52 protein-coding genes, 1 tRNA gene and 1 riboswitch (2 of these 54 cut by a window edge) are annotated in these 56,964 nt (G+C 57.7%); of the genes, 23 read left to right on the top strand and 30 right to left on the bottom strand.

The features are described 5' to 3' along the window. Window positions 1–484 carry the 5' portion of a hypothetical protein gene (locus CJU81_RS13085; protein WP_095036963.1) on the bottom strand. 89 nt of this gene lie to the left of the window's left edge, so the window shows 484 of its 573 coding nt (coding positions 1–484); its start codon is at window positions 482–484; its stop codon lies beyond the left edge, outside the window. Window positions 485–627: 143 nt separating this feature from the next. Beyond that, window positions 628–978: a DUF6124 family protein gene (locus tag CJU81_RS13080; RefSeq protein WP_095036962.1), complete on the bottom strand. Its 351-nt coding sequence runs from the start codon at window positions 976–978 to the stop codon at window positions 628–630. Between the two features lie 171 nt (window positions 979–1,149). Here CJU81_RS13080 and CJU81_RS13075 point away from each other — a divergent pair, with 171 nt between their 5' ends. Both CJU81_RS13075 and CJU81_RS13070 read left to right on the top strand, forming a co-directional pair. Next, window positions 1,150–3,891, top strand: a complete 2,742-nt coding sequence (locus tag CJU81_RS13075; RefSeq protein ID WP_176464839.1) for a toprim domain-containing protein — start codon at window positions 1,150–1,152, stop codon at window positions 3,889–3,891. Between the two features lie 39 nt (window positions 3,892–3,930). Next, a complete protein-coding gene (locus tag CJU81_RS13070; RefSeq protein WP_095036961.1) occupies window positions 3,931–4,206 on the top strand; it encodes a pyocin activator PrtN family protein in 276 nt (91 codons plus the stop codon). Window position 4,207: 1 nt separating this feature from the next. Here CJU81_RS13070 and CJU81_RS13065 read toward each other — a convergent pair whose 3' ends face one another. Continuing rightward, window positions 4,208–5,332 carry a site-specific integrase gene (locus CJU81_RS13065; RefSeq protein ID WP_095036960.1) on the bottom strand — a complete coding sequence of 375 codons (1,125 nt, stop codon included), beginning with the start codon at window positions 5,330–5,332 and terminating at the stop codon, window positions 4,208–4,210. 101 nt (window positions 5,333–5,433) lie between these two features. Here CJU81_RS13065 and dusA point away from each other — a divergent pair, with 101 nt between their 5' ends. Then, a complete protein-coding gene (gene dusA, locus CJU81_RS13060; protein ID WP_095036959.1) occupies window positions 5,434–6,444 on the top strand; it encodes a tRNA dihydrouridine(20/20a) synthase DusA in 1,011 nt (336 codons plus the stop codon). 81 nt (window positions 6,445–6,525) lie between these two features. On the opposite strand, the gene CJU81_RS13055 is transcribed toward dusA, so the two are convergent. The 3 genes from CJU81_RS13055 to CJU81_RS13045 all read right to left on the bottom strand — a co-directional run bounded on the left by CJU81_RS13055 (window position 6,526) and on the right by CJU81_RS13045 (window position 9,954). Next, complete coding sequence (locus CJU81_RS13055) at window positions 6,526–8,121, bottom strand: tannase/feruloyl esterase family alpha/beta hydrolase (protein WP_095036958.1); 1,596 nt, start codon at window positions 8,119–8,121, stop codon at window positions 6,526–6,528. A 68-nt stretch (window positions 8,122–8,189) separates the two neighbouring features. Further along, entirely contained in the window at window positions 8,190–8,684 is a 495-nt protein-coding gene (locus CJU81_RS13050) for an OmpA family protein (protein WP_095036957.1), read from the bottom strand. A 58-nt stretch (window positions 8,685–8,742) separates the two neighbouring features. Beyond that, entirely contained in the window at window positions 8,743–9,954 is a 1,212-nt protein-coding gene (locus tag CJU81_RS13045) for a serine hydrolase (RefSeq protein WP_095036956.1), read from the bottom strand. A 127-nt stretch (window positions 9,955–10,081) separates the two neighbouring features. Between CJU81_RS13045 and CJU81_RS13040 the strand changes: the two genes are divergently transcribed. After that, entirely contained in the window at window positions 10,082–10,993 is a 912-nt protein-coding gene (locus tag CJU81_RS13040; protein ID WP_095036955.1) for a LysR family transcriptional regulator, read from the top strand. A 26-nt stretch (window positions 10,994–11,019) separates the two neighbouring features. On the opposite strand, the gene CJU81_RS13035 is transcribed toward CJU81_RS13040, so the two are convergent. Both CJU81_RS13035 and CJU81_RS13030 read right to left on the bottom strand, forming a co-directional pair. Then, entirely contained in the window at window positions 11,020–11,943 is a 924-nt protein-coding gene (locus tag CJU81_RS13035) for a carbon-nitrogen hydrolase family protein (protein WP_095036954.1), read from the bottom strand. A 195-nt stretch (window positions 11,944–12,138) separates the two neighbouring features. Continuing rightward, entirely contained in the window at window positions 12,139–13,047 is a 909-nt protein-coding gene (locus tag CJU81_RS13030) for a LysR family transcriptional regulator (protein WP_095036953.1), read from the bottom strand. 100 nt (window positions 13,048–13,147) lie between these two features. Between CJU81_RS13030 and CJU81_RS13025 the strand changes: the two genes are divergently transcribed. Then, on the top strand, window positions 13,148–14,131 hold the full coding sequence (locus CJU81_RS13025) for an aldo/keto reductase (RefSeq protein ID WP_095036952.1): 984 nt from the start codon (window positions 13,148–13,150) through the stop codon (window positions 14,129–14,131). Window positions 14,132–14,164: 33 nt separating this feature from the next. Here CJU81_RS13025 and CJU81_RS13020 read toward each other — a convergent pair whose 3' ends face one another. Further along, window positions 14,165–14,827: a TetR/AcrR family transcriptional regulator gene (locus CJU81_RS13020; protein ID WP_095036951.1), complete on the bottom strand. Its 663-nt coding sequence runs from the start codon at window positions 14,825–14,827 to the stop codon at window positions 14,165–14,167. Between the two features lie 212 nt (window positions 14,828–15,039). On the opposite strand from CJU81_RS13020, the gene CJU81_RS13015 reads away from it, so the two are divergent. The 3 genes from CJU81_RS13015 to CJU81_RS13005 all read left to right on the top strand — a co-directional run bounded on the left by CJU81_RS13015 (window position 15,040) and on the right by CJU81_RS13005 (window position 17,935). Continuing rightward, on the top strand, window positions 15,040–15,879 hold the full coding sequence (locus tag CJU81_RS13015) for a TauD/TfdA dioxygenase family protein (RefSeq protein WP_095036950.1): 840 nt from the start codon (window positions 15,040–15,042) through the stop codon (window positions 15,877–15,879). A 51-nt stretch (window positions 15,880–15,930) separates the two neighbouring features. Further along, entirely contained in the window at window positions 15,931–16,701 is a 771-nt protein-coding gene (locus CJU81_RS13010) for a class II aldolase/adducin family protein (RefSeq protein ID WP_095036949.1), read from the top strand. Between the two features lie 130 nt (window positions 16,702–16,831). Beyond that, window positions 16,832–17,935: an alkene reductase gene (locus CJU81_RS13005; RefSeq protein WP_095036948.1), complete on the top strand. Its 1,104-nt coding sequence runs from the start codon at window positions 16,832–16,834 to the stop codon at window positions 17,933–17,935. Window positions 17,936–17,982: 47 nt separating this feature from the next. Here the strand turns inward: CJU81_RS13005 and CJU81_RS13000 are convergent, their stop codons facing one another. The 3 genes from CJU81_RS13000 to CJU81_RS12990 form a co-directional block, all read right to left on the bottom strand. Next, on the bottom strand, window positions 17,983–18,930 hold the full coding sequence (locus CJU81_RS13000; protein WP_095036947.1) for a LysR family transcriptional regulator: 948 nt from the start codon (window positions 18,928–18,930) through the stop codon (window positions 17,983–17,985). A 164-nt stretch (window positions 18,931–19,094) separates the two neighbouring features. Continuing rightward, window positions 19,095–19,538, bottom strand: a complete 444-nt coding sequence (locus tag CJU81_RS12995; protein ID WP_095036946.1) for a nuclear transport factor 2 family protein — start codon at window positions 19,536–19,538, stop codon at window positions 19,095–19,097. 168 nt (window positions 19,539–19,706) lie between these two features. Next, the gene (locus CJU81_RS12990) at window positions 19,707–20,600 is read right to left on the bottom strand and encodes a LysR family transcriptional regulator (protein WP_095036945.1); all 894 of its coding nucleotides are present in this window, start codon (window positions 20,598–20,600) and stop codon (window positions 19,707–19,709) included. A gap of 109 nt (window positions 20,601–20,709) precedes the next feature. On the opposite strand from CJU81_RS12990, the gene CJU81_RS12985 reads away from it, so the two are divergent. The 3 genes from CJU81_RS12985 to CJU81_RS12975 are packed head-to-tail and all read left to right on the top strand — an operon-like array spanning window position 20,710 to window position 23,048. Beyond that, the gene (locus CJU81_RS12985; RefSeq protein WP_095036944.1) at window positions 20,710–21,369 is read left to right on the top strand and encodes an ankyrin repeat domain-containing protein; all 660 of its coding nucleotides are present in this window, start codon (window positions 20,710–20,712) and stop codon (window positions 21,367–21,369) included. Between the two features lie 19 nt (window positions 21,370–21,388). Then, window positions 21,389–21,850 carry a nucleoside deaminase gene (locus CJU81_RS12980; protein WP_095036943.1) on the top strand — a complete coding sequence of 154 codons (462 nt, stop codon included), beginning with the start codon at window positions 21,389–21,391 and terminating at the stop codon, window positions 21,848–21,850. Further along, a complete protein-coding gene (locus CJU81_RS12975; protein WP_095036942.1) occupies window positions 21,837–23,048 on the top strand; it encodes a CynX/NimT family MFS transporter in 1,212 nt (403 codons plus the stop codon). Before CJU81_RS12980 ends, CJU81_RS12975 begins: the two co-directional genes overlap by 14 nt. Before the next feature lie 46 nt (window positions 23,049–23,094). On the opposite strand, the gene CJU81_RS12970 is transcribed toward CJU81_RS12975, so the two are convergent. Then, on the bottom strand, window positions 23,095–24,366 hold the full coding sequence (locus tag CJU81_RS12970) for an OmpP1/FadL family transporter (RefSeq protein ID WP_095036941.1): 1,272 nt from the start codon (window positions 24,364–24,366) through the stop codon (window positions 23,095–23,097). A 516-nt stretch (window positions 24,367–24,882) separates the two neighbouring features. Beyond that, window positions 24,883–25,001: riboswitch (yybP-ykoY riboswitch) on the top strand. Between the two features lie 88 nt (window positions 25,002–25,089). Here CJU81_RS12970 and CJU81_RS12965 point away from each other — a divergent pair. After that, window positions 25,090–26,088 carry a sodium:calcium antiporter gene (locus CJU81_RS12965; RefSeq protein ID WP_095036940.1) on the top strand — a complete coding sequence of 333 codons (999 nt, stop codon included), beginning with the start codon at window positions 25,090–25,092 and terminating at the stop codon, window positions 26,086–26,088. Window positions 26,089–26,175: 87 nt separating this feature from the next. Here the strand turns inward: CJU81_RS12965 and CJU81_RS12960 are convergent, their stop codons facing one another. The 7 genes from CJU81_RS12960 to CJU81_RS12930 all read right to left on the bottom strand — a co-directional run bounded on the left by CJU81_RS12960 (window position 26,176) and on the right by CJU81_RS12930 (window position 32,560). Next, window positions 26,176–26,820 (bottom strand): hypothetical protein, encoded by a 645-nt coding sequence (locus CJU81_RS12960; RefSeq protein WP_095036939.1) that lies wholly within the window; start codon window positions 26,818–26,820, stop codon window positions 26,176–26,178. A gap of 66 nt (window positions 26,821–26,886) precedes the next feature. Then, window positions 26,887–27,435 (bottom strand): hypothetical protein, encoded by a 549-nt coding sequence (locus CJU81_RS12955; RefSeq protein WP_095036938.1) that lies wholly within the window; start codon window positions 27,433–27,435, stop codon window positions 26,887–26,889. A gap of 3 nt (window positions 27,436–27,438) precedes the next feature. After that, window positions 27,439–27,939 (bottom strand): hypothetical protein, encoded by a 501-nt coding sequence (locus CJU81_RS12950; protein WP_217902758.1) that lies wholly within the window; start codon window positions 27,937–27,939, stop codon window positions 27,439–27,441. After that, window positions 27,940–29,034, bottom strand: a complete 1,095-nt coding sequence (locus CJU81_RS23810; RefSeq protein ID WP_141232604.1) for a hypothetical protein — start codon at window positions 29,032–29,034, stop codon at window positions 27,940–27,942. It lies immediately after the preceding gene. After that, on the bottom strand, window positions 29,025–29,699 hold the full coding sequence (locus tag CJU81_RS12940; RefSeq protein ID WP_095036936.1) for a pilus assembly protein: 675 nt from the start codon (window positions 29,697–29,699) through the stop codon (window positions 29,025–29,027). The genes CJU81_RS23810 and CJU81_RS12940 overlap by 10 nt, the downstream gene beginning before the upstream one ends. Window positions 29,700–29,724: 25 nt before the next feature. Further along, window positions 29,725–31,851, bottom strand: coding sequence for a TcfC E-set like domain-containing protein (locus CJU81_RS12935; protein ID WP_217902757.1), 2,127 nt, complete (start codon window positions 31,849–31,851; stop codon window positions 29,725–29,727). Window positions 31,852–32,053: 202 nt separating this feature from the next. Continuing rightward, the gene (locus CJU81_RS12930) at window positions 32,054–32,560 is read right to left on the bottom strand and encodes a CS1 type fimbrial major subunit (RefSeq protein ID WP_095036934.1); all 507 of its coding nucleotides are present in this window, start codon (window positions 32,558–32,560) and stop codon (window positions 32,054–32,056) included. Window positions 32,561–32,847: 287 nt separating this feature from the next. Between CJU81_RS12930 and CJU81_RS12925 the strand changes: the two genes are divergently transcribed. From CJU81_RS12925 to CJU81_RS12910, 4 genes are all read left to right on the top strand, one after another. Continuing rightward, window positions 32,848–35,670: an ATP-binding protein gene (locus tag CJU81_RS12925; RefSeq protein ID WP_095036933.1), complete on the top strand. Its 2,823-nt coding sequence runs from the start codon at window positions 32,848–32,850 to the stop codon at window positions 35,668–35,670. Then, window positions 35,657–36,844 (top strand): EAL domain-containing response regulator, encoded by a 1,188-nt coding sequence (locus CJU81_RS12920; protein ID WP_095036932.1) that lies wholly within the window; start codon window positions 35,657–35,659, stop codon window positions 36,842–36,844. Before CJU81_RS12925 ends, CJU81_RS12920 begins: the two co-directional genes overlap by 14 nt. A 62-nt stretch (window positions 36,845–36,906) precedes the next feature. Further along, window positions 36,907–40,137: a hybrid sensor histidine kinase/response regulator gene (locus CJU81_RS12915; RefSeq protein ID WP_095036931.1), complete on the top strand. Its 3,231-nt coding sequence runs from the start codon at window positions 36,907–36,909 to the stop codon at window positions 40,135–40,137. Window positions 40,138–40,178: 41 nt separating this feature from the next. Beyond that, on the top strand, window positions 40,179–40,826 hold the full coding sequence (locus tag CJU81_RS12910; RefSeq protein WP_095036930.1) for a response regulator: 648 nt from the start codon (window positions 40,179–40,181) through the stop codon (window positions 40,824–40,826). Between the two features lie 167 nt (window positions 40,827–40,993). Here CJU81_RS12910 and CJU81_RS12905 read toward each other — a convergent pair. The 5 genes from CJU81_RS12905 to CJU81_RS12885 form a co-directional block, all read right to left on the bottom strand. Further along, window positions 40,994–41,069 (bottom strand) — tRNA-Gly (locus CJU81_RS12905). Between the two features lie 63 nt (window positions 41,070–41,132). Then, entirely contained in the window at window positions 41,133–41,690 is a 558-nt protein-coding gene (gene pgsA, locus CJU81_RS12900; protein WP_016781234.1) for a CDP-diacylglycerol--glycerol-3-phosphate 3-phosphatidyltransferase, read from the bottom strand. A 32-nt stretch (window positions 41,691–41,722) separates the two neighbouring features. Further along, a complete protein-coding gene (gene uvrC / locus CJU81_RS12895; RefSeq protein WP_095000028.1) occupies window positions 41,723–43,546 on the bottom strand; it encodes an excinuclease ABC subunit UvrC in 1,824 nt (607 codons plus the stop codon). A 2-nt stretch (window positions 43,547–43,548) separates the two neighbouring features. Next, window positions 43,549–44,187 carry a response regulator transcription factor GacA gene (gacA, locus tag CJU81_RS12890; RefSeq protein WP_095000027.1) on the bottom strand — a complete coding sequence of 213 codons (639 nt, stop codon included), beginning with the start codon at window positions 44,185–44,187 and terminating at the stop codon, window positions 43,549–43,551. A gap of 116 nt (window positions 44,188–44,303) precedes the next feature. Beyond that, window positions 44,304–44,684 (bottom strand): helix-turn-helix domain-containing protein, encoded by a 381-nt coding sequence (locus tag CJU81_RS12885; protein WP_095036978.1) that lies wholly within the window; start codon window positions 44,682–44,684, stop codon window positions 44,304–44,306. A gap of 81 nt (window positions 44,685–44,765) precedes the next feature. Between CJU81_RS12885 and CJU81_RS12880 the strand changes: the two genes are divergently transcribed. The 7 genes from CJU81_RS12880 (at window position 44,766) to CJU81_RS12850 (ending at window position 51,461) form a co-directional block, all read left to right on the top strand. After that, entirely contained in the window at window positions 44,766–45,008 is a 243-nt protein-coding gene (locus tag CJU81_RS12880; RefSeq protein WP_095036929.1) for a DNA-binding protein, read from the top strand. Window positions 45,009–45,692: 684 nt separating this feature from the next. Then, on the top strand, window positions 45,693–46,781 hold the full coding sequence (locus CJU81_RS12875) for a 3-deoxy-7-phosphoheptulonate synthase (RefSeq protein ID WP_095036928.1): 1,089 nt from the start codon (window positions 45,693–45,695) through the stop codon (window positions 46,779–46,781). Between the two features lie 109 nt (window positions 46,782–46,890). After that, window positions 46,891–47,772 carry an esterase/lipase family protein gene (locus CJU81_RS12870; protein WP_095036927.1) on the top strand — a complete coding sequence of 294 codons (882 nt, stop codon included), beginning with the start codon at window positions 46,891–46,893 and terminating at the stop codon, window positions 47,770–47,772. A gap of 105 nt (window positions 47,773–47,877) precedes the next feature. Continuing rightward, on the top strand, window positions 47,878–48,159 hold the full coding sequence (locus CJU81_RS12865) for a peptidylprolyl isomerase (RefSeq protein WP_016781241.1): 282 nt from the start codon (window positions 47,878–47,880) through the stop codon (window positions 48,157–48,159). A gap of 121 nt (window positions 48,160–48,280) precedes the next feature. Continuing rightward, window positions 48,281–49,051, top strand: a complete 771-nt coding sequence (locus tag CJU81_RS12860; protein ID WP_095036926.1) for a 3-hydroxybutyrate dehydrogenase — start codon at window positions 48,281–48,283, stop codon at window positions 49,049–49,051. Between the two features lie 148 nt (window positions 49,052–49,199). After that, window positions 49,200–50,306 (top strand): enoyl-CoA hydratase/isomerase family protein, encoded by a 1,107-nt coding sequence (locus tag CJU81_RS12855; RefSeq protein ID WP_095036925.1) that lies wholly within the window; start codon window positions 49,200–49,202, stop codon window positions 50,304–50,306. 3 nt (window positions 50,307–50,309) lie between these two features. Beyond that, the gene (locus CJU81_RS12850) at window positions 50,310–51,461 is read left to right on the top strand and encodes an acyl-CoA dehydrogenase family protein (RefSeq protein ID WP_095036924.1); all 1,152 of its coding nucleotides are present in this window, start codon (window positions 50,310–50,312) and stop codon (window positions 51,459–51,461) included. A 117-nt stretch (window positions 51,462–51,578) separates the two neighbouring features. On the opposite strand, the gene CJU81_RS12845 is transcribed toward CJU81_RS12850, so the two are convergent. The 5 genes in view from CJU81_RS12845 to CJU81_RS12825 are tightly spaced (at most 16 nt apart) and all read right to left on the bottom strand, a layout consistent with a single transcriptional unit that may run on beyond the window. After that, complete coding sequence (locus CJU81_RS12845; protein WP_095036923.1) at window positions 51,579–52,352, bottom strand: enoyl-CoA hydratase; 774 nt, start codon at window positions 52,350–52,352, stop codon at window positions 51,579–51,581. 16 nt (window positions 52,353–52,368) lie between these two features. After that, window positions 52,369–53,496 (bottom strand): acyl-CoA dehydrogenase, encoded by a 1,128-nt coding sequence (locus CJU81_RS12840; protein WP_095036922.1) that lies wholly within the window; start codon window positions 53,494–53,496, stop codon window positions 52,369–52,371. A 9-nt stretch (window positions 53,497–53,505) separates the two neighbouring features. Beyond that, on the bottom strand, window positions 53,506–54,699 hold the full coding sequence (locus CJU81_RS12835) for an acetyl-CoA C-acyltransferase (RefSeq protein WP_095036921.1): 1,194 nt from the start codon (window positions 54,697–54,699) through the stop codon (window positions 53,506–53,508). 10 nt (window positions 54,700–54,709) lie between these two features. Beyond that, on the bottom strand, window positions 54,710–55,477 hold the full coding sequence (locus CJU81_RS12830; RefSeq protein WP_095036920.1) for an SDR family NAD(P)-dependent oxidoreductase: 768 nt from the start codon (window positions 55,475–55,477) through the stop codon (window positions 54,710–54,712). A 15-nt stretch (window positions 55,478–55,492) separates the two neighbouring features. After that, a protein-coding gene (locus CJU81_RS12825) for an AMP-binding protein (protein ID WP_095036919.1) crosses the window boundary here: on the bottom strand, window positions 55,493–56,964 show its 3' portion. It continues 187 nt past the right edge of the window; only the last 1,472 of its 1,659 coding nucleotides appear in the window; its start codon lies off the right edge, out of view — the gene reads right to left on this strand; its stop codon occupies window positions 55,493–55,495.

Raw genomic sequence — 56,964 nt, 5'->3', positions numbered from 1 at the left:
TGGCCTCGTAAGTACACGGCATGATCGGATAAAGCGCTGACATGTCAGCTCTGTTTACAAGCAGCTTAAGATCAGTGACGTCGTATTTTTGCCCAATATCTTTCATCAGCCGGGCACAAGCCTCTGACCCATTATCAAATTTCAGCACTACCTTGGCTTTCTTCTCCTCTTCCAATTTCTGTGCCTGCCTTTCAGCATTTTCGAGCGCCAACACCTGCTTTCTGAGCGGTTCAAGTCGCGGGTCTTCCTCATAAGGAGCGTCTTCACACCCGATGGCTTTAATTGAGGCACTGGCTTGAAATATGTCCAGGGTCATTTCTTCAATACGTGCACATGACACGCTTGAGTAATCTCTACTTGCGATGCAGTCAGGCGCGGCGGCGATATAGTGCTGGTCGATTTTTTTGAATTCGGTCATATCGCATACTTCTGCAATGGCGGCGGCAGGTGCTAACAAAGCGGTGAATAGAACAAGATTCTTCATTGTTGATCACTTAGTCTGTTTGGATGCTGCGGCTGTCAAACAATACACTCTGCGTAATGCTCGAGACGCTCGAACCCGCAAATTTGGAATCCCTGTATCTGAAAATGAATAACGCGCCTGCCGCCAACCAGGCGCGTGCTTCATCAGTGCATCGCCACACCGTCCAGCGATTCATCGACATACGCCCTGGCCAGCTCCACCAGGTGCATGACCGACAACACCCGGTCGCGCGCGGGCCCACACAAACCATCCCCCGCCTCACTCGCCGAAGCAACCGCACAGCGCAACAAGTCTGACGCTTGGGCCAAAGCCGCTTCTGAATTGACGCTGTCCGGGATGGCAAATATGGCCGTGCTTATGGGGCGAGCAGGCTTATGGTCGTGCAGGTAGTAATTGAGCGCACGCCGGGCGGCGGCACGGTCCAGCGACAGTGAATCACACTGTTCAGCATCTTGCGGGGTAAATAAGGGGGGATCGGGTGTGATTTTTTTCATAACAACTGTGGGCGGTTCCGGTCAATCTGATTTATGAACGCATCATCAATGCAACGGATAACCGCCGACTGCAGCTCGTAACGCCCTAACCCTTAAACCCCCTTCTCCCAACCTGTTTGCAATGGGTTTGGGTGAACTGCACCCGAAATTTGAGGTGGATGGTCCAACTCGATGAATATGGCACTTGATTTGCGCACCGAGGTGCTGCGGCGTTTGGAGCAGCACTACGGCCTAAAACGCCGCCCGAGCACCGGTTACTTGCGCGGTGGCAAGTGCCCGGCGTGTGGCAAAAATGAGCTGTATGCGCACTACGCCAACCCTTGGCTGATCATTTGCGGGCGTGAGGGTAAATGTTCGCAAAGCTGGCATGTCAAAGAACTCTATAAAGACTTGTTTGACGACTGGAGCAAGCGTGCGCCGGCCACTGATCAGTACCCTGATGCAACGGCACGCGCCTATTTGGAATTTGCCCGCGGCTTTCGCTTTGAGCGGATTCAGGGCTGGTTTACCCAGGACTCGTTTTACTCGGCACAGTACAACGCCGGCAGCGCGACGGTGCGCTTTGCTTTGGAAAAAGGCGGCTACTGGGAACGTCTGATCGACCGCCCTCACCGTTTCGGCAAGATGAAAGCCCGATTTAAACAAGGCGAAAGCTATAAAGGTACCTGGTGGTGCCCGCCTTGTGTCGACCTGCTTGAGGTCAAAGAATTGTGGATAGTCGAGGGCATTTTCGATGCCATCGCATTAGCGCATCACGATATCGCGGTGGTTTCGGCCATGTCGTCGAATGTCTTCCCTGAAGCCTCCCTTAAGGAGCTGTCACGCCATCGCGGCGGCAAGTTGCCGAAGCTGATTTGGGCACTGGATAACGAGCCCGGGGCGCACCGCTATACCAAGCGCTGGGTGCGGATGGCCCGCGAACTTGGGTATGTCTGCGAAGCGGCGCAAATCCCGCAGCAGGACAACCGCAAACTCGACTGGAATGATCTGCATCAACGCTGGGTAGTGATCGACGACCTGAGTAAACGAGCGGCGCGCGTCAGTAGAGACATCAACTTGGCCCGTTATCACGGTTCACTGTTGATTGCGCAAAGCGCGGCCGAGAAAGGTGCGCTGATGTACGAATGGCGTGAGCTTCACGAATTCCATTTTGAATTCGACAATCGGTTGTACTGGTTCACGATGGATTTGGAAAAGTTCAACCGGGCCATGTTGGCACTGGAGTCTTCGGCACTTGAATCAGACCAGCAACTCAATGAACGTCAGCGCCGGGACAAAGCGTTGCACCAATGCGGTGGCGTTGTTGAAATCGCTGATTGCTATCCGCAAGCGTTGTACTTCCAGCGCAACGAGGTGACAGATGAGTCCTGGTATTACTTTCGTATCGACTTCCCGCATGACGGCCCCAGTGTTAAAAGCACGTTTACCGGAGGCCAGGTTTCCACGGCCCCGGAGTTTAAAAAGCGTCTGTTGAGCATGGCCGCCGGGCCGTTTTATACCGGCAATAGCAAGCAGTTGAACAAGATTATGAAGGAGCAGTTGTTTGGCCTGAAGACGGTCGAAACCATCGATTTTATCGGCTACAGCAAGCAGCACGGCAGTTACGTGTTCGGCGATATCGCGGTGCGTCACGGTGTGGTCTGCGAAGTGAATAAAGAAGACTACTTTGAGTTCGGCAAGCTGCGTTTGAAGACGCTGCAAAAATCCAACCCGATGCACATTCAGCGTGATGCCAAGGAGTATCGCGAGGACTGGTTACCCATGCTGTGGACTTGCTTCGGGGCCAATGGTCTGGTGGCGCTGACGTTCTGGTTTGGCTCGCTGTTCGCGGAGCAGATCCGAGCGCAGTACAAGTCGTTTCCGTTTCTGGAGGCTACGGGCGAAGCCGGCGCCGGTAAAACTACCCTGCTCACCTTCCTGTGGAAACTGTTGGGGCAGGAGAAGGAAGGTTTCGACCCTTCCAAATCCACCCGCGCTGGCCGTCAGCGAGCGATGGGCCAAGTATCGAATATGCCGGTGGTGTTGATCGAGGGTGACCGCAACGAGCCCGATAAGCTGCATGCCAAGGGCTTTGACTGGGACGAACTGAAGGAGCTTTTCGGCGGCGGCACCCTGGGCACCAGGGGCATGAAGACCAGCGGCAACGAGACTTACGAGCCGCCGTTTCGCGCAACGATTGCGATCAGCCAGAACGCCGCTGTCAGCGCGTCTGAAGCGATCCTGACCCGCATCGTCAAACTGCATTTTGCCCGCCCTGTGGTCACCACAGAGAGCCGTATTGCCGCCGACAACCTGAACCAGATCCCGGTGGAGCAGTTAAGCCACTTTCTGCTCAAGGCCATACGTGCCGAGCCTCAGGTAATGGCCAGGTTTGCCGAGCGGGTGGTGATGCATGAGGAGCGTCTGCGCAAGCTCAAGGACATCCGCGTGGAGCGGATTATCAAGAATCACAGCCAGATGCTGGCCCTGCTCGATTGCCTGCGGCTGGTGTGCCCACTGGATGAAAACCAGCTGGCCACCACCCAGCAACAGCTCACGGCCATGGCCCTTGAGCGCCAGTCGGCAATCAGCGCCGATCACCCGCTGGTAGCGGAGTTCTGGGAGGTTTACGAGTACCTCGAAAGCCTGGGGGAAGGCCCGCAAGTGAACCACAGCGCTGACCCGAAGTTGATCGCCATTCATCTTAACGGGTTTGTGAAGCTGGCCCGCGAGCATCACCAGAACGTGGCCGATCTCAAGATGCTGCGACCGCTGCTGGAGTACTCGCGCAGCCACAAGCTGGTAGGCATCAATAAGGCTACTTATAGCGCCGTACGCGCTTCGCAGGCGGCCGCTAATCCAGTGTTCGACAAACCCAAAACCCTGCGCTGCTGGGTGTTCCAGAGCGCTTTATCGCTGAGACCAGAGGAGTAACAGCATGCAAGAGACCCATAAGGCTGGAGCATCCCCGATATGAAGACGCTTTTGGTACTAATGGCCCAATATGATGGTCAGGTGGTAATCCCGCTGGAGAAGGTGTGCAAAGACTATTTCACTCACCTGACCCCTGACATGTTCCAGCGCAAGGTTCTGGCGGGCCAGATAAAGATTCCCATTACCCGACTGGAGGCGAGTCAGAAAAGCGCCCGAGGCGTGCATATCACCGACCTTGCCCAGTATCTGGATGCGCAACACGCCGCAGCAATGAAGGAGTGCCTTCAGCTCAACAGCGCCCAGCGTAGCCGTTGAATTACTTCAAGGTTCTGGCGCCAAGTTTTACGGGCGCCAGCAGGATTTTTTGGTACCACTTCCAATTTTCATAGGCATCGCCACGCCCACGCAGATGAGTATAACGGCGCATCGAATTCCAGTCGCGGTGGCCCGACACACTGGCCACCCTGGGGATGTCCCAGTCCATCTCGAACAATCGACTTACGCCGTCATGACGCAGGTCGTGAAAGTGTAGATCCTCAATGCCGAGAAATTTGCAGGCTCGGGTCCATGAAGCGGAGATGGATTCGGCGCTGTAAGGGAAAATCTCATCCAGAGCCCTGGGCATTGTCTGGATAATGGCCAAGGCTTCTGGTGGCAAATGGCACCAGACGTTGTTGCCAATTTTTTGCCCGGGATTTTTCATGTCCCTTACCAGAACGCGAGAGCCCTCCTCGTCCAGATCGGCCCATTTGATACGGGTGATCTCCTCTTGCCGCCGGGTTGAAAACAACGCAAAGGCGACCATTTTGAGCATGTTGATGGAGGACGGGCGGTAGGCCAGGATGCCCTCGAAGTGCTCCATCAGCTTGTTCAACTCGCTCAGGGTCGGCCGCCGGTCGCGCTCGCGGCTGCGCATGTTGTAGCCCAGTTTGCGCAAGACCTTGCGGGCGTCACTCATGGCGTGCGGGTCGACCGCATAGCCCCATGCCGGGCGGGCGATAGAAAGTACAGCGCCCAAGTGCGCCAGATCGTTACCGGCGGTCTGCGGGAGTACTGCGCCGCCTTCCGGGCTCATACGCCAGACTGCATACTCCACCAGCGTCTGGCAGGTGATGTCTTGATCTTTCACTTCGCCCAGATAAGACTCTCTGATGACGTTGAGCGTACCCATTTTGGTTTTGCCCAAGGGCCGAGCCTTGGCCATTTCAAGCAAATAGCGTCCGATCATTTCCTTGACCGTTGCCCCGACGCGATTGGCCCTTTCGATGGCGCCGGGCTGGTCCAGTTCCACTTCCCGCTTGCGAACCCAGGCTTGGGCGGCCTGTTTTCGGGCGAAAGTCTGGCTCTCTTGGTAGACTTGCGCCCCATCGCGAAACAGGCGTATTTGTGCCGTGTAACTGATGCTGCCGTCGGTGCGCTTGCGTGCTCGGATAGTGGCCATGATCGACTGGTACAATTGTTGTTTTGATTGGTAAATTGTACCAGTCGACCTCAAAAAACGCCCTTTTACCCCCTAAAATCGCAGCAAAAACGTAGAGCAAAATGGTACAGAATATTGCTTCAAAGCCTTTAAACACAGGGCCTGCGCTGTCGCGGAGGTTTTCTGTTGCACCGATGATGGACTGGACAGATCGCCACTGTCGTTTTTTTCTGCGTCTGCTATCCAAAAACGCCTTGCTGTACACCGAAATGGTCACCACTGGCGCGCTGATCAATGGTGATGCCGAGCGTTTCTTGCGTCATGACGAGTCTGAACATCCTCTGGCCTTGCAGCTGGGCGGGAGTGTTCCGGCTGACTTGGCCGTTTGCGCACGCATGGCTCAGGATGCAGGGTATGACGAGGTGAACCTGAATGTCGGCTGCCCCAGCGATCGGGTGCAGAACAATATGATCGGTGCCTGTCTCATGGCACATCCGGCGCTGGTGGCCGATTGTGTCAAGGCCATGCGCGATGCGGTCTCTATCCCTGTCACGGTCAAGCATCGTATCGGCATCAACGGCCGCGATAGCTATGAACAGCTGTGCGATTTCGTCGGTACGGTTCGTGATGCCGGCTGCACCAGTTTCACCGTGCATGCGCGTATTGCCATTCTCGAAGGGCTGTCGCCAAAAGAAAACCGCGATATCCCTCCTCTGCGCTATGACATTGCCGCGCAGTTGAAAACCGATTTCCCCGAGCTGGAAATTATTCTCAACGGCGGCATCAAGACCCTTGATCAATGCCAGGAACACTTACAGGTGTTTGATGGCGTGATGCTCGGCCGCGAGGCTTATCATAATCCGTACATTCTGGCCGAGGTCGATCAACGTCTGTTTGGCAGTTCTGCCCCGGTCATTTCGCGGGCACAAGCGCTGGCGCTGTTGCGGCCTTATATCGCAGCGCACATAGCTGCTGGTGGTTCAATGCACCACATCACGCGACATATTTTGGGGCTGGGCCAGGGGTTCCCCGGCGCCCGGCGCTTCCGTCAACTGCTGTCGGTGGATATCCACAAGGCCAAGGACCCGTTGGCATTGCTGGACCAGGCCGGGGAATTGCTGGAAGGCCGCTGAAGCGAGAGCAATAGCGCCGGCGCCAGGCACCCAAAGGGCCTGCAGGGGACATCTCATGCAGGCCCTTTGCTTTGTTCGCCGCTATTGCGTCACATCGACACAGGCATAACTGTCGGCATTGTCGATATCGCCCTCGCCCGCATAACGGGCGACCTGCGGCCAAGCACAGAGCGGGCGGGTACGCATAACCTTGCCGTCTTCAATTTTCGAAGCGACGATGCGCTGCGGCGCCACGCCATGCTCTACCCAATTGTCGATAATGGCCAACTTGTCAAAGGTGTCACAGCCCGCGCCACCATAACAATGGCCCATGCCCGGGATCAGAAACAACCGGGCTGACGCCTGGGCCGCCTTACCCGAATCTCGCAGCAGTGACTGGTAATAGTCGATCAGCTCCTGACCGTTATGAAAATCGTTCCAGCCCACATAGAGCAGCAGCTTTGCCCCTCGGTCGAAAAATGCCGCGAGGTTGGAGTCAACGTGCAACAAGGGCCCGAGCCTGTTCACAGCCTCATTCACGGTCTTGTCCCAGTCCATGGTCGTCCAGTCCCAGTCCGGGTCCTGGAAAGCCGCGTACTTGAACAGGTCCAGTGCCACCGGGAACGATTTGCCATCGACGAAATCACCGAGCAGGCGTTCATTGCCCTTGGCCACGCCAGGGAAAATAACTTCTTGGGTGCGCGGGTTGATCGGGCCGCGATAGAGCTGCTTCATCAAGTCAACCTGGCCTGCGGTCAGGCAGTCGGCTGTTTCGGCGCCCTTGCATAGCAATTGCTCCGGCTCAAACGTGCACTGCTGCGGATCGTCAATAAAGCCCTGTTTGAGGCCAATCGGTGAGGCACAGGCCTTGAGCGCAGCTTTGCTGACCATCTCGAGCTTGGCTCTGGTCATGTTCAAGTCCTGGTGGCGGCCGAGCAACCAGCCGGGCCAGAGTTGGGCGGCATTGAACTTGACCAGCGGATTGGGCGGCGCACCGGCGACGATGCCATCGTAGTCGTCGGGAAAGCGTCTGGCTTCGATCAGACCTTCAAGGCCGCCCAGCGAACAGCCTATCCAGTACGCCCGACTGGCCGGTTTGCCGTAATAGGCCTTGATCAGCTCCTTGGCATGTACCGTCATCAAGTGATCGGCGCGCCAGGCATAATCGATCAGCTTTTCAGGGTGGCCCAGGGCGAACTGCCCGCCCTTGCCTTCTTCAGTGCTGCTGTCGTGTCCGGTATCGGTCGCCGCCGTGGCGTAGCCCTGCTCAAGCCCGGAGAGCATGGCCGGGTACATCATCGCTCCGCCCCAGCCAAAACTGCCGACACCCAGTAACTTGCCGTTCCAGCCATTGAGCGGCAACCAGACTTCGATCTTGATATCTGAATCGCTGCTGGGCCTGAGTGTGGCAGCAACCCTGCAAAAGGCCGGGTTGGGCCCGACTGCGGGGCGCCCTGCCGGGTTCATGCCGGAGAAACTCGCCAGCCGGGTCAGCGGGTTTTCCGGCATTTGGTACTGCCCGGGGGCAATGGCCTCGGCCACGGTGATGGTCGCATCGGGCAAGGCACTGGCGGCCAGGGCGCTGCAGGTGTCTTCGGCACGGACAGCGGTGGTCACCGACAGGGCCAGCACGCTGACCGCTGCGGCCGCATACCGGAAAAAAGGACGTCTCGCTGAACATGGAAGATTCTTTTGCATATCCCTGCCTTCAGATCACGTTCAAGAACAGCCACTAACAGCCGGCGATGACGTTCGATGCCAGCAGCTTAGCCATGGCTTATCCATTCCACCACTGCCCGCCGGTTGTACTTGAGCTCATTTTCTTCGCTGCCTTCGCAGGCGGGATATTGCTCGCCCCACGCCCGGGTATTGACCTGATCAGTCAATGCTCCGTATTTCACGATGTAGTAGGCGATCATGTCGGCTCGCGTCTGGGCCAGGATTGCGTTCTGTTCTGGCGAGCCGGCGGCATCGGTGTGGGCTTCGATATAGACCTCGGCCTGCGGTTCGCTCACCAGGTAGTTCGCCACATAGGCAAGACGGGACAGATAGCGTGGATCAATGGCCGAGCTGTCTGTCTCGAAATATACCACCAGGCCATTGGCCATCTCGCTCTCATCCGATAACGCTTGCAGCTTGCGCTCGTTGAACGCGTCAGCCTCGGCACTCGAGACAAACGCGCTGTCAGGCACGGTGGTGGTGCATGCACTCGCGCTCAGCAGCAGTAACAGAGGCAGCATACAGCGCAGGTAAATGTTCATGGTTCACTCGCAATTTAATCGGTTCGGGTTGTACGGGTTTGCCTGCAATGGCGCTGCACTAGGCGGTGCAACGCAAGCAAACCCCGGTCAACTGGTACAGCTTCAACAGCAGGTAGTCCCATGCCCGGCTAAGGAATCCGCCGGTCGCAATCGACTCCATGACCACCAACGGTTTTACGGCTATCTGCCTTGAGCCGAGCTGATAATTGATCACACCCACGACCTGCCCCGCCTGCAACGGCGCCTTCAGCTCAGGGCTGTCAAGAACGGCGCTGAGCCTTACATCGCCCGATTGCCCGTAGGGCACGCTGATCGCCGATTGCGGGCCGGCATTGAGCCGCACGCTGCGGGTTTCACCGAACCAGACCCGCGTATTCATGAAGGGCTCGTCCGCCTTGACCAGTGAAACCGTTTCGAACGAGCGAAAACCCCACTTGAGCAGTTTTTCAGTTGCCTGAAACCTCAGCCGATCCGATTTCGCCCCCATTACCACGGCAATCAACCGACGACCGTCGAGCATCGCAGACGTGACCATGCTGTATCCACCTTCGCGGGAGTTGCCGGTTTTCAGGCCATCGACATTCAGGCTGGTGCTCCACAACAACCGGTTGCGGTTGTACTGACGGACGTTGTTGAAGGTGAATTCCCTGATTTTGTACAAAGCGTACTCGTCGGGCATCTCGCTGATCAGCGCCCGGCTCAACAAGGCCATGTCGCGTGCACTGCTGTACTGACCCTCGGCAGCCAGGCCATGCACCGTCTTGAAGCGGGTATTGCTCAGACCCAGCGCGCGGGCATGTTCGTTCATCACATCGACGAAGGTGTTCTCACTGCCGGCGATGTAATTGGCCAGGGCAATGCAGGCGTCATTGCCGGATTGCACGACAACCCCCTTGTTGAGGTCATCGACCGTCACCCGGTCGCCGGGTTTGAGGAACATCAGCGCGGAGCCTTGCAAGTGCGGGTTGCCCGCAGCCCAGGCATCGTGGTCGATGGTCACGCGATCACTGGTGCTCAGGGCGCCAGTATTCAGCGCATAACCGGTTACATAACTGGTCATGATCTTGACCAGGCTTGCAGGCGCCAGACGGGCATCGGCATTGGCCTGGGCCAGCACCGCGCCACTTTCATAATCCATCAACAACCAGGACTCGGCAGCGATGCCCGGCACCGCAACCGGTTCATCGGCCCTGACAGCCAACGCACTGAACATCAACAACGGTACAACCGGCACCCACACTGACCACTTAACAACGGCTAAAACTTTCATACGCTCCCAAATCCGCAACCCGACTCAATCGCCCATGCACCTGTGTGCACAACGCTCATGAAGTATTTGTCGGGGGGATTCTGCGGATGGGTATACTATAAATCAATCAACTATCAAGATATCTGATATGAACAAAATTGATATCGAATCAGTGGATCTGAACTTGCTGCGCGTGTTTGTCGCCTTGATTGAAGAAGGCGGCGCCAGCCGTGCCGCCATTCGCCTTGGGGTTACCCAGCCGGCGGTCAGTGCGGCGCTTGCCCGCCTGCGTGAGATCTATGCCGATCCCCTGTTCGAACGCACCGGCCGTGGTTTGCGCCCGACCATGCGTGCCAATGAGCTGGCCCCACTGATCAGCGAAGCACTCAATCGTTGTCGCCAGGCGTTGGCACTTTCGGTAGGCGGCAAGGACATCAAAGGCAGGACGATCACCATCGGGCTGTCCGATGACAGTGAAATCGCTTTGGGGAAAAACCTTATCTCGCTGATCGATGAGCACCTGAGCGGCTTGCGCATCATCTTTCGCCAGACCCACAGTGGCCTGGTGCAGGACATGCTGATGCGCCATCAGATAGATATCGCGGTATCTGCAGGCGGACTGTCGTCACCGCTGATTTCTCGGCATCGACTGGGGCGGGGCAATTACCTGTGCATTGCCGATGCCCACACCCTCTTCCCCACGACAGCACAAGACTACGCGCAACGACCGCACCTGCTGGTGTCCTCGGGTGGCTTTGTCGGCATTGTCGACGAGGGTTTGAATGCGGCCGGGTACAAGCGCAGCATTCGCGTCTCGACCTCACATTTTGCGGCCGTTCCGTTCCTGCTGACGGGCTCTGACCTGATTACCACGGTGCCGACCCACGCGGCACGCGCCATGGAACGAATCAGTTCGCTGCAAACCTTCCCCTGCCCTGTCACCCTGCCCTCCTACGACCTGGAAATCGGCATGCGGGTGGGCAGCAAACACGACAACACGCTGCAAACGGTCAAGGCGCTGATCATCGAACTGGTTGAGGCTTCGTTCTGCCTGTCCTGAGGCCGCGTACCCGGTTGCGACGTAGGTCAATGCTGGAATTTGACCGAGGTTTTTGCACGTTCGTCGACATGCAGGGTAAATACATCGGGCCGGGAGTAATGGCCGACCACATCAAAGTCATAACGCGCCTTGAGCAGCTCGGCCGAGTCGATTTGTGCCACCAACAGGCCGGAGACATTTTTCAGCGGGCCGGCGAGAATCTCGCCCATCGGGCCGACAATCACGCTGTTACCCGAGATCAGCAAGCGGTCGTCATCCCAGTGCTCCAGGCTGATGCCAAGCTCACGCGGCGACGGCTGGATCTGGCAGGCACTGACCACAAAACAGCGCCCTTCCTGAGCGATATGGCGCATGGAAATCGGCCAGTTTTCACGCTCATCCACCGTTGGGGCGCACCACACTTCGATGCCCTTGGCGTACATCGCGGTACGTAGCAATGGCATGTAGTTTTCCCAGCAAATTGCCGCGCCGATTTTGCCCGCCGGGGTGTCGAGCACTGGCATTGTCGAACCGTCGCCCTGGCCCCAGATCAACCGCTCACTGCCGGTGGGCATCAATTTGCGGTGGTTGCCCACCAGGCCTTCTTCGGGCGAGAAAAACAACGCGCTGCAAAACAGTGAACTACCGCTGCGCTCGATAACACCGACTACCAGATGGGCGCCGGTGCGTTCGGCCAGGCCTGCGAGCTGTGCAGTCTCGGCGCCAGGAACATCAATGGCATTGGCAAAATAGCGGGCAAAGGTCTCCCGGCCTTCAGGCAACCGATACCCCAGGTAAGTGCCAAATATTTCACCTTTGGGGTAACCGCCTAACAGGGCTTCGGGCATGACCACCAGTTGAGCACCTGAATGCTTTATCTCTGACTCATAAGCCAGGATCGCTTCCAGGGTCTGGTGTTTGCCGTCAGGGTGTGAACCCAGTTGCAGTGCAGCTACCGTCGAGATTGTCATAGGGCTTTGCCTTGGGGCTGATGGAGGGTTCACCCATGGTCATCCCGACTGCGACAGTGAGCAATTCGCAAAACTATAAATCTGATATGAATGAAGTTGATATCAGGCGCTTGACCATTGCTTGTAGCGTCAGCATTCAACATTCGTAGAGAACATGGCATCAGGTTTCGGCGGGAAATCCGGTCGCCATCCCGATTAATCCGTCCCCACCCGACTCGACCACTCGCGCACTGCCTGGGCAAAAAGCCGCAGGGCAATCGGCGGATGGCGGTTGGCTGGGTAGTACAGGCACAGCCCTGAATAATTCGGGCTCCACTGGGGTAGCAAGTTGATCAGACGGCCGTCACGCAGGTGTTCGGCAACAGTGGTCACGGGCACCCAGGCCACGCCTGCACCGGCCAGTGCCGCTTCAACCATAAGGTTGATATTGTCCAGGGTGATCGGTCCCTCCACATCCAGGCTGAGGCTTTGACCGGCACATTTGAAATCCCAGCGAAAGAGCCCGCCACTGGTGAAGCGAAAGCGAATGCATCGGTGGGCTTTGAGGTCTTGCGGCTGTTTCGGCGCAGGATGCTGCTCAAGGTAGTCTGGCGAGGCGACAGCGGCGAAGCGCAAGTCCGGGCCGAAGCGAATGGCGATCATGTCCCGAGGCACATCATCGATCAGGCGAATGCCCGCGTCGAAGCCGTCACCGACAATATCCTGCAGTCGGTTGTCTGCCACGAACTCGATATTGATGTGCGGGTAACAGCGGACAAAATCCGGCACCACATGGCGGATCAACGGCAGGAAGGATGACTCCGATGCGCTGACACGAATCGACCCCGAAGGGCTGATCCGTTCAGAAGTGACTTCGTTGATGACACTGGTCAGGTCATTCATAAGGGGTCGCACGCCCCGCAACAACTGCTCCCCCGCCTCGGTCAATGACACCGAGCGTGTCGTGCGATTGAACAGGCGCATCTGCAAGCGCGCCTCAAGGTTGCGCATCGAGTGACTGAGGGCTGAGGACGACACCCCCAGCACACGGGCCGCTCCACTGAAACTGCGGTGCTCGGCGATGGCGATAAAAGCAGTCAGGCCCGGCAGGTCTGGGCGGATCATTGATGAATTCCTCTCACTAAGCCATACAGCAAACCCTATATTGTTGAGCTTCAGACAGCAATATAAGGTGGTTACACACTGTTCGACTGGAGACGGCGAAATGCAAAAGCGTTTACTGGGCCAAAGCGGCCTTGAAGTTTCAGCCATTGGGCTGGGTTGCATGGGCATGAGTTACGGCTATGGCCCCGCCCTGGATAAAACCCGCGCAATCGCATTGATCCGCAGCGCATACGAGCGTGGCGTGACCTTCTTTGACACGGCCGAGGCGTATGGCCCGTTCACCAACGAGTCGCTGCTGGGTGAGGCCCTGGCGCCGTTTCGCGAGCACGTGGTAATTGCCAGCAAATTCGGCTTCAAGAACGGCGATGTAGCCCAGGGGCTGGACAGCCGCCCGGAAAACATTCGCGCCGTAGCCGAGGCCTCGCTCAAGCGTCTGAACACTGACTGCATCGATCTGTTTTACCAGCACCGCGTTGATCCTGACGTGCCGGTGGAAGACGTCGCCGGAACGGTCAAGCAGTTGATCCGCGAAGGCAAGGTCAAACACTTCGGCTTGTCGGAGGCCGGTGCGCAAACCATTCGCCGGGCCCACGCCATTCAGCCCGTTGCCGCGTTGCAAAGCGAGTACTCGCTGTGGTGGCGCGAACCGGAAAAAGAAATCCTGCCGCTGCTCGCAGAGCTGGGCATCGGTTTTGTACCGTTCAGCCCTTTAGGCAAGGGCTTCCTGACCGGCAGCATAGATGCCGGCACCTCGTTCGCCGCGGACGACTTTCGCCAGATAGTACCGCGCTTCAGTGAAGACAACCGCCGCGCCAATGCACAACTGGTGCACGTGCTGGGTCAGATTGCAGAAGGCATGCACGCAACCCGGGCACAGATCGCCATTGCCTGGCTGCTGGCCCAACAGCCCTGGATCGTGCCGATACCGGGCACGACCAAACTGCATCGGCTTGAGGAAAACACCGGCGCGGCTAATCTTGAACTGAGCGCGCAGGATCTGGCGAATATCGAGTCGGCACTGCAGCAGATCCAGATTGTCGGCGAGCGTTACCCGGCCCATTTGCAACAGCGGGTAGACCGCTGACCTTGGGTGTCAACCGGCCCTGCACACACTGAGTCAACCCGGTGTGCAGGGCCGCAGGCAACCCATGGCCATGGCCACCAGGCTATCGAGCAGCGCCCTGGATTCAAGCTGCTCCGGCATGTCTTCCAATACCGAGCGGATAACACTGCGCAACCCCTGCCCGAGCAGGTAAGCCGCCAATGCCGGATGTTGCGTGGTGATCTCCTGCTCATACATCTGCAACAGCGGCAACCACGTCGCTTCGATAAATTCCCCGGTGGTGGTGTACGGCCCGCGCCACATGCCCAGGTGCAAGGCCGAGTGGTAACGCAAATGAAACACCTTGTTCAGCCTGAACAAGCGTGTTTCGACGCGAATGATATTGGCCAGAATTTGCTCCAGCGCCGACTTCAGAGGCACGCCAACCAACTTTTCCCGCACCCTGAGAAGTTGCTCGGACTCTTCGTCAAGTACGCGCTCGTACAGCAGAGCCACAATGGCGTCCTTGCTGGGGAAATACTGGTAGATCGAGCCCACTGCGACCCCTGATAGCTCCGCGATGCGGGCAACCGTCAGCGCCGCCTCCCCTGCTTCATCCAGAATCTGCAGGCAGGCCTGCTCAACGGCATCGACCAGTGCCCGTGAGCGTGATTGCACCGGTCGCTTGCGCAGCGAAGGCATCTGGCCTCTGGTGCTGCTATCAGCGGGATTGTTCATGGAAATCCGAGCGCTGGATTTACTACAACTCTGACTTTCATATTTTTACCTTAAATATCAATAATTTATAGGCAATAGCAGACACTCGCGGAATGCGAATATCTGAACCCTGGTGACGTCAGTATGATCTTTTGGGTCGTTCGGACAACGTCCAAACGTGTAGTGATACCCCTCCATAAGATCGGATATTTCTGCCTGCCGGGAGATTGCCCATGCCTTCACCATTCACCCTCCAGCCCCTTGGCCCACACCTGGGCGCCGAAGTGCTTGACCTGGACCCTGCCACTGTTTTTCAGCCGCAAACCCTGGCGGCACTGGAGGCCGCGCTGGTCAAACATGAAGCCCTGGTACTGCACGCACCATGGCTCAAGCCTGAACAACACCTGGCCATAGCCCGCTACTTCGGTGAGCCTGAGGTTCACACCTTCTATCCCAACCTCGGCGCAGGTTTTGAACAGATCACCGTGATCGATTCCAGGCTGGGTGACCGGGCGGACATGTGGCACCACGACGAGAGCTTCCTGCCCGGGCCGCCGATTGTCACCATGACTCACGCCCAAATCCTGCCACCCTGTGGCGGCGACACGTGCTGGATCAGCATGACCACGGCCTACGACAGACTGTCCGCACGCATGCAGCACTACCTCGACGGCCTAAGCGCCTGGCACGACATGAACGGGCCGATGACGGCAGCCCTGCGCCAGAACGTCGTCAGCCATGAGCGCTATGTCGAGGTCGTGCAGATGAACCGCAGGCATTTGCATCCGCTGGTGATCCAGCACCCGCTGTCAGGCCGCAAGGCCCTGTATCTGAGCCCGACCTACACCACCCATATCGAAGGTATGGCGGCCTCTGAAAGCGACGCGATCCTGAGCTATCTGCATGCGCACTGCCAACACGTGCAATTCGGTTTTCGCCATCGCTGGCGCGTCGGTGACATGCTGCTTTGGGACAACCGCAGCGTGATGCACAACGCCATCCTCGACTATCAACCGCACCAACGGCGCATGCAGCGCACCTCGGTATTCGCCCGCGAACCCTTGCCGGCGTGAGTGCTGAAGGATCAATCACGGATAACAACCGCTGCACAGGAGCACACCAGAATGATGAAGGATGAGCTTAATCACGACTTGCTGGCCCGCTACATTCCCAGGCCAGGCCGTTATGCGCTGCTGCCCCAACTGACTGCGCGCCAGCGCGTAGCACTGCTGTGCCGGGTGCTGTACCGAGAGGGTTATAACGACCATATCGCAGGTCATATCACCGTCAGGCAGGACGATGGCACTTATCTGGCCAACCCCTGGGAACTCACCTGGGGCGAAGTAACCGCCTCGGACATCCTGCGCCTTGACCAGACAGGCAAGGTCATTGAAGGCGAATGGAACATCACCCCGGCCATCAACCTGCATATGGATTTACATGCCGCGCGCCATGATGTTGAGGTGGTCATCCATAACCACCCGCGCTGGGCAGGCGTCTGGTCGGCCGCGGGGCGCATCCCGCCGGTTTACGACCAGACCTCCGCCCTGGTCGATAGCGACCCGGTGCTCTATGACGAGTATCGCGGCACAGTCGAAGACTCCGCCCTGGGCCGCGCCGTAGTGACGGCACTGGGGGCCCAGAAATGGGCCATGCTCGCCAACCACGGTGTCCTAGTGGTGGCCAATGGCATTCGCCAGGCCCATTTGCGCGCGATCACACTGGAATGGCGTAGCCGTCTGGCCTGGCATGTCGAGGCACTCGGTGGCGGCGCGCCGCTCCCTGCCCATGTTGCCCTCGCCACTGGAGAGCGCACCGATGCCAATGGCTTTCCGTTCCTGTGGGAAGCCATGGCACGGGAAGAAATCCGCCGCGATCCAGCTGTCCTTGAGTAATTGACCCCGCAAATTATGGAATTCAACTCCGCAATGTTTGGAATCCAGGGCCGATTATCCGGGATCAATATCACCGTATATTGACCCGGACTGGCGCCACGCAGCGCCCCACACCGGAGGTCCCTGCCCTATGAGTATGCTGTTTTCTCCCTACACCTTGTCGGGAATGGAGCTGAAGAATCGTGTCGTGATGGCGCCCATGACCCGTGCTCGCGCCTTGAACGATATTCCTGACGAGTTGACGGTGCTGTACTACCGCCAGCGTGCAAGCGCCGGCCTGATCATCAGCGAAGGTGTGCCGGTTTCAATCCAGGGCCGCGGCTATCTGTTCAACCCCGGCCTTTATAATCAGGCACAGGTGGAAGGCTGGAAGCACGTCACCCGGGCCGTGCATGAGGACGGCGGCAAGATCTTCGCCCAGCTCTGGCATGTCGGTCGGGTCTCCCACACCACGTTGCAACCGGACGGCGGTGCGCCGGTGTCATCCAGCAACAAGCTGGCGGCCAACTCCATGACCTATGCCTATGACGAGCACGGTCAACCGGGCCCGATCCAGGCCAGCCCGCCACGCGCGCTGTCGACGGATGAAGTCGGGGCGATCATCAATGACTTTGTGCAGGCTGCACGCCGGGCTGTCGAGGCGGGGTTTGACGGGGTCGAAATTCATGGCGCCAACGGCTACCTGTTCGAGCAGTTTATCAATCCAGGCGTGAACGACCGTACCGACCGTTATGGCGGCTCGATCGAAAACCGCATTCGCCTGCTGCTGGAAACCATTGATGCGGTTGCCGACGCCATCGGGCGTGGCAAGGTTGGCGTGCGTATCTCGCCGTTTGGCCGCCTGTTCGACATGGCGCCGTTTGATGACGAAGCCCAGACCTGGGTCGCGGTGGCTCGCGACATTCATCAACGCAACATTGCCTACGTGCACTTGAGCGATCAATTGACCATTGGCGCCGAGCGCATGCCCGAAGGCTTTGCGCAGACTTTTCGCGAGTCGTATCAAGGCACACTGATTGCCGCCGGCGGCTTTGATCGCGAGTCGGCAGAAGCCGCACTGGAGTCGGGTGCTCTGGACCTGGTCGCATTTGGCCGGCCTTTTATTGCCAACCCGGACCTGGTGGAGCGGATGAAGAACGGCTGGCCGATTGCAACCCCGGACCGCGCCACGTTCTACGGCAACAGCGGAGAAAAAGGCTATGTCGATTACCCCTTCCACTCACCGAACCTGTAACGGTACTCAGCTGCAGCGCTTCAAGTAGGGTGCTTGAGGCGCTGCACTCATGAACCCTGGGGGTTGGGCGCGCCCTGATCCGGGCGAAAAATCCCGGCATCGCGTTGGGCCAGTGCCAGCAGTTCATCGACGACCATTCTGATCTTGGGCTGTATGTAGCGCGTGCGTGGCCAGATCACGTGTATAGGCATCTCGGCGCCGGCATATTGCTCAAGTACGGGCACCAGCAACCCCTGCTGGATATGCGTCTGCACCAGCCAGGTGGGCAGTTGGGCCAGGCCGCCCCCGGCCAGTGTCATGTCCAGCAACATTTCACCGTCTCCCATCTCATGCTTGACCCGCACGTCGTGCTCGTGGGTCTGCCCCTTGTCATCAACCAGCATCCAGGTTTTGCGAGTGCCGTTGCGCCAGCCGACAATGCAGTCATGCTGCAGAAGATCAGCCGGTGCCTGGGGCGTGCCATGCCTGTGCAGGTAATCACGGGTCGCGCAAATCAACAGGCTCTGGCTGCCCAGCCTGCGGGCCACTATGTCAGCGTCATCCTTCAATGAACCGATTCGGACCACAAGATCGATACCCTCATTGACGATATCCACCAGCCGCTCACTGAAGCTGATGGAGAGATCGAGCTGCTGGTATCGCACCGCCATATCGATCAAGGTCGGCAAAATATGTCGGCGACCAAAGGCCGCCGGCAGATCGATCCGCAACCGACCGACAGGTTCCTGTTGGCCGGTGGTCAAAAAGCCCTGGGTCTCGGCCAGTTCATCCATTACCCGCAGGCAGCTGGCCAGATAGGCCTCACCCTCGCTGGTAAGGATCAGGCGCCGGGTGGTGCGATGCAAAAGCTTGACGCCAAGGCGCGCCTCCAGGCGAGTCACGCTTTTGCCAACGGCGGAACTTGTCACGCCAAGCTCCAGTGCTGCCGCTGTAAAGCTCAGTGACTGGGCCGCAGATACAAACTCGCGAATACCGTCAAATGGGTTGCCCGTCATTATGGCGTCCAAGGCTAACGTTTAAGGATCTGCAGCTGAACAATAGCAAAGCCATGCAGTAATAGAGGGGTAATCAGCCCCGGGGCTGATCTTCTGCGCAAACAAAAATGCGCCCTGAATAGAGGCGCATCGTTTATGGGGCAATCCTCAGAGCCTGCCCTGGATCAGGCGGCACGCTCAGGCCAGACCACTTCAAGGCGGGTATGGGTGATGCGCCACTCGCCATCGATACGCCGGTAGGTGTCGGCGTACAGCCCGAGCAACAGCAGCGGGTGCGGATCGGGCTTGGATGCGGTCTCGAAATCAATCAGATAGCAACGCCCTTGCGCGGTATCCGGCCCGGTCAACGTGATCCAGTGGTTGGCGATCGCATGCAGAAACGGATAACTGCCCTGGCGGTCGCGATCGAAGAGTTTGAAGGCATCATTGAGGCCGCTGCGGATGGCATCTATACCCGTCATTTTGCCGACCGTAACCTCCACCACCGCATCTGCCGAGAACACTTCGTCGAGTGCGTCGATAGTGTTGCTGTCCAGGTGATGTGCATAGAGGGTTCTGAGATTGCGAATCTCTTCGCGATCAAGCAACGCTTTGAGTTTGGTATCCATAACCTGTGACCTCTGTAGTGACTGGTTTTCCTGTGAAGGCGTTGGCCTGCTCAGGACAATCAGCTCCTGACCTGTAAAACCTCTACTTTAGTCATGTTCCATCACAAGATAATCACCCATAAATTCCAAACATTCTGGAATCACAGGATCAAATTCTTTCACTCTCACTCAACTGGCCGCATTTTGACGGGGTGGTTCACCCGCCAGCTCATCGTTAGCAAGCGTCTGGCACAGATCCAGCAACTGGCATTGCAGCAATTTGCCCGCATGGCTCAGACCGTTTTGCCCATACAACGCCAGAAATACCCCCTGGATATCCGGCAGGCCGCTGCCGGCGTCAATCACCCAGTGCTGCGGGCTGATCACCCGTAACGGCAACAAACTGATACCCAGGCCCGCTGCCACGGCGGCGCAGACACTGGCCAGACTTGCGCTGGAGTAGTTGATGCGCCAGCGCCATCCCCCCACCTCAAGGTGATGGAGCATTTCATTGCGGTACAAACCGCCCACCGGAAACGCCACCAGCGGCAAGGGCTCGCGCCCCAGTGCGGGTGCTGAACGGCTGTCGACCCAACACATGGGTTCAGGCCAGCACGCCAGGCAATCATCGCCCTGCCCCATCTGCTTGACCAGCAACAAGTCGAATTCATCCTGGCGATAAAGCCGCATCAGTTCAGGGCCCAACCCGCTGGTGACTTCCAGGCGCACTCCCGGGTGCTCCAGGCCGAACCGCGAAAGGATCGGCATCAAGCGCTCGGCAGCGAAGTCTTCAGGCACGCCGAGGCGCAACACCCCTTCACTGGCCTGGTTGAACAGCACGTCGCGGGCTTCCTGATCAAGCGCCAGGATGCGCCGCGCATAGGCCAGCAGACGCTCACCTTCAGGCGTGGCAATCACCCGGCGCTGTTCGCGGTCGAGCAGCCTGCAGCCAAGGCTGTCTTCCAGACGGCGGATCTGCTGGCTGACCGTCGACTGGGTGAGATGCAGACGCTGCGCCGCACGGGTGAAATTGGCGCAGTCCACTACCGCGACAAAACTGCGTAACAGTATGGGATCCAGCATCCGCCTCACCATTCACATTGCCACTTAAAGGCATGGCTATATTTAATTTCAGAATACCTGCTGCGCTGACCATACTGGCTTTTCACGGGATGTAAAAGAGGGCTCAAGCATGGGCAGCCTGACACGCAAATGCGGCCTGCTGACGGTCGCGCTGTTAATAATGGGAGCGGTGATGGCAAGCGACAAGACACTCCTCACTGCCGTCAGTGACGGCGAGCTGGCCAGGGTCCAGCAACTGATCAGCGAAGGCACGGACCTCAACGTCCAGGCGCTGGATGGCAGCAGCGCACTGCTGCTGGCAACCCGATCGAACCAGATCGAAATCGCCCGGGCCTTGATCCAGGCAGGGGCCGACGTCAACCAGAAGAACCTGATGCGCGACAGCCCCTATCTGTTGGCAGGTGCCAGTGGGCGTAACGAAATCCTGCAAATGACCCTGGCCCACGGTGCCGATCTGCAGAGTACCAACCGCTATGGCGGCACCGCCCTGATCCCGGCCTGCGAGCGCGGCCATGTTGAAACGGTGCGCCTGCTGATCGCAGCAGGGGTTGATCTGAACCATGTCAATCGCCTGGGCTGGACCTGCCTGATGGAAGCCATCGTGCTCTCCGACGGCGGCCCGGCGCATCAGCAGATCATCACCCAGTTGATCAATGCCGGTGCCGACCTGAACCTGCCCGACAGCGACGGGCACACCCCCCTGCAACAAGCGCAGCAGCGCGGCCAGGGCGTGACCGCCCAGTTGCTGCGTGATGCCGGCGCGCACTGAATCACACCCTGGAGTTGTTATGCATAGCGATGAGTTTTACCTGCAACGCGCCGTAGTCCTGGCCGCCAGCAACGTTGCAGGCGGTGGCCGGCCTTTTGCTGCGCTACTGGTCAAAAACGGCCAGGTGATCGTTGAGGCCGTCAATACCCTTCATATCAGCCAGGACCCGACTGCACACGCAGAACTCCTGGCCATACGGGCTGCCAGCCAGCAACTGGGCCCGCGCCTGGAGGGTTGCGTGATCTATGCCAGTGGTCAGCCTTGCCCCATGTGCCTGAGTGCCATGCACCTGTGTGGCGTCACCCGAGTGGTGTATGCCGCCAGCAACCCGCAGGGGGAACCCTTCGGGTTGTCTACGGCAGCGATTTACCAGCAACTGGCGCTGCCGTTGAGCGAGCAGAAACTGGCGATACAACACCTCCCCCAACCGGCCATGGACAAGATCTACAGCGACTGGAAAGCCTGCCATGAGCCTGGATAAACACCCTGCGCGGGTGTTCGCCAATTGGGCATTGCTGGTGGTGCTGGGGCTTAACCTGCGTCCGCTGCTCAGCTCCATCAGCCCGCTGTTGCTTGAGATCCGTCATGACACGGGCATGAGTTTTCAGAGCAGTGCCTGGCTGACCAGCCTGCCTGTGATCTGCATGGGTCTGGTGGCCTTGTTCGGTGTACGCCTGCAGGCTGGCCTGGGTGAACGCCGTGGCGTGGCCCTGGGCTTGTCGATGATCCTGGGCGCCTGCCTGTGGCGCTTGTCTGCCGATCAGGCACAAACCCTGATGGCCACGGCCTTGTTGGGCGGTGCCGGGGTTGCGCTGATCCAGGTGCTGGTTCCGGCGCTGATCAAGCGCCAGTTTGCACAACGGGTTGCGCTGGCGTTGGGGGTGTACTCAGCCTCCCTTATGGCCGGCGGCGGCCTGGCTGCTCTTGTCAGCCCGTTGGTGGCCGGCCACTTTGGCCATTGGCAGGCCGGGCTGGGGATATGGCTGGTGCCGGCTCTGGTCGCGCTGGTGCTGTGGGGCTTATTGCCCTTTGCCAGCGGTGCCCGAACGGCGGGCGAGCCAGCCATGCGCCCGTGGCTCAACCGGCGCGCATGGTTACTGGCGTTGTACTTCGGCCTCGTCAACTGTGGCTATATGAGCATGGTGGCGTGGTTGCCCGCCTACTATTTGCAGATGGGCTGGAGCGCAGCACACAGTGGCTCGCTTCTGGCGTTCATGACCGTGTTCCAGGTCATCGCAGCGCTGGTGATGCCGGCGCTGGCCCACCGCAGCATCGACAGACGCCCGCTATTGGCGGTCAGCCTGGGAGCGCAGGCGCTGGGCTTTATCGGCCTGGTCATGTGGCCGCTGGAGTCGCCGCATATGTGGGTGGCCTTGATTGGTTTTGGCCTGGGAGCCTGTTTCGCCCTGAGCCTGATCCTGACCCTCGACCATTGCCGCAAACCTAGCGAAGCCGCTCAGCTTGCAGGGTTCGTTCAAGGCGCGGGGTTTCTTGTCAATGCGGTTTCGCCATGGCTGACGGGCTGGCTTCGCGAACTTACGGGGAGTTTTGTCAGTGCCTGGTGGGTTCTGGTTGTAGCGGTGGTAGCCATGCTGCTACTGACGGGAATATTCAGCCCGCAGAGCAATGCCCGGGCAGTGTTTGCTTCGGGCGAGGCCGAGCCGCTTGCGGTGCCTTGACTGAGCATGATGTGCGTTACATTCCCGGTAACGCACATCCCGCGAATCAGAAGCGATAGGTGATCGAAGTACCAAAACCGCTCGCGCTGTTTTTGTAGGTAGAGCTGTAGGCACCCTTGGAAGCCGAGCTGTCGTTGACCTTGGTACTGTCTTCCCACAGGTAGGAGTACGCCAGGTCGATCGTCATGTTACTGACCGGCGTCCAGCCAGCACCGAAGCTGATGGCGGTACGGTCACCGGTAGGAATGCGCGGCGAACGGTTAGTGTTGTTGGTTGGCGACTGGTCAACCGACAAGCCCGTACGCAGTACCCATTGCGGATTCAACTGATAAGCGGCACCCATGGCATGGGCCCAGGTGTCGTGCCAGTTCTGCTCTTCGGTAATGGTGCTCAACGAGCCGCCAAGACGCGGGCTGACATCACTGTTCTGCACGGTAATGTCCTTGAGGCGGCTCCAGCGGGTCCAGGTGCTGCCTGCATACAGCGTCCAGTCATCATTGAGCTGATGAGTGACCGAGAAGTCCACCGACTCCGGCGTATCCAGGCCCAACTTGGCATCGTAGCTCTGGCCGCTCAGGCCCAGCAGGCTGAAGGTACCGCCAGTGACCTTGGTAGTGCCCTTGAGGTTGTAGCTGACCTTGGAGTGATACGTCAGGCCCACACGGGTGCTGTCAGTGGCCTGTACCAGGACACCGGCGTTGAAACCGATGGCCGTGTCATCGCCGCTGATCTTCACCTTGCCGTCGTTTGTGCCCGGCGTGAAGGCATTCGGCACCTGGGAAGTCAGTTCACCGTCAATGCGGTTGATGGTCGGACCAAACCCGATCGACACCTTGTCATTGAAGGCATAGCTGACCGTGGGCTGGAACGTCATGACCTGAATCTTGCTTTTATTGGCGAAGTAACGGCCGGCGAAACCACTGCCATAGTCCGTAATCAAACCAAACGGCACATAGAAACCGACACCGAAGGCCCAGTGTTCATCAATCGGATTGACGTAATAACCCATGGGCACCGCAGTCAACGGCACCATATCGCCGTCTTCCTTGCCGCCAAAGGTACTGCGGGTATGGCTGATATCGGTTTTCGCCACCAGCAAGGCAGCACCTGCACTCACCTGCTCCTGTTTCAGGCGCGCCATGCCGGCAGGGTTGCCGTATACGGTACTGGCATCATCGGCAGAGGACGATCGACCGGCGAAGCCGGTGCCCATGCCGCTGATACTTTGTTCATTGATTGCAAGACCGCTGGCAAGTAGCTGAGAAGACGCAAGTGCAACGGCAAGACCGAGGGTGGTCTTGAAGAATAGTTTTTTCATTATTAGAGGTCCAGTGATCAACGGGGCGCAAATTACCAATATTCCCGATCCGTTGCCAGAGCCTGTTGTATAGAAATCAAGGGGCTTGTAGGACAATACAACAAGAGCACACCGTTATTCAGCGTACGAATATCCGCTGATGGGCAGAGCTGATCAATTATTTGACCGCACTAACATAGTCGCGCGCTCAAGATCATTAAACTTTATGGATTTAAGATGAAATTGCAATGTACACGCCCGTGATCTGTCTGCGCCGGGCTTTAGCGACCCAAACGCAGATTTTTTTGAAAGAGCGGCAAATATCAAACAAGCCCCTACCACAAGACACTTCAAATATATTACCCGCTGCATGAAGAACAACCGCTACTTATTAAACAGCGCAATACAACTTGCCAGAGAAGAACTTATCCCCGGAAATACACACGGATGATTTTGATAACAATTATTATTAGTATTTATATAGCCCGGCGTTTATTTTTCAACCTTGCAATGCACTTCCAAACTATGAATAATGCGCGTCCTGTCATTGGGGAGTAGCTATCTTCAGCCACACGGTTGAGGAAATCATGTCAACACACTTGAAGTCTCTTACTTCATGGCATGATTAGCACCATCGGAACCTGCCGATGTTGCCCAGCAAGACCTTTGGCCACTGCGTGTTTACCGACCGGGTAAGCCACGTCGTGTGCCATTGGTAATATGCTTGCCCGGTCTGTGCTTCTTATGCTCCTGACCCTGGTTCTGTTTTTTCTCTCCGCTATTACCATCTACCTCGCGTGCGAATACTTCGTTAACGGTATTGAATGGTGTGGCCGTCATATGAATCTCGGCGCCACAGCTGTAGGCACTGTGCTGGCGGCATTTGGTACCGCCCTGCCTGAAACCGCAGTCACCTTTACAGCGGTCGTATTTGGATCAACCCCTGAACAGAAAGACATCGGTGTCGGCGCAGCCATGGGTGGACCCTTGGTGCTCGCGACCGTCGCCTATGGGGTCGTGGGCTTTGCGCTATGGATGAATCGGCGCAAATTAAACCGGGGCGACACAATCGTTCGCGTGGATCACAAAGGTCTGGCGAAAGATCAGTTGGCGTTTTTGGCGGTGTTCGTCGTAAAGCTGGGGTTGGGTCTCGTCGCCTTTGCGATCAAGCCCTGGCTGGGGATATTGTTTCTGGCTACCTACGGCCTTTACGTCTGGCGCGAGATCGCCAGTTCAGATACAGCGCCCGAAGAGGAAGAACTTGAGCCGCTTAAACTGAAGCCGAAAAACCCGTCGATGGCTTGGGCCGGGCTGCAAACGGTGATAGCGCTCTGTGTGATTGGCGCAGCCTCCCATATATTTGTCTCGCAACTGGAAGGTATAGGCGTTCTATTCGGCCTGCCACCGCAAATAGTCGCCCTGCTGCTTAGCCCGGTAGCCACGGAACTTCCCGAGATCATGAATGCCCTGATCTGGGTGCGCCAGGGCAAGGAAAGACTGGCCCTGGCCAACATCTCCGGCGCCATGATGATCCAGGCGACCATCCCCAGTGCGCTGGGTATGTTCTTCACGCCGTGGCTACTGGACGCCCCTCTGCTGATTGCCGGTGCAATCACCGCATTTGCCGTACTTATGCTCTGGCTGGTTTTTCGCCGCGGGAATGTTCAAGCCAAAAACTTGATGGCAATCGCACTTTTGTACTGCGGTTTCGCAGGTTATGTGGCGTGGTACTTTATGCATTGATCAACGCAGTAAGTCACTGAGAAACCTGGCATAGGCCGTGGTGTTGTCGGCAGGCCCATTCACAACTGGAATGAATAGCCGACAGCACTAACAGCCCGCGTGCTTGGGAACCTTGATTTTTGTGCCTTTAACCAATAACGGCACACCGGGGTACACGTTGAAGGACTCACTGGGTTTGCCATCAACCGTCACATCTTTCACTGCAAAACGCGTGGTGCCCGAAGCGTAAAACCGCGCGCCATCCGCTTCGCATTTAACCGTTAACGTCGAGGTTTCTTTCTGCGGCATATGGCGAATCAGTGAGCTAAAGGCAAGGTTGACCACCACATTGCCCGCCACGCTGGTGTGCTTGGGGTCGATCAGGTTGACCACCGGTTTTACTTCCAGGCGGTAAACCTGTTCCTCTTCAATGGAAACCAGAGGCTTGATGGTGATTTTCTTGCTCTGCCCCGGGCCCAGCATCAGCTTGAAGGGTGTGGCGTAGAGCTTGGGTTGCGTCACCTGAACGATGGACTCCAGGCGTTCATCCTCAAACTCGACCCCCGGATTAAACAGGCGCGACAGCGAGATGGAGACAAACTCGGGGCGCTCGCCGTCGTTGGAAATATCGAGCGTTACAGGTTTATCCGATACTTCAGTGACCGCCGGCGTGACGTTGATCAACGCCGACGCAGGCGATGCCAAAACAAGCCCGCACAGAACAAAAACAAGGCCGTTAGTGAATGGTTTCATAGGTTTCTCGAAATAACTGAAGCATGCCCTTGTGACGTGGGCATGCCTGTTAACAGCAGGCGAACCTTAAAGGTTGGAAATTACCGGCTCGAAGGTCAGGGATAGCACCCCTGTGTAGGTGCCGCTGGTTTCCTTGAACGTGCCAGCAGGCGGATAGGCCGAAATTGACAGGTCGTAATAGCCGATGGAGTCCATACCCGCCCCGCCCGACACAGGGTTTTTAAAGACTGTCGGCGTTGCCACTGCCAGGGTTTTGGGCGCCTGACCATCTGCATTCAGCTCCACGATGGGCTGCAGGAAAACTTGCGCGGCATTGTTGGTGTTGCGTATGACCAGGGGCTCGTCCAGGCGCACCTGAAAATCCCTGCTGGTGGAGACAACTCTCAAGCCGGCTTGCACCCCATAGGCTGAGTCCCATCCACCCGGTTGCGACATTTCCAGCCCCTGGTCAAACCACCCCCCCGTATCGCTGGTCACAAGAAAGTTGTTCTGGCTAGTGACCGTGGCGGTAATCGTGCTGGTGACTTTACCTTGCAGATCGATATCCACCGCAAAGGCCATGGCCGGGAGAGTGCCCAGGACGGCCAGCAGGCTAGCCAATGCTACGTTGTTCATGTGTTACTCCGATTGAGGATGAATCCTGGAGGTTGCCGAGTTCTGGTAAATCACCATGCCGTATCCGACACTGACCGACAGGGGCGCCGATAAGCCATCCGCCCCTTGTACGTGTACGGTCACCTGTTCTCTGGGCCTGAAGGTCACGCGCCACACCTGATCGCTGGCAGGTGTACCCAGGGTTTTGATGTTCATCCGGTATTTTTGCCCCGGCGCCAACGCTAAACGGGTGGGGGTTACCAACAATCCTGGCTTGGGCACCTGGCTGATGGCCTGCAACTGCTCCGGCTGCTCACCGGGGTTGAGCACCAGGGCTTGCTCTACGTCCAGATACAGAGGCGAATCCCCGGTGTTCTGGGCGTAGAGCGCGCCTTGACGTTGATCGGGCACCAGGCGCAACTCAGGGGTCGAGAGTTTCAATACCCCCGCCGCCATGCCATTTAACGGGCTGATACATAACCAGCCCAACAGCAAGGCAACGGGATATTTTATAAACCTGCCCATTTAAGGTTTGGCGACCACAGTGAAGGTCAATATATCGCTGTAAGCACCCGTTTTTACCGTCTTGTCAGGTTGAGCCTTGAACGTAGGAGTGAAGCAGGTTCGCCCCCCCGCAGCCAACGAAAACAAACGACTTTGAGCATTGGGCAGCGATACCGAATCGGTGCTATTGTCGAGGGTCAATGTATAAGGAACCGTTTGCGAACTGTCTTCCAGGCTCTTCAGCAGATAACCACCGGTCGGCGAAAAACCATTGCTATTCGTCGCATTGATCAGGTACTTCTGATTGGTGATAGCGGTTGATCCTTCGTAACTGAAACACAGCTGGTCTTTGGTCGCTGGTAACGTCAAGACGGTTTCTTCACCCGCTGGCAACTCACCCAGGTCCCAGTCCGGTGCGGTCATTGTAACTTTTGGAGCTACGGCAGGAGGAGGTACCAGCGGGTTGTTATATAATGTACAAATGCCTCCCTTCGTGCTGGGCCCAATATAAACAATACCTGACTCATCTGCGACCAAGACGCCTTGACCAAAAGGAGGCACCAGAGCGTTTACTGCGCGTATACCAACCGCAGGCCATGTGCTAATCTTGTCTTTTGGTATAGTGAACTCAAGTCTCCCGGAAAATGCATTTGCATTTCCCCAAACGTTATTAACCGGCAAACCAGCGTAAAGATGTGAATAATATGAAACAAAACCAATCTCGCCGAGAGCATTGTTAGTAGTTACACCATCTAATGTGAGCATAGTTAATACATCCTCCTTATAATACGGCGCACCATTTTTATCATAAGCGTAAAGCGAGAACCCTCGAGATTGAAATGTTTGGTAAGCGATGCGATCCCGTGTCGCCGGATTGAAATTTAACGTAACACCAAAAACGTATACAAAGCCGGTAAACCGATAAGCACAGTCACTATAACTCGTAACAACATTACTATACGAATTAATAAGCGCTAATGTCTCCCCCGAAAATAGCAATCCAACCAGAGCAAGGAAAGAACCTAAAGGATTAATCAAGCGCCTGCGCAACAACTTGATACATGTAGCGCTTTCCCGCACTGCCAATCTATTCAACAGGATTCTATTTATGGACATTCCAGCACCTGCGGCTTTTCATCAACGGTAAATTTTAGGCTCTTTCCAGCGAAGTGTTGTGGCGTTCCCGGAAACAAGGCAGCTTTGGCTTTTGGCAGTTTGATACCTGCACTCTCAAGTTCCGATACCTGCACACTTATACTGCCCGTATTTTCCAGTGTCACACCGCCATCTTTACAGTGATAGGTCCAGCTCGCCTGTTGTTTGCCTGGCGGCGGCATATGCCGAACCAATACCCCGTAACCAATGGCAACTGACATGGGCGCGGTGATTTTGTCTTCCGGCGCCTGCTCTACCTGCATGGCCCGCACCGGCACGATATACAGCCGGTACAAGGTCTCGGCCTCGGGCTCGACCAGCGACTTGAGGCTGATGGCGCGGCTCTGCCCCGCCCCCAATGTGAGTTTGTCAGGGCTGGCTAGCATGCCCGGATGCGTCAGGGCACTCAGCGGCTGTTTGATCTCCGGCGACACACCGGGGTTCATCACCTTCTGCAAACTGATGGACAAATACAGCGGCTCGTCACCGAGGTTTTTAACATTCACCGAGTGCTCGTGATTGTTGTACACCTTGAGGGTGGCCGGCATAACCATCAACTCGCCTTCGGCCTGGGCCAGGCTTGAGCCAAGCCCTATCAGGCCCAGCAAAAACGTACGTAACTTCATAAAAGCTTCCTGTCAGGTTGTGCGCTTACTTGCACAAGTAATGGCTAGGCTGCACCGGCTTGGTCAGATCACAGGTGTAACGCCCCCCCGCACCGTCGACCGAAATATTCGCCAGCACTGCTTTGCTGCTGATCGAGAACAGGCCATTGGCATAGGCCGTATCCCCGGTCTCGTGAATGATGCCGCCCACCGGCTTGCCCGCCGCATCGACCAAAATGCCGCTGTAAACCATATTGATATCCACCTTGGCCTTGGCGTTGTACACCTGGCCCGGGTGGGCGCGGACAATGTTCGCCGGCACTTCGATGTTCATGTCCATGTTGTCGCTGTCACTGCTGACGCGAGCAAAGGGCACATCGCTGTACTGGTTCAGTGGCACGGCATAGGTACCGTTGCCCGCAACCGGATGACCTTCAACTTTAAAACCGTAAGGCGTTTCACCCAGCGCCGGGGTTTTCAGGAGCATGGCGCTGCCACCATGGCTGTAACGTCCCAGCGCAATGCCATCCTGGTTGGCGGCAACCATGCCGCGGTAGTTGAAGTCGAGGTTGCTGGCCGCATCACTGTGCCCCAGGTTAAGGGACGCATCGCCACGGGTGCCTGCACGGCTGCCGTAGGCGTTGAAGCTATTGCTGCTGTCGATACGGTTGACCGTGACACCGGTCGAGGTGGTGCCAAAGTTGTCGTCATAGTCCTGGCGATAGTCACCACTCAACTGGGTTTTGCCGCCGTACTGGGCCGCACGCACGCTGGCTTGCGACTTGTCGAGCATCCAGGTCATGTTCAGGTACAGGGTGTAGTCGCTGTCCCCGGGCATGCCGTTGGCTTTTTGCACGCCCAGGCCGAAGGTCGACCATAAACCGTTGGGTTTGTAGTTCCAGCGTGCTTCAAGTTGCTGGGTCTCCCCACGACCATAGTCCCGGTAGTTGTAGCCCAGCGTGACGCCGGCAATGTTTCTGCTGTAAGCAAGGCTGGAGCTGGGGGTGCCGTAATAAAAACGCGAGACGTCAGTGTTCTGATAGCGGCTAAGCATCAAGTTGCCCAGTACCGGGTCGTTCATGTTCAGGTTGAAGTAACCGCCCGTACCATTCTCGCCGCTCAATACCCCCACTGTCGGGTCAAGACTCAGCGTGCCAAAAGAGGAAGGTCGGGTAACGTTGACTTCAGAGGCCCAATCAGAGTCTTCACCGGAAACAGCCGCGGCGTTTAAATAGAACTGGCTCATATTGCGGCTGATGGCGCCTTCCAGCAGTTGCCCGCCTTCGTCCATGTCCTGCCCCGCCGTAACGCGCCAAGAGTTTGCGCCGCCGAAGTTCAGGTTGTTGATGTCCTGGGTCTGCTCGTTGATCAAATTACCGTTGCGATCGACCAGGCGAATCTCGACGGGGTAGTAACCCCCGGGCAAGTCCGCAAAGCTGACTTCGTTACGCCCCAGAATGGCCGGGCGTTTAAGAATCAGGCGACCATTGCGGTAGAACTCATAGTTACCTTCGGCCGTGGAAAACAGCACCAGCGAGCCCACATCCCGGTCGCTGCGCATATACTCCTGGCTGCCCAGGGTAATAAACTGGTCAAAACTGGGCGACAGCACCGTACTGACCGAACCTGAGCCATAGTCGATACTGTTTTGCTTACCGGCACGCACATAGGTGTCGGCAAAGTTCTTTTGCAGATAATAGGACGAAATGCCCTGGTCACGGCTGCTTTGGCCACGGTTTTGGCTACGGTTGGCGTACCAGTTCATATAGCCAAAGCTGCGACCCGGCAAGCCAAACCAGGTGTTGCCGTTCAGGTTGAAAGCACTATAACTTTCAGATGAACCGCGCATATCCAGAGACTGATTATTGATCAGCCCCCACGAAGTATCAGGCGCGAGAAAATCTTCGCGCGTGGTGCGAATTTTCAGGGTGCGGCGTGTCTTGTCCAGCGTGACATAGTGTTCGGCCACGCGCAGATCACAACCGTCCTTGCATTGTTTATAGTCAATCTTTGACAGCACGTCTTCGATAACACGCCGATCTTCAGTGTCAATACCATTGTCGGCATACTGACGCGCATCAAATACAAGGGCATTTTTAGACAGCGAATAACTGATAAAACCCGGCAATGTCTTGCCATTGTAAGTAGCGACATAGTTTGCGGTATTATCCATCTCCACCGCACTGAACCCTTCAGGTGTCCCATAGGAGATCTTTACTTCAGCCAGTGCCTGGGAAGAAAAAGCCGTAACAATACAAGCCGCCAATATATGCAACTGAAAGGGAATCTTATGGGTGTACATCCTGATCTTCCGTCACTGGAAAAGAAGAGCCCCTTTCGGGGCTCTGGGCATTTAATGAAGACTGATGCCGGAGTTACGGTGCTGGGGTAGGCTCGAACAGCATAACCAGGTCGCCGCTGTAGCTACCGTTGGTGCTGACGGCGCCAACTTTGGTAGGGGCATCAACAGTGATAGCCAGTTCGTGAACCTGGTCATAACCGCCAACGCCGGCAACGTTTTGATCAATGGTCAGCGCGGAGCCAAAGTTCAGTGCCTTGGTATCAACGGTCACAGCCGCGTTAACCATTTCGTAAGCGCCGCTGGACATTTTCAATGGCTGGGCCAAAGTAACGTTGAAGTCGTCAGCGGTGCTCCAAACACGCACTGGCAGTGTTTTCGAGAACGAAGTTTGAGTGTGGTCGTTTGCAACCAGCTCTTCGGTGCCGTACCAGGTTGAACCGTCTGGCTTGGAAACGAACAGCGCGTCGTTGATTTGGGCAGTCAGGGTGATTTTCTTGGAAACAGTGTTGTCAGCAGCCTGTACCATGCCAACCATCGCAGTGCTCAAGCCAAGAGCAATCAAAGCAACTTTAAAGTTCATTATTCGTATCCAATATAGAGTGTTACCAAAAACGCCAAATATTAAGCAGCTGGCATTGTTGGTGAAGAGTTGTTTAACAGGCAGTTCCTACTGCCTGACAAAAGAATGACATTCCTGCGCACACTCCACAATCAGACGAATCTTAATAGCTCTTGCCATTCAATAAAGAAACAGCGAACCCACAAACCCGACTACTTATAGACAGCTACAAACCTGATAACAAGTAACGGCCTGAGTTTAAGGATTGTCTTATATCCAGCACTCTGTGCACGGCATAGAGTATCGGAATGAAACTCAAAATGTACTTGCACTCCATAACCCCCCTGCTCTCCTCTCCTCACTCTGCAAGACGCTTATTATGGACAGTGGCCGCCATACTCCTGGCAGGACTGCTGGCCGGGGTCTATAACTTCTTGCTCTTTACATTCAATACCGAACTGTCCCAGCGCCGCGGGTCCATGAGCAGTGCCATCGCCGAAGCCCATACTTTTTTCACCACCCGCCAGGCACTGCTGGAAAGCATCAGCCTTTCTGCAACCCGCCAGCCTGAAGGCGAATTTGTCACCGTCTCTGCGGAAGAAATCCATTTGCTCCTGGGGCCTTCGCCACAACGGCAATGGAACCTGTGGCTGACTGAACGCTTGCGCGATTATATGAAAGAGAAACAGGTCAATCTGGTCTACGTCAGCACAGGTGCCCATGCCAAAGTATCCCGTCTGTATAACGCCACCGATGCGGTGAGCGGGTTTTCCGACACCATCCTGCGCCAGCTTGAATCACTGAAACACGATGACAAAAGAGAGTTGGATGAGCTGTGGCTGTCGGAGCAGGACAGCCCCCATGCCCGGCTGTATATTTTTATCCGCCTGGATGAGCGCGACCCACAATCCGGTTGGCTGGGGCTGGAAATGGATTCCGGCGAAGTCTCGGCGGCCCTGAGCGATCAGAGCGCCGGGCAATTTATGATGCTCAACTCACAGGGTTCGTTACTGTTCACCAACAGCCTTGTGCATGCATTGGGTGACAGGCTGTTGCCGCTGCAAGACCAGAACTTCTTCGGCCTGGTCGGTAGCCGGTGGTGGCCAGATCATGTGGTTATCCGCAAGCAACTCAAGTCGTCTGACTGGCAGTTGGTGTACTTCATCGACTTGCGCTCGGTCATGCTGACGTTATGGCCGCAATTGCTGGGGGCACTGCTGTTTTGCCTGATCAGCCTGGCACTGGTGTGGCTGTTGATGCGGCGCCTGGAGCAGCGCTTTATTGCCCCCACGATTCATCGTATCCAGGCGCTGGTCGAAAGCGAGTTGTTCAGCCGCGACGTGATCCAGACCGCCCCTGTGGCGCTGTGTGTGCTGCGCCGCAGCGATGGCCAGGTGGTGTTGGAAAACACCCTGGCGCAACAATGGCTGGGCCAGGGTGGTGAACGTGAAGCATTGAGCGCCCTGTGGATACAGCGCGCCTTCACCAGGGCCGAGCCAGAGCTTAGCGACTACTTCGAGACCGCCGACGGCCGCCACCTGTATTTAAGTTGTGCACCCACCCGCTATAAAGGCGAGGACGTGCTGCTGTGCGCCTTCAGCGATATCAGTGCACGCACCCAGATTGAATCGACCCTGCAGCAGGCACGGCAAATAGCAGAAGCTGCCAACGAAGCCAAAACCCTGTTTCTGGCCACCATGAGCCATGAGATCCGCACACCGCTGCATGGGGTGCTGGGCACCCTGGAACTGCTGGGGCGCACCCAGCTGGACCCTCAGCAAAAGGATTATTTGCATGCCATCGAAAGCTCCTCGGCCACCTTATTGCAGCTGATTTGTGACGTACTGGATGTATCAAAGATCGAAGCCGGGCAACTGGCCCTGGAGCTGAGCGAGTTCTCTGTGCTGGAACTGGCGCAGGAGGTTGTTCAGGCCTATGCCGCCGCCGCACAGCGCAAGGGCTTGAAACTCTACGCCTGCTATGACCCCAGGTTGCCGGAGCGGGTCATGGGTGATGTGGCGCGCATTCGCCAGATTCTCAACAACCTGTTGAGCAACGCCGTGAAATTCACCGACTCCGGTCGAGTGGTGCTGCGCCTGAGCCTGCTCAGTCGTGAAGGTGAACGGGCCAGCCTGTTATGGCAAGTTTCAGACACGGGCAAGGGCATCCCCCAGGCCGCGCAGCCTCTGGTGTTCGAACCTTTCTACCAGAGCGAGGGCAGCACCCACGGGGTGGCCGGTACCGGCCTTGGTTTGCCTATCTGTCTGCGTTTAATCCAGTTAATGAATGGCAACATCCGCATGGTCAGTGAAGTCGGCCTGGGCAGCAGTTTTTCCCTTAGCCTGCCTCTGGAGGTTCCAGGCACCAGTGGTTTGTCAGCGACCTTGCCCGAGCTGCTGGCGGAAACCATCCATGTCGTTTCACCTGTGCGTGAACTGGCAGAGACCGTCAGCGGCTGGCTGCGCAAATGGGGCGCCCGCCCCCAGATCGGCCATCCTGCACCCCAGGCTGGAGCTACCGCCGCAGTGTTGCTGGAACTACACCCAGGCTCTCTCGAACAACGCTTAGCCCCTGACTGGGCAGGCCCGGTGGTGCTGGCGACCGGCGACGGCAACCACCAACCACAGTTCATAGATGGCGTATGGCAGGTCAACCTCAATCATTTAAAAGCCATCCATCAAGCCGTCAGCGAGGCACAGGGCGTGCGGGTGCGCAAACCTGACCAGCCTGACGAACAGCATGAATTTAGAACGCTCAACCTGAATATCCTGGTAGCCGAAGATAACGTGATCAACCAGTTGATCCTGCGCGCGCAGCTGGAAAAGCTCGGCTGCACCGTCGAGCTGGCCTCTAATGGTGAAGAAGCACTGTCACTCTGGGACAACGGCAAGTTCGACTTGCTGCTCACCGACGTCAACATGCCCAAAGTCAACGGTTATGAACTGACCCGCCTGTTACGCAGCCAAGGCTGCCTGGCGCCAATCATCGGCGCGACGGCCAACGCCATGCTGGGCGAAGAAGAACTGTGCCTGGCCGCCGGCATGAACCAGCGCCTGGTCAAACCGTTCAGTTTGCGGGCCTTGTTTAACTCCCTTGCGCCTTACCAAGGAGTACCCCATGAAACCCTTTAGCATTTTGATTGTTGAGGATCATCCCTTTCAGTTGATGTACTTGCAGAACCTGTTCAACGAGTTGGGGGACTATTACCTGGAGTGTGCACAAGACGGCTTACAAGCCCTCGCCTGCCTGCAACGGCGAAATTACGATCTGGTGCTCACCGACCTGTTGATGCCCGGCATGGATGGCGTGCAGTTCATCCAGAAACTGGCCGCCATGCGCGCACGACCTGCGCTGGCAATCATGAGTTCCTCCTCTCGGCGCATGCTGATGGCCGCCAGCCTGGTCGCCCGCAATCTGCAGGTCAACGTAATCGGGCTGATATCCAAACCGGTGCAGGCCAGCGCCCTGCGCGACCTGATCGAGCAACTTATGCGGCTACGCGACAAAGCACCGCCGCCGCCTTTTGCCGAAATTGACCGCCAGTCGCTGATTGATGCACTGGACAATGGAGAGCTTGAGGCCTGGTTTCAACCCAAAAAGGCATTGGCCAATGGTCGCATCGTAGCGGCCGAAGCACTGGTGCGCTGGATACACCCCGAACACGGGATGCTGCTGCCCGGCGTGTTTCTGCCCGCACTGAGCGCTTTTAATCTGGAAGAGCGCCTGCTGTGGTTGATGCTTGAACAAGGCATAAAGGCCCAGGCGCAATGGGCCAGGCAAGGCTATGACATCCCTGTCTCGATCAACCTGCCTACCCATTTGCTTAACAGCGATGACCTTCCCGATCGCATTCACGCCTTCGTACTGCGCCACAACGGGGTGCCGGAGAAAATCTTCTTCGAGCTGATGGAGTGTTCCACCCCCCAAGAGATCAGCAATTTCTATGCAGGCGCCTGCCGGCTGCGGATCAAAGGTTTCGGCTTGTCTCAGGATGACTTTGGTAAAGGCTACAGTTCCTATATCAACCTGGTCTCAACCCCTTATACCGAACTCAAGATCGACCGGGCCCTGGTGCACGGCTGCAATGAAAATGAAGAACTGGCCCAGGCCTTGACCAGCATTGTCGGGCTTGGACGGCAACTGGGCCTTACGGTTGTGGCCGAAGGTGTAGAAACAGCGCAGGAACTTGCCCTTTTACGCAAGATCGACTGCACTCAGGTCCAGGGTTTTTTGATCTCTCACGCCGTTTCCAGCGATCTGTTTGCCCAGTTGCTGACTCATGATGGGCCAGCCAGTGCATTCTAAGGCGCATGCGGGTTTTTCGAAGGTAACTCTTGTGTACGAATCGCCTGGCTTGGGGCTGCAAGATGACTGCGCGTAACGCCCTTCTGGATAAGTTGGCCAATAGCTCCCTGCACCTTAACAAGGGGCTTGCCGTGCTATTCGCACTCGCGTTGCTGTTGACTGGCGTCAGCTATTGGGGCGTGCAGCGCATGCTGGAAGAGCAGCGCGAGAATGTGGGTGCTCACTTTGCCCGGCTGATGGAAAACATCCGTGAGCACGAGTCTTTTCTCAACACCGTATCCAGGGAGAGCACCAAGGGCAGGTTGCTGGAAAAACTGCATGCACCGATAAACCTGCACGACCCGGCACCTGAGCAGGGTGACAACGTCTATGTGGGCCGCGAGTATTCGTTCTCCCTGCCGTTCAGTGTCAGAATCAACCCGACCACTATCCCGGCCCTGCAGAACAGCAAGATCACTGAGCTGGGCGCCCATCTGGCCAACTATTACAGCGCGTACTGGTCTGCCTCGCACTATCAGTCACCACAAACTTACGTGTTCAATGTCCCGGACAATTTCGAGATCAGCGTCCCGGCCCACGGCCGCCTGCGTGGTGCGGCCCATACGCAGGTGGGTGAGTCAGCCTTGGTCATACGCCAGATCCTGACACCCCGAGCTGCAAGCACTGCGCAGCCACAGGACAGCACTGTGCACTGGCTGCGATACACCAGCAGGACCGAAAATAGCGGTGCGCCAAGCATCCTGAGCTATGTGGATATTGATCTGCCCGCCACGCAACTGCATATTTCCGGGGCCAGCCCGAGGGTCGTGGTCGCATCACTGTTGAATCTGGCTCAGGTCAGTAATGTGCCGCGGATCATGCAGCGGTCGGTGTATGACCATTTTGTCCTGATTGCCCCCAACGGCGAGCCCGTGGTTGGCACACCCAAACCTCAATCTTCATTGCATGAAGGCCTGAACCTAACCCGCGACGGGCTGGTGTTTCAGATCAGCAGTGCTGACGCCAGGCCCTGGACCGGCATCTATACCATCAGTTTGAAAACCTTTATCGACTATGCCTTGTGGGCGTTGCTCGGTCTGCTCGCCCTGTTGCTGGTGGGGCTGGGGTGTGGCCTGGCGTTCAGTCGCTGGTACAACAATCGGGTTATTTCCCCCGCCCGCCAGGCCCATGACGATATTGCCGAACGCGAGGCCTTCAGTCGCGCCGTGATTGAAAGCGCACCGACCGGTTTGTGTGTGCTGCGCCACAGTGATCACCAGGTATTGCTAGAAAATCATCTTGCCTTGCAATCGCGTGGCACTGCGGCGCTGGTTGCCGCTCTCGATAACCGGCATGACCTCTCGACTCACGGCAAAACCGAGCTGGAGATTGATGGCCAACATCTGCAAGTGAGCTTTGTCTTTACCCGCTACCATGGCGAAGACGCCTGGCTCTGCGCCTTCCATGATGTGACCCGGCATATTGAGGATGCGACCATTCTGGAGCAGGCGCGTCAGGTTGCGGACTCGGCCAACCAGGCGAAAAGCCGCTTTCTGGCTACCATGAGCCATGAAATCCGCACCCCCCTTTATGGCGTGCTGGGCACCCTGGAACTGCTAGAGTTAACCGCCCTGCAACCCCGTCAGCAGGCGTATCTGCGCACCATCCAGCGCTCTTCGTCGACCCTGTTCCAGTTAATCAGCGATGTGTTGGATGTCTCCAAGATTGAAGCCGGGCAAATGACCATCGACGTTCAGGGCTTTTGCCCCCTGGATATCACCGAAGAAGCCATGCGCACCTACAGTGCTTTTGCCCGCAGCAAAGGTCTGCGTCTTTATGCCTGCATAGATGCCCAATTGCCTGACAGGGTTCGCGGCGACCCGGTACGCATCCGTCAGATTCTCAATAATCTGCTTAGCAACGCCATCAAGTTCACCGACAGCGGTCAGGTCGTGCTTTGGGTACGCGTGCTCGAACAAACCGAGGCGTACAGCACCCTGGAATGGCAAGTCAGCGACTCGGGCATTGGTATTTCAACTGAACAGCAGGTGCAGTTGTTCGAACCTTTTTATCAGGTGCGCAATACCTTCAGTGAGGGGGGAGCTGGCTTGGGGCTGTCCATTTGCCGACGATTATGCGAGCTGATGGGCGCCACCCTTGAAGTCACCAGTGAGCCCGGTCTGGGCAGCAGCTTTGCCCTGCACCTGAAGCTGGAACGCGAGCCCGGAACGCTGACCGATTGCCCTGAGTTCGAACCTGAGGCCGGGCCCGTTTATGTGCGGGCTCCATCCCCCGAACTGGCGCAGCATACCTGTGCATGGCTGCGCCGACTGGGCGTTCACGCTCGTATGCTGAGCAACGATATGCACTCGGTTGACCGCTTGACCCTGCTGGTAGACATGCTGGCATCGGACAATACATCTGACTGGCCCGGCCCGCACATCATTGCAAAACCAGACGGGCGCAACCCACCCGAGCTCACTGCCGATGGCTGGGAAGCTGATGCCAATTCCATTCGGGCAATTGCCTGGGCAATAAGCTTTGCCCAGCAAGGCATCACCACCCCCGTCAGTGCATCACTGTCAGGGCAGGACCAACCACTGCAACTGCGCGTGCTGGTTGCCGAAGACAACCCGATCAATCGCGAAATCATCAAGGAACAACTGGAAGCCCTGGGCTGTTCGGTGATGGTGGCCACTAATGGTGAGCAAGCCCTTGCACTGTGGATGCCCGGCTTGTTCGACCTGGTACTGACCGACGTCAACATGCCAGTGCTCAATGGCTATGAATTGGCTATGGCCCTGCGCAGCCAGGACATGGCACTGCCCATCATCGGCATTACTGCCAACGCCATGCGCGAAGAGGGCAAACGCTGTACCGCCGCCGGCATGAATGCCTGGATGGTCAAGCCCTTGAGCATGCATACCCTGCACGCGCAACTGCTCCACTACTGCAAGGGCGTAATGATTAATCCCGGCATGATGCCTGAGCAGCCCCCTGCCCCCGCAACCGGCGTCGATCAGGTTCAGCTTTCGCCACGAATGCGTGAGCTGTTCTTCAGCACAATGTACGAGGACGTGCGCATGACTCAAGTTGCACTGGACAGTAATAATGCCATGGCACTGGCACATCAGTTGCACAGCATGGGCGGAGCCTTGGGTTCAGTGCAGTCTTATGCCCTGGCCGATACCTGCACCGAACTTGAACTGCAGCTAAGAGAACTTGGCGTTACACCTCAACTTGCACACGATGTAAGCGACTGGCTGGAACGAATAGCTACATTGCTAAAAAAAATGGAGGCTCCTGACCTATGAAGCCATTCGAACTACTCGCAAAGTTTCACGGATAACGTGCCATGCGCAAACTTAATGTTGTTATTGCCGACGATCACCCGATTGTGTTGTTAGGCTTGCTTGAACTGATTGAACGCGACGGGCGCTTCCATGTTGTCGGCCAGGCTGTCGATTCTGAAGGGCTGGTAAAGCTCCTGGAAAAACAGGTCGTGGACCTTATCGTCACCGATTTCAGCATGCCGGCGGAATCACCGTACGGTGACGGTCTGAAACTGGTGGAGTATTTGCGACGTCACTACCCCTCTGTGCGCATTCTGGTGTTGACCATGGTGTCCAGCCCCATGATCCTCACCCGCTTGCACGAACTGGGTGTGGCCGGGATCATTCAAAAAAGGCATTTGCACAACGAAATCGAAGTGGCGCTCAACGCGGTTATCAAAGGCATGGGCTATCAAAGCTACGAATCAACCCCTGAATCCTTGTCTGACAACCTGCTCACCCTGAATGAGCGCTTCGCCACGCTGTCACCCAAAGAGCACGAAATACTTCGCTTGTTTGTCTCAGGGCAAAGTGTCAGTGATATCGCAAGAGGGCAAAACAGAAGCACCAAGACCATCAGTGCGCAAAAAATTTCTGCCATGCGCAAGCTGGAGGTGGCGAGTGACCAGGATTTGATTACCTATTGCCTTGAATCCAACATTTTTAATTAGGCTGTAGCTGCCTAATGGGGCGGACACCGCACGATTGCTGAAAGTGCAAGTCAGTGCGGTTTTCGAGAGCTGGAAAGCGTTTTTTCCGGAACGCCAGAAACGAAAAAAGGACCCGAAGGTCCTTTGTTCTGCCCTTGCGAATCCGATTGAATTCACAGGGCCATATTTGGAGCGGGAAACGAGACTCGAACTCGCGACCCCGACCTTGGCAAGGTCGTGCTCTACCAACTGAGCTATTCCCGCTTGGTGATGCGCATTCTATAGAAATCTAATAACGCGTCAAGCCTTTGATTCAAAAAGTTTTATTTATTTTACCGAGGTGGTCTTCAGGTGCGGCCAGGCAGCCCGCAAATACTGCAGCATCGACCACAGGGTCAAGCCGGCAGCTACCAGCAGCAACCCGTACCCTACCAACACCCAGAAGCTGAAGTCCGAAGGGTTGGCCAGCAAGATGACCAGGGCAAGCATCTGCGCTGCGGTTTTCCATTTACCCATGTTCGAGACCGCCACCTGGGCCCGTGCACCCAGCTCCGCCATCCACTCGCGCAAGGCGGAAATGACGATCTCACGACCAATAATCACCGCTGCCGGCAAGGTCAGCCACACGTTGTGATGCTCTTGCACGAGCAACACCAAAGCCACGGCCACCATCAGCTTGTCGGCAACCGGGTCCAGAAAAGCGCCAAAAGGCGTGCTCTGCTCCAGTCGGCGGGCCAGATAGCCGTCGAGCCAGTCCGTCGCCGCCGCAAATGCAAAGACTGAACTGGCGGCGGCATAGCTCCAGCTGTAAGGCAGGTAAAACAACAAAATGAAGAAAGGAATAAGTAGAACGCGTAGTACGGTGATCAAATTAGGGATATTCATCGGCACAACTGGCTACGAGGTGAGGTGGCATTCTACTCGCTGTGAAGGTTTGCATAAATCAACTCAGCGAGCTTTTTACTGATCCCGGGTGCTTTGGCGATCTCCTCGATGCTTGCACGAGACAGCTCCTGTAAGCCACCAAAATGTTTCAATAAATCTCGGCGGCGGGTCGGCCCTACCCCTGCGATGCCTTCCAGGGTTGAGGTTCGCCGGGTTTTACCCCGTCGCGCCCGGTGCCCGGTAATGGCAAAACGGTGAGCCTCATCACGGATTTGCTGGATCAAATGCAAGGCCGGCGAGTCGCCCTTTAAGGTGAATTCATGGGCCGCATCGTTCAGGTAAAGCGTTTCAAAACCGGCCTTGCGCGTCGTACCCTTGGCCACGCCAAGCAGGATCAGGTCCGGCACGGCCAGTTCATTGAGCACATCACGGGCCATCGACATCTGCCCCTTGCCGCCGTCGACCAAAAGAATGTCCGGCAGTTTGCCCTCCCCCTCTTTTAGACGACTGAAGCGCCGCATCAGTGCCTGGTGCATGGCGGCATAGTCGTCGCCAGGCGTTACACCTTCAATGTTAAAGCGCCGATAGTCGGACTTGATCGGCCCCTCGGGGCCAAACACCACGCAGGAGGCCACAGTGGCCTCGCCGCTGGAGTGGCTGATGTCATAGCACTCCAGGCGCTGCGGAATCTCGTCGAGCTTCAATACCTGAGCCAGGGCTTCAAAACGCGCCGCCACATGCAGGCGATTGGTCAGGCGGGCCATCAGCGCCTGCTCGGCGTTGGTGACCGCCAACTGCTGCCAGCGGGCCCGGGTGCCACGCACACGATAGCTGATCGCCAGCTCACGGCCACGCAGCTCTGCAATTGCGTCGATAATCGCCCCGAAGCTCTCATGCTCCACGTTGACGATCAACTCGCTGGGCAGGTCGCGCTCGGGGCTGCTGATGTAGTACTGGCCCAGGAAAGCGGCCATCACTTCGGCGACATCTTCCTCGATACCCACCTGGGGGAAGAAGTTCTTGCTGCCCAGCACGCGCCCACCGCGCACATTGATCAGGTGCACGCAGGCGCCGCCCGGGTTGACGAAAGCGGCAATCACGTCCACGTCGCCGTTACCGCCCTCCATGCTTTGCTGGTCCTGAACCCGGCGCAACAAGGAGATCTGGTCACGCACCTCGGCAGCTCGCTCAAAGTCCAGCGTGCTGGCAGCCTGTTCCATGGCTGCATTCAGCTCATCGGTCAGGGCACTGCTGCGACCTTCAAGGAACATGATCGAATGGCGCACATCCTCGGCATATTCCTGCGGGTCAACCAGGCCGACGCAAGGCGCCTTGCAACGTTTGATCTGGTACTGTAAGCAAGGTCGCGTGCGGTTTTTGAAGTAGCTGTCGTCGCACTGACGCACCAGAAAAGTCTTCTGCAGGATGCTCAAACTCTCCCGGATAGCTCCGGCACTGGGATAGGGCCCGAAGTATTTGCCTTTGAGTTTTTTGGCGCCGCGATGAATGCTCAAACGCGGATATTGGCCATCCGACAGAAACACATAGGGGTAGGACTTGTCGTCGCGCAACAGGATGTTGTAGGGCGGCCGCCATTCTTTGATAAGCGTCTGTTCGAGCAACAACGCTTCGGTTTCATTGGCGGTAATGGTGGTTTCAATTTGCGCGATACGCGCAACCAGCGCAGCCGTCTTGGGCGCCAGGCCGGTTTTGCGAAAGTAGCTGGCCAGGCGTTTTTTCAGGTGCTTGGCTTTGCCCACATAGAGAAGCCGCGCATCGCTGTCGAACATGCGATACACGCCGGGCCGACCGCTGCAGGTCGATAGAAATGCACTGGCATCAAACACGTCTGTCATCTTTAACCAGCATCAACCATGCCATGACGAACAGCCAGCAAGGCCAGCTCAACATCGCTTTTGACCGAGAGCTTCTCGTAAATACGGTAGCGGTAAGTGTTTACCGTCTTGGGCGAAAGGCAGAGCTTGTCGGAAATAACCTGAACTTTCTGACAACCAACAATCATCAGGGTGATCTGGATTTCGCGCTCGGACAAGGCATCGAAGGGTGAGTCGCTGGCAGGCTGAAAGGATTTGAGCGCCAGTTGCTGTGCCACTTGCGGGCTGATATAGCGCTGGCCGGCAAACACCTGGCGAATCGCCTGAACCATTTCAGCCAGACCGGCACCCTTGGTCATGTAACCCGCCGCGCCTGCTTGCAGCAAGCGCGTAGGGAAAGGGTCTTCTTCACACACGGTCACAGCAACAACCTTGATGTCCGGGTGGCTGCGCATCATCTTGCGAGTAGCCTCAAGACCACCAATACCAGGCATTTTGACATCCATCAGGACCACATCCGGCTTCAACTCTCGAGCCTTGAGCAACGACTCTTCGCCGGATTCGGCCTGACCGACCACCTGCAGACCTTCGATATCGGCCAGCATTCGTGTGATCCCTGTACGCACAAGATCGTGGTCATCGACCACTAGAACCCGAATCAAGTCGACACCTCGCAAATTGGTCTTGTTTGATTGCCGACACCTTAGCAAAAACTAAAGCACCAACCTATCGACTTGCGTCAACTATCACTGCCAAAGCATTAAATCCTTTTAAACATTCATTCCTTGACCAGGTCTACCTCCTCAGGTTCACGACGTTCCTTAACTGCCAAAGGTGCCGACAACTCTGCCAGGGTGGTGGTCAGGCGGCGGATGGCGTCCTGATCTTCCTTGTGCAGCACCCTGTAATTGATCAGAATCTTCTCTTCAAGGTGACTCAAATTGTCGACCAGGGTCGGGGTCGGACTACCCGTCAACACATAAAGCACGTCAACACCCCGGGCAGCGACGCGCGACAAGTAATCCGCCTTGGGTGCGCGATCACCATTTTCATATTTGCCCTGGGCATTAGCTTCGACACCACCGATTTCGCCAAAAGTTTTTTGCGACAAACCAAGCCGCTCCCGCTCCTGCCGCAAGCGCAAACCAATTCCACTCATTTGGATGTAGGATCCCATTTTAAACACCCGCAAGGATGGTATAATCCATAAATATTAAACAACTTTGAACGGTTTTGAACTATGACCGGAATTCGTACCGCTGCACAAGCCAAGGCATGGCTGGAACACCAGGGAAAGTCCGTTCAAGAGTTCGCTCGGGAACATGGCGTCGACCCGGCCACCACTTATCAAGTGCTCGCCGGGCGCAAAAAGGGGAAACGTGGTGAAGCCCACAAGGTAGCGGTTCTTCTGGGCATGAAGGACGGCATCATTCCATCCCGGGACACGCATCTGGTAGAAGCAAAAGATGATGACTCAATTTGAGTATGCGCTTTATTGGGGGTTATTCCCGATTTAGTCTGCCGATCGTCCGGAAGGCCCGATTTCTGGGCATTCAGCCCATGAAACGCCCTGCTGGCAACGCTCGGCGCCCCCTGATCAACCCGGCTTTGCCCGTCAATAGCCGTTACGTTTATTCCAGATAGTATTTTTTTATTGAATACGCCTGTTTTTCTCGAGTAAGCTGCGATCCATCAATCGGAGATCACCCATGTTGCATCACGCCATCACCGCCATCTGCATGACCACACGCCAAGCGCGTCTGGGTGCGGCCGTGTGCGCGAACAACATGCACTCCACAGCACGATTTTATTTTGGGTATTGGTTTAGCCACTGGCGCGCCTGATACCCACATGGCGCCCACTATTTAGGGGTCGCCTGACAGAGAATTCTCACCCCCGGTCGGCTTCCCGACCGGGGGTTTTGTTTTTTTGGCCCCTGACATTTTCTTGAATTGAGGATTTACCCCATGAACTACGCCACTTATTACCGCTTCGACCTTTGCACTGCATGGCGATTTATCAGCCGCCGTTCGGGACAGCCTGCCGCCTCCGAACGGACCCACATTGGTGGCACGCACGTACTTACAGCCAGCCTGGCCAATTGTCGAACACCCCACTAGGGCTGAGCGCGCGGGACAACCCGCGGCCTGCCCAGGAAGACCGAACCATGAACGCATCCGTATCCGCCCTGCCAACCGTACACGCTGTATCTGCCCCGGTGACGACCCGTCGCCTGCCCACGGCAGCACAACTCAAACAGCAACTGCCCCTGAGCGATGCCATTCGCCATCAGGTCAGCAGCCAGCGCCAGGCCATCCGCGCCATCCTCAACGGTGATGACTCCCGTTTACTGGTAGTGGTCGGCCCCTGCTCCATCCACGATCCCGTCGCCGCACTGGAATACGCCAGCAACCTCGCTGCCCTCGCCCATGATGTGCGCGATGACATGCTGCTGGTAATGCGCGCCTACATCGAAAAACCGCGCACCACCGTGGGCTGGAAAGGCCTGGCCTACGACCCGCACCTGGACGGCAGCGATGACATGGCCCACGGCCTGACCCTGTCGCGCGAACTGATGCTGGAAATGCTGCGCATGGGCCTGCCGGTCGCCACTGAGCTGTTGCAACCCATCGCCGCCGGCTACTTCGACGACTTGCTGGGCTGGGTGGCCATTGGCGCCCGTACCACGGAATCGCAAATCCACCGCGAAATGGCCAGCGGCCTTGATCTGCCGGTCGGCTTCAAAAACGGCACCGACGGCGGCGTGGCCATCGCCTGCGACGCCATGCGTTCCGCCTCCCACAGCCATCGTCACTTTGGTGTCGACAGCCAGGGCCACCCGGCAATCGTCGAGACCCGCGGCAATCCCGACACCCATTTGGTGTTGCGCGGCGGTCACAGCGGTCCCAACTACGACCGCGCCAGCGTCGCAAAGGCGCGTGCAGGGCTTGCGAAGTCCGCCATCCCGGCCCGCATGATGGTCGACTGCAGCCACGCCAACAGCGGTAAAGACCCGCTGCGCCAGCCGCAAGTCTTCAATGATGTGCTTGAACAGCGCCTTGCAGGCGATCACTCGCTGATCGGCATGATGCTCGAAAGCCATCTGTTCGAAGGCTGCCAGCCCCTGAGTGCAAACATGCGCTACGGGGTCTCGGTGACCGATGGCTGCCTGGGCTGGGACGCGACCGAGCAACTGCTGCGCAACGCCGCACATCAGTTGCAAACACAGCGCCACACCGCCAAGGCCATAGTCTGACAGACGCGTTCGGCAAACCAGAGCGCAACCTGGGACAATGCCTACGGTTGCGCGAAGCCGGTATCGACTAAGGTGTTTTTACGGTTCAAAAACACCAGGAAAACACCCCATGGACGACTCAGCCAATACCAAGTATCCGATATTACTGGTACACGGCCTCTTCGGTTTCGGCCGCATAGGCCCCTTCAACTACTTCAAAGGCATCAAGCAAGCGCTCGGCGGATCAGGTGCCCGGGTTTTCGTGCCCATCATCTCGGCGGCCAACAACAACGAGACCCGGGGCGAGCAGCTACTTGACTATATACGCGGGGTTTGCTCGCACACCGGCGCACCACGGGTCAACCTGATCGGCCACAGCCAGGGCGCCCTGACTGCCCGCTATGCGGCAGCCGTGGCGCCACACCTGATCGCCTCCGTCACCTCCGTCAGCGGTCCCAATCATGGCTCCGAAGCCGCAGACCGCTTGCGCCAGGCCTTTGCCCCCGGAACGCTCCCCGAGACCGTCGCGGGCGCACTGACCACCTCGTTTTCCAGTTTCCTGTCAGCGATCACCGGCCACCCGCAATTACCGCAACATGCCCTTGAAGCCCTCAACGCGCTGACAACCGAAGGCGTTGCCGCCTTCAACCAGAAATACCCCCAGGGCCTGCCCACCACCTGGGGCGGCATGGGCCCCGAGCAGGTCAATGATGTTCTGTATTACTCATGGAGCGGCGTCATCAAGGGCTCGCGGTTGTCGGAGTCACTGAATCTGCTCGACCCTCTGCACAATGCCTGCCGTATCTTCGGCAGTTTTTTTACCCGCGAGAGCAAACAAAATGACGGCCTGGTCGGACGTTTCAGCTCGCATCTGGGCCATGTGATCGCTTCGGACTACGCAATGGACCACCTGGACAGCATCAATCACCTGGCCAGAATGAACCGCACGCGCATCGACCCTGTGGCGCACTACCTTGAGCACGCCCGACGATTGAAGGCTACGGGAGCCTAAGCCCACCGGGCAACCCGCAATGAAATAGAGCAAAGTGCACTTTTGCCGAGAAAAACCCCACTGAATCCGGTAGGCTCGGCACTTTCTTGAAAGGAGTACACCCTCATGGCAAAAGCCACTGCCCGTCACATCCTGGTTGCCACCGAAGACAAGTGCAACGAACTGAAAGCACAAATCGAAGGCGGCGCTGACTTCGCCGAAGTGGCCAAGGCCAACTCTTCTTGCCCATCCAGCCGTCAGGGCGGCGACCTGGGTTCTTTCGGCCCGGGCCAAATGGTTAAAGAATTCGACACCGTCGTTTTCAGCGCGCCAATCAACGTCGTGCAAGGCCCGGTTAAAACCCAGTTCGGCTACCACCTGCTGGAAGTCACCAGCCGCCAGGACTAATCCTCCCCGCGCTGCGTGAAGACGGCCCGCCTTTTGGCGGGCCGTTTCGTTTGGGCAACGGCAAACCCCGTGCTACGTTTCCTCATTCACGAACCCATCGTGTCTCACTGAGGGATTGATCATGAGCCTTAAGGGCAAAACTGCATTGGTTACCGGCTCTACCAGCGGCATCGGCCTGGGCATTGCACTGAGCCTGGCCAAGGCCGGTGCTGACCTGATTCTCAACGGCTTTGGCGACCCGGCCAAAGTGATTGCCGAGGTCGAACAGTTTGGCGTGAAGGTTGGCCACCACCCGGCAGATGTCAGTGACCCGGCGCAGATCGCTGACATGATCAGTTATGCCGAGCGCGAATTTGGCGGCATCGACATCCTGGTCAATAACGCAGGCATCCAGCATGTGGCCAGTGTCGAAGAGTTCCCGGTAGAGCGTTGGGACTCGATCATCGCCATTAACCTGTCCAGTGTGTTCCACAGCACCCGCCTCACCTTGCCCGGCATGCGCAAGCGTGGCTGGGGGCGCATCGTCAATATCGCCTCGGTGCACGGGCTGGTGGGTTCAGTCGGCAAAGCCGCCTATGTCGCCGCCAAGCATGGGGTAATCGGCCTGACCAAAGTGGTGGGCCTGGAAACGGCCACCAGCAATATCACCTGCAACGCCATCTGCCCGGGCTGGGTACTGACGCCGCTGGTGCAAAAACAGATTGATCAACGCATCAGCCAGGGCATTGATCCCTATCAGGCGCAGCACGACCTGCTGGCAGAAAAACAGCCTTCGCTGGAGTTCGTCACCCCGCCGCAACTGGGCGAACTTGTATTGTTTTTATGCAGCGAAGCAGCCAGCCAGGTGCGCGGCGCGGCGTGGAATGTCGACGGCGGCTGGCTGGCGCAATAAATACGCGCATTACTGCATGGCTAACAGGCAAAAATGCACACCAGCCCTGCACTTATCAGGGTTGTAATGGGCAAATTTGCACTGTTAGCATCGCTTATTGTTCGCCCGTGAACACTCACTAAAAATAATATAAAGCAGGGAGTTAGTGATGACTGCTCAGGTTTCCTCCTCACCGACACCGGAAGTCGCGCCGCCTCATGACACGATTCTGGCCGAGGTCCGCAATCATATTGGCCACCTGACCCTGAACCGCCCCAGCGGCCTCAATGCGATCAATCTTGACATGGTGCGCAGCCTGCAACAGCAGCTGGATGCCTGGGCCACCGACTCGCAGATCAAGGCCGTCGTGCTTCGTGGCGCAGGCGAAAAAGCCTTTTGCGCAGGCGGTGATATCCGCTCGCTGTACGACAGCTATCAAAACAACGACACCCTGCACAGCCAGTTCTTCGAAGAGGAGTACGCGCTCGACCTGACCCTGCACCGCTACCCCAAACCCGTAGTAGCCCTGATGGACGGTTTCGTCCTCGGCGGCGGCATGGGCCTGGTGCAAGGTGCCGACCTGCGCCTGGTGACTGAACGCAGCAAGCTGGCAATGCCGGAAGTGGCGATCGGTTACTTCCCTGACGTTGGTGGCAGCTTTTTCCTGACCCGCACCCCGGGCCAGCTGGGTACCTACCTGGGCGTCAGTGGCGTGCAAATCCGCGCCGCCGATGCCTTGTACTGCGGGCTGGCAGACGGCTACCTGGAAAGCAGCGCACTGGCGGAACTGGACAAAGGTCTCGACAGCCTCAACTGGCAGAAATTCCCTATCGATGACCTGACTGCACTGGTAGCCCGATTCGCGGTAACCGTACTGCCCGACCCGCCGCTGGCCAGGCTGCGCCCGCTGATTGACAGCGTTTTCGCCCAGGCTGATGTGTCACGCATTGTCGCCCACCTACGCGCAGTCATAGCCCCCGAAACCCGCGAATGGGCCAATCAAACCGCCGACCTGCTGCTGACCCGCTCCCCCCTGGCAATGGCCGTCACCCTTGAAATGCTGCGCCGTGGTCGTGAGCTGCCCCTTGAGCAATGTTTCGCTCTGGAACTGCATCTGGATCGCCAGTGGTTTGATCGCGGCGACCTGATGGAGGGCGTGCGCGCACTCATTATCGACAAGGACAAAAACCCGCGCTGGAACCCGCCCACTTTGGACGCCCTGGATCCGGCCCATGTCGCCAGTTTCTTCACCGAATTCAACGCCAGGGGAGCATAAGCCATGCAAGATATTGAACTGAGCGAAGAACAAGTGATGATCCGCGACATGGCCCGCGACTTTGCCCGGCGTGAAATCGCCCCCCATGCCCAGGCCTGGGAAAAGGCCGGCTGGATCGACGATGCGCTGGTGGCCAAGCTTGGCGAACTGGGGCTGCTGGGTATGGTGGTACCTGAAGAATGGGGCGGTACCTATGTCGACTACGTCGCCTACGCCCTGGCCGTGGAAGAAATCTCCGCAGGCGATGCCGCGACCGGCGCCCTGATGAGCATCCACAATTCGGTGGGCTGCGGGCCGATACTGAGATACGGCAGCGAGGAGCAAAAACAGACCTGGCTGGCGGAATTGGCCAGCGGCCAGACCATCGCCTGCTTCTGCCTGACCGAGCCACAGGCGGGCTCTGAAGCCCACAACCTGCGCACACGAGCGGAACTGCGCGACGGCCAGTGGGTGATCAACGGCGCCAAGCAGTTTGTCAGCAACGGCAAACGCGCCAAGCTGGCGATCGTGTTTGCAATGACCGACCCTGACCTGGGCAAAAAAGGTATTTCGGCGTTTTTGGTACCCACCGCCACCCCCGGTTTTATTGTCGACCGTACCGAACACAAAATGGGCATACGCGCCTCGGACACCTGCGCGGTAACCCTCAACAACTGCAGCGTGCCTGAAGCCAATATGCTCGGCGAACGCGGCAAGGGCCTGGCAATCGCCCTGGCCAACCTGGAAGGCGGGCGAATCGGCATTGGCGCCCAGGCATTGGGCATCGCCCGTGCGGCCTTCGAAGCAGCACTGGGTTACGCCCGTGACCGGGTGCAATTTGACAAGGCAATCATTGAGCATCAGAGCGTGGCCAACATGCTCGCCGACATGCAGACCCGCATCAATGCCGCACGCCTGCTGATCCTGCATGCGGCGCGCCTGCGCAGCGCGGGCAAGCCCTGCTTGTCAGAGGCTTCGCAAGCCAAGCTGTTTGCTTCGGAAATGGCCGAGTATGTGTGTTCCAAAGCCATCCAGATCCACGGTGGCTACGGCTACCTTGAGGACTATCCGGTGGAGCGCTACTATCGCGATGCGCGGATTACCCAGATCTATGAAGGGTCGAGCGAAATTCAGCGCATGGTGATTGCGCGGGAGTTGAAGAACTATCTGATTTGAGTGGTGTTGCGACAACCCTCTCCCAAAGGGAGAGGGAGCCGATCTGCGGGTAAGCACAAACCTGCTTATAGTCCCCTCTCCCTCCGGGAGAGGGCTAGGGTGAGGGGCCTTTGATTTTTAGCGGTTTTTAAAATCAGCCTCGCGTTTTTCAACAAACGCCGCCATCCCTTCCTTCTGGTCCTGTGTGGCGAACAAGGCGTGGAATACCCGACGCTCGAAACGCACACCTTCAGCCAGGTTCACCTCAAAGGCACGGTTGACGCATTCCTTGGTCTGCATCAGCACCGGCAAGGATTTTTTGGCAATGGTGGCCGCCACTTTCAGCGCTTCGTCGAGCAGTTCATCCACCGCCACCACACGGGCCACCAACCCTGAACGCTCCGCCTCTTCAGCGCCTATCAAGCGCCCGCTCAAGCACATTTCCATGGCCTTGGCCTTGCCCACCGCACGGGTCAGGCGCTGCGTGCCACCCATGCCCGGCAATACACCCAGATTGATTTCCGGCTGGCCGAATCTGGCGTTGTCACCGGCCAGGATAAAGTCGCACATCATCGCCAGTTCACAGCCGCCCCCCAGGGCAAAACCCGCCACCGCGGCAATGATCGGCTTGCGCCGTGCAGCCACCCGGTCGCTGTCCGAAAACAGGTCATCCAGGTAGATCTGCGGGTAGCTGAGGTCGGCCATTTCCTTGATGTCCGCACCGGCAGCAAAGGATTTCTTAGAACCGGTGATAACGATACAGCCAATCCCGTTATCGGCTTCCAGCGTGTCCAGCGCGTGGTTTACTTCGCTGATCAATTGCGCATTCAGGGCGTTGAGCGCCTGGGGCCGGTTCAGGGTAATCAGGCCCACTTGCCCATGGATGTCCAACAGAATGGTTTCGTAGCTCATCGCTAATGTCCTCGATTCAAAGATTGCGCGAAATGACCATGCGCTGAATATCACTGGTGCCTTCATAGATCTGGCACACCCGCACATCGCGGTAGATCCGTTCCAGCGGGAAGTCGCTCAAATAGCCATAACCGCCCAGGGTTTGCAACGCTTTGGAGCACACGCGCTCGGCCATTTCCGATGCAAACAGCTTGGCTTGCGAGGCTTCAACCAACGCCGATTGCCCGCTGTCACGCAGTGCGGCGGCGTAGTGCACCATCTGCCGGGCGACGGCGATTTCCGTCGACATGTCAGCCAGGCGAAACGCTACCGCCTGATGCTCAACCAGCGGCTGGCCAAAGGTCACCCGCTCGCGGGCATAGTCGCGGGCCGCTTCAAAGGCTGCACGGGCCATGCCCACGGCTTGAGCGGCAATACCTATACGCCCGCCTTCAAGGTTGCCCAGGGCGATCTTGTAGCCCTGCCCCTCTTCGCCCAGGCGGTTAGCCACCGGCACCTTCAGGTCAGTAAACAGAATCTGGCAGGTGTCCGATGCATGCTGCCCCAGCTTGTCCTCAACCCGGGCCACGCTGTAACCCGGCGCATCCGTGGGCACGATAAACGCGCTGATGCCGCGCTTGCCCGCCGCCGGGTCCGTGACCGCAAACACGATCACCACCCCGGCGCTTTGCCCCGAGGTAATGAACTGCTTGCAGCCATTGAGAATGTAATGATCGCCTTCGCGGCGGGCCCGGGTTTTCAGGTCACTGGCATCGGAGCCGGCTTGCGGCTCGGTCAGGGCAAACGCGCCGAGCATTTCACCGCTGGCCAGGGGGATCAGAAATTGCTGTTTTTGCGCCTCGCTGCCGTACTTGAGAATCGGCACGCAACCCACCGAGTTATGCACGCTCATGATCGTGGAGCACGAGCCGTCTCCGGCGGCGATTTCTTCAAGGGCCATGGCATAGGCCTGATAGCCCATGTCGCAACCACCCCACTGTTCAGGCACCAGCATGCCGAAAAACCCCAATTGCGCCATCTCGTCAATCGCTTCGCGTGGGAAGCGATGCTGCTTGTCCCACTCTGCGGCAAAGGGTTTGAGGCGTTCCTGGGCAAACTCTCGGGCTGCTTCGCGTATTTGTAATTGTTCTGGTGTAGGCAGCATACGAAATCCTTAATACAGACATTCCACGGCAATGGCCGTGGCTTCACCGCCGCCGATGCAAATCGCTGCAACGCCGCGCGCAGCCTTTTGCTGACGCAAGGCCGAGAGCAAAGTCACCAGTATCCGTGCGCCCGATGCGCCGATCGGATGCCCCAGCGCACAGGCGCCGCCGTAGATATTGACCTTGCTGTGGGGTATATCCAGCGCGCTCATGGTCACCAGACTGACGACCGCAAACGCTTCGTTGATCTCGAACAGATCTACCGTTCCCAGATCCCAGCCGGTCTTGCTCATCAAACGCTTGATGGCGCCCACCGGCGCAGTCGGGAACAGCCCCGGCTCATCGGCAAAAGCTGCGTGGCCGTGGATGACCGCCAACGGCTTGAGGCCGCGTTTTTGCGCCTCGCTGCGACGCATCAGCACCAGCGCTGCCGCACCATCGGAAATCGAACTGGAGTTGGCCGCCGTCACCGTACCGCCTTCGCGGAACGCCGGTTTCAGGGTCGGGATCTTGGCCAGATTGGCCTTGGGCGGCTGCTCGTCATCACTGATCAGGCGCTGCTCCTTGCCCACGGTGACCGGCACCGGGACGATCTCGGCGCTGAAGCTTCCATCCTTGATGGCCTGCTGCGCACGGGTCAGTGAGGCCACGGCAAACGCATCCTGCGCTTCACGGGTAAAGCCGTGCAACTGGGCGCAGTCTTCAGCAAAAGTACCCATCAGGCGGCCGCGCTCATAGGCGTCTTCCAGACCGTCGAGGAACATGTGATCCAGCACCCGGCCATGTCCCATGCGGTAACCACTGCGGGCACGATCGAGCAGATAGGGCGCGTTGGACATGCTCTCCATACCGCCCGCAACGACCACATCGGCGCTGCCGGCCAGCAGCCGGTCGTGCCCCAGAATGGTCGCTTCCATGCCCGAGCCGCACATTTTGTTCAGCGTGGTGCAACGGGTGCCCTTGTCCAGCCCGGCACCCAGGGCGGCCTGACGTGCAGGTGCCTGGCCGAGGCCGGCCGACAGCACGCAGCCGAACAACACTTCGTCCACGCCATCGCCGGCAACACCGGCGCGCTCAACTGCAGCACGGATCGCCGCAGCGCCCAGTTGCGGCGCTGTCAGGCCCTTGAAGTCGCCCTGAAAGCCGCCCATGGGCGTACGCGCTGCACTTACGATTACCACCGGATCATTGCTGATTGTCATATCTCACCTCTTATTTCGCGGCCATGCGCAAGGCGCCGTCGAGACGGATCACCTCGCCATTGAGCATGCTGTTTTCAATGATGTGGCGCACCAGCCCGGCGTATTCGTCAGGCTTGCCCAGGCGTGGCGGAAATGGCACGCCGGCGGCCAGCGATGCGCGCACTTCAGGCGTCATGCCAGCCATCATCGGGGTTTCAAAAATACCCGGGGCGATGGTCATTACCCGAATTCCGAAACGGGCCAGTTCACGGGCCGCAGGCAAGGTCAGGCTGGCGATCGCGCCCTTGGATGCGGCATAAGCGGCCTGACCGATCTGGCCGTCGAATGCGGCAACCGAGGCCGTATTGATGATCACCCCGCGCTCGCCTTCGGCATCGGCAGTGGTTTCGGCAATCGCTGCAGCTGCCAGGCGCAACATGTTGAAGCTGCCAATCAGGTTGACATTGATCACCTGGCTGAACGTCTCCAGCGCATGCGGGCCGTTTTTGCCGAGGATCTTTTCACCGCGCACAATGCCGGCACAGTTGACCAGCCCGTTGACCGCGCCAAAGGCGGCCACTGTAGCGGCTACGGCCGCCTGGGCGGCGTCTGCCTGGCTGATGTCCGCCACAGCACTGCGCGCCTGGTCGCCCAGCGCCAGGGCCTGGGCAGCCACCGCTTCGGCGTTCAGGTCCACCAGCATCACTTTGGCACCCGCTTTGACCAGCATGTGCGCCGTGGCGGCACCCAGTCCCGATGCACCACCGGTGACGATAAAAACCTTGTTTTCGATTTGCATGATGATTCCTGAAAGTTAGACGCTGGCGCTGGCGGCCAGCTCAGCCTTGGCGATTTCCTGATTGCGCAAAATAAAGCGCTGCAACTTGCCGCTTGGTGTTTTCGGCAGTTCGCTGACAAATTCGATTTCACGGGGGTAAGCGTGCGCCGCCAGCCGTTGACGCACGTGCAGGCGAAGGGTTTCAGCCAATTGCGCATCCCCCAGGTACTGAGCGTTCAACACCACAAAGGCCTTGACCAGCTCGGTGCGCTCGCGGTCCGGCTTGCCCACCACGGCGGCCTCTACCACCGCCGGGTGTTCGATCAGAGCGCTTTCCACATCAAAAGGCCCGACGCGGTAGCCGGAGGTGGTGATCACGTCATCACTGCGCCCGACAAAACTGATGCTGCCGTCCGGGTTCAGCTCCACGGTATCGCCACTCAGGTAATAGTTGCCGACAAAAGCCTTGGTCTTGAAGCCTTCGTAGCCGCCAAACCAGCACATCGGCGACTGGCTGCGATCAACCGCCAGAATTCCCGGCTGGCCAACGGGCAGCTCCTGATGATTGTCATCGAGCACCACGATGCGGTGGCCCGGCGAGGCAAAACCGGCGGCGCCCATATGCACCGGGTGATCGAGCCCGTGATGGTTGCACAGCACCATGCCGACTTCGGTCTGGCCATAGTGGTCATGGATGGTGACGTTGAGTTCATCGGCAAACCAGCGGATGACTTCGGGGTTGAGCGGTTCCCCGGCGCTGCTGACCACGCGCAACTGGCCCTTGATCTTGCTGGCGAAGGCGTCACCGGCCGCAATCAACATACGATACGCGGTGGGCGAACCGGTCAGGTTGGTAATGCCGTACTTCCTGATGACCCGGCAGGTACTGTCGACCGTGAACGGGCCGTCGTACAGGGTGATCGGGTGGCCCATCGACAGTGGCCCGGTGATGCCGAAATAAATGCCATAGGCCCAGCCCGGATCTGCCAGGTTCCAGAACGAATCCTCGGGGCGCAGCCCCACTGCATCACGGGTGTAGCTCTGGAATGCAACGATGGCCTTGAGCGGCACCAGCAGCGGCTTGGCCGGGCCGGTAGTGCCCGAGGTAAACATCAGCAGAAATGGATCTTCGCCGCTCAGCATCACCGGCTCGCAGGTGGCCGGGTAGTTGTCCAGCTCTGCCCAGAAACTGAAGTCGCCACGTACCAGGCCCTGCCCCTTGGCTCCCGCCACAGTGACAATGGCCGGGCAATCATTGACCTCGTCGAGTTTGACGCGGTTGACCGCATCGGTGACCACCAGGGCTGCCCCCGAGCTGTTGAGGCGATGCTCGATAGCCTTGGGCCCGAATGCGGTGAACAGGGGCTGATAGATGGCGCCAATGCGCCAAGTGGCGAATGCGACGATCAACAACTCGACATTGCGCGGCAGCAAACCGGCCACCTTGTCACCCCGTTTGACACCCTGGGCGAGGAGAAAATTGGCAAAGCGCGCGGCCTGGTCCTGTA

Source organism: Pseudomonas fragi (assembly GCF_002269505.1).
In the GTDB taxonomy this organism is placed as follows: domain Bacteria; phylum Pseudomonadota; class Gammaproteobacteria; order Pseudomonadales; family Pseudomonadaceae; genus Aquipseudomonas; species Aquipseudomonas fragi_D.
Note: the sequence above shows the minus strand (reverse complement) of the source record. Positions and strands in the feature narration are given on the sequence as shown.

Excerpts from the sequence above, each read along its gene's own strand:
- CJU81_RS13080 (WP_095036962.1), bottom strand. The coding sequence starts at position 978 with ATGAAAAAAATCACACCCGATCCCCCCTTATTTACCCCGCAAGATGCT.
- CJU81_RS13075 (WP_176464839.1), top strand. The coding sequence starts at position 1,150 with ATGAATATGGCACTTGATTTGCGCACCGAGGTGCTGCGGCGTTTGGAG.
- CJU81_RS13070 (WP_095036961.1), top strand. The coding sequence starts at position 3,931 with ATGAAGACGCTTTTGGTACTAATGGCCCAATATGATGGTCAGGTGGTA.
- CJU81_RS13065 (WP_095036960.1), bottom strand. The coding sequence starts at position 5,332 with ATGGCCACTATCCGAGCACGCAAGCGCACCGACGGCAGCATCAGTTAC.
- dusA (WP_095036959.1), top strand. The coding sequence starts at position 5,434 with ATGGTACAGAATATTGCTTCAAAGCCTTTAAACACAGGGCCTGCGCTG.
- CJU81_RS13055 (WP_095036958.1), bottom strand. The coding sequence starts at position 8,121 with ATGCAAAAGAATCTTCCATGTTCAGCGAGACGTCCTTTTTTCCGGTAT.
- CJU81_RS13050 (WP_095036957.1), bottom strand. The coding sequence starts at position 8,684 with ATGAACATTTACCTGCGCTGTATGCTGCCTCTGTTACTGCTGCTGAGC.
- CJU81_RS13045 (WP_095036956.1), bottom strand. The coding sequence starts at position 9,954 with ATGAAAGTTTTAGCCGTTGTTAAGTGGTCAGTGTGGGTGCCGGTTGTA.
- CJU81_RS13040 (WP_095036955.1), top strand. The coding sequence starts at position 10,082 with ATGAACAAAATTGATATCGAATCAGTGGATCTGAACTTGCTGCGCGTG.
- CJU81_RS13035 (WP_095036954.1), bottom strand. The coding sequence starts at position 11,943 with ATGACAATCTCGACGGTAGCTGCACTGCAACTGGGTTCACACCCTGAC.
- CJU81_RS13030 (WP_095036953.1), bottom strand. The coding sequence starts at position 13,047 with ATGATCCGCCCAGACCTGCCGGGCCTGACTGCTTTTATCGCCATCGCC.
- CJU81_RS13025 (WP_095036952.1), top strand. The coding sequence starts at position 13,148 with ATGCAAAAGCGTTTACTGGGCCAAAGCGGCCTTGAAGTTTCAGCCATT.
- CJU81_RS13020 (WP_095036951.1), bottom strand. The coding sequence starts at position 14,827 with ATGAACAATCCCGCTGATAGCAGCACCAGAGGCCAGATGCCTTCGCTG.
- CJU81_RS13015 (WP_095036950.1), top strand. The coding sequence starts at position 15,040 with ATGCCTTCACCATTCACCCTCCAGCCCCTTGGCCCACACCTGGGCGCC.
- CJU81_RS13010 (WP_095036949.1), top strand. The coding sequence starts at position 15,931 with ATGATGAAGGATGAGCTTAATCACGACTTGCTGGCCCGCTACATTCCC.
- CJU81_RS13005 (WP_095036948.1), top strand. The coding sequence starts at position 16,832 with ATGAGTATGCTGTTTTCTCCCTACACCTTGTCGGGAATGGAGCTGAAG.
- CJU81_RS13000 (WP_095036947.1), bottom strand. The coding sequence starts at position 18,930 with ATGACGGGCAACCCATTTGACGGTATTCGCGAGTTTGTATCTGCGGCC.
- CJU81_RS12995 (WP_095036946.1), bottom strand. The coding sequence starts at position 19,538 with ATGGATACCAAACTCAAAGCGTTGCTTGATCGCGAAGAGATTCGCAAT.
- CJU81_RS12990 (WP_095036945.1), bottom strand. The coding sequence starts at position 20,600 with ATGCTGGATCCCATACTGTTACGCAGTTTTGTCGCGGTAGTGGACTGC.
- CJU81_RS12985 (WP_095036944.1), top strand. The coding sequence starts at position 20,710 with ATGGGCAGCCTGACACGCAAATGCGGCCTGCTGACGGTCGCGCTGTTA.
- CJU81_RS12980 (WP_095036943.1), top strand. The coding sequence starts at position 21,389 with ATGCATAGCGATGAGTTTTACCTGCAACGCGCCGTAGTCCTGGCCGCC.
- CJU81_RS12975 (WP_095036942.1), top strand. The coding sequence starts at position 21,837 with ATGAGCCTGGATAAACACCCTGCGCGGGTGTTCGCCAATTGGGCATTG.
- CJU81_RS12970 (WP_095036941.1), bottom strand. The coding sequence starts at position 24,366 with ATGAAAAAACTATTCTTCAAGACCACCCTCGGTCTTGCCGTTGCACTT.
- CJU81_RS12965 (WP_095036940.1), top strand. The coding sequence starts at position 25,090 with ATGCTCCTGACCCTGGTTCTGTTTTTTCTCTCCGCTATTACCATCTAC.
- CJU81_RS12960 (WP_095036939.1), bottom strand. The coding sequence starts at position 26,820 with ATGAAACCATTCACTAACGGCCTTGTTTTTGTTCTGTGCGGGCTTGTT.
- CJU81_RS12955 (WP_095036938.1), bottom strand. The coding sequence starts at position 27,435 with ATGAACAACGTAGCATTGGCTAGCCTGCTGGCCGTCCTGGGCACTCTC.
- CJU81_RS12950 (WP_217902758.1), bottom strand. The coding sequence starts at position 27,939 with ATGGGCAGGTTTATAAAATATCCCGTTGCCTTGCTGTTGGGCTGGTTA.
- CJU81_RS23810 (WP_141232604.1), bottom strand. The coding sequence starts at position 29,034 with ATGTCCATAAATAGAATCCTGTTGAATAGATTGGCAGTGCGGGAAAGC.
- CJU81_RS12940 (WP_095036936.1), bottom strand. The coding sequence starts at position 29,699 with ATGAAGTTACGTACGTTTTTGCTGGGCCTGATAGGGCTTGGCTCAAGC.
- CJU81_RS12935 (WP_217902757.1), bottom strand. The coding sequence starts at position 31,851 with ATGGATAATACCGCAAACTATGTCGCTACTTACAATGGCAAGACATTG.
- CJU81_RS12930 (WP_095036934.1), bottom strand. The coding sequence starts at position 32,560 with ATGAACTTTAAAGTTGCTTTGATTGCTCTTGGCTTGAGCACTGCGATG.
- CJU81_RS12925 (WP_095036933.1), top strand. The coding sequence starts at position 32,848 with ATGAAACTCAAAATGTACTTGCACTCCATAACCCCCCTGCTCTCCTCT.
- CJU81_RS12920 (WP_095036932.1), top strand. The coding sequence starts at position 35,657 with ATGAAACCCTTTAGCATTTTGATTGTTGAGGATCATCCCTTTCAGTTG.
- CJU81_RS12915 (WP_095036931.1), top strand. The coding sequence starts at position 36,907 with ATGACTGCGCGTAACGCCCTTCTGGATAAGTTGGCCAATAGCTCCCTG.
- CJU81_RS12910 (WP_095036930.1), top strand. The coding sequence starts at position 40,179 with ATGCGCAAACTTAATGTTGTTATTGCCGACGATCACCCGATTGTGTTG.
- pgsA (WP_016781234.1), bottom strand. The coding sequence starts at position 41,690 with ATGAATATCCCTAATTTGATCACCGTACTACGCGTTCTACTTATTCCT.
- uvrC (WP_095000028.1), bottom strand. The coding sequence starts at position 43,546 with ATGACAGACGTGTTTGATGCCAGTGCATTTCTATCGACCTGCAGCGGT.
- CJU81_RS12885 (WP_095036978.1), bottom strand. The coding sequence starts at position 44,684 with ATGAGTGGAATTGGTTTGCGCTTGCGGCAGGAGCGGGAGCGGCTTGGT.
- CJU81_RS12880 (WP_095036929.1), top strand. The coding sequence starts at position 44,766 with ATGACCGGAATTCGTACCGCTGCACAAGCCAAGGCATGGCTGGAACAC.
- CJU81_RS12875 (WP_095036928.1), top strand. The coding sequence starts at position 45,693 with ATGAACGCATCCGTATCCGCCCTGCCAACCGTACACGCTGTATCTGCC.
- CJU81_RS12870 (WP_095036927.1), top strand. The coding sequence starts at position 46,891 with ATGGACGACTCAGCCAATACCAAGTATCCGATATTACTGGTACACGGC.
- CJU81_RS12865 (WP_016781241.1), top strand. The coding sequence starts at position 47,878 with ATGGCAAAAGCCACTGCCCGTCACATCCTGGTTGCCACCGAAGACAAG.
- CJU81_RS12860 (WP_095036926.1), top strand. The coding sequence starts at position 48,281 with ATGAGCCTTAAGGGCAAAACTGCATTGGTTACCGGCTCTACCAGCGGC.
- CJU81_RS12855 (WP_095036925.1), top strand. The coding sequence starts at position 49,200 with ATGACTGCTCAGGTTTCCTCCTCACCGACACCGGAAGTCGCGCCGCCT.
- CJU81_RS12850 (WP_095036924.1), top strand. The coding sequence starts at position 50,310 with ATGCAAGATATTGAACTGAGCGAAGAACAAGTGATGATCCGCGACATG.
- CJU81_RS12845 (WP_095036923.1), bottom strand. The coding sequence starts at position 52,352 with ATGAGCTACGAAACCATTCTGTTGGACATCCATGGGCAAGTGGGCCTG.
- CJU81_RS12840 (WP_095036922.1), bottom strand. The coding sequence starts at position 53,496 with ATGCTGCCTACACCAGAACAATTACAAATACGCGAAGCAGCCCGAGAG.
- CJU81_RS12835 (WP_095036921.1), bottom strand. The coding sequence starts at position 54,699 with ATGACAATCAGCAATGATCCGGTGGTAATCGTAAGTGCAGCGCGTACG.
- CJU81_RS12830 (WP_095036920.1), bottom strand. The coding sequence starts at position 55,477 with ATGCAAATCGAAAACAAGGTTTTTATCGTCACCGGTGGTGCATCGGGA.